The sequence below is a fragment of the Geodermatophilus sp. SYSU D00703 genome (assembly GCF_054050155.1).
In genome coordinates this window covers 620,469-676,626 of record NZ_JBJGYU010000001.1, presented here as the reverse complement: position 1 = coordinate 676,626, position 56,158 = coordinate 620,469, and the positions used below count along the sequence as shown (strand labels likewise).

General features: G+C 73.8%; 56 protein-coding genes, 1 tRNA gene, 1 other RNA gene and 1 pseudogene (2 of these 59 only partly in view). 21 read left to right on the top strand and 38 right to left on the bottom strand.

Annotated elements, in window-relative coordinates:
• Positions 1-91, top strand: partial view of a hypothetical protein gene (locus tag ACI782_RS03435; protein ID WP_456906078.1) — the 3' portion only. 59 nt of this gene lie to the left of the window's left edge; only the last 91 of its 150 coding nucleotides appear in the window; its start codon lies off the left edge, out of view; the stop codon is at positions 89-91.
• A gap of 592 nt (positions 92-683) precedes the next feature.
• Here ACI782_RS03435 and ACI782_RS03430 read toward each other — a convergent pair.
• The 5 genes from ACI782_RS03430 to ACI782_RS03410 form a co-directional block, all read right to left on the bottom strand.
• Positions 684-878: a (2Fe-2S)-binding protein gene (locus ACI782_RS03430; RefSeq protein ID WP_456906076.1), complete on the bottom strand. Its 195-nt coding sequence runs from the start codon at positions 876-878 to the stop codon at positions 684-686.
• A gap of 381 nt (positions 879-1,259) precedes the next feature.
• The gene (locus ACI782_RS03425; protein ID WP_456906074.1) at positions 1,260-1,703 is read right to left on the bottom strand and encodes a DUF1636 family protein; all 444 of its coding nucleotides are present in this window, start codon (positions 1,701-1,703) and stop codon (positions 1,260-1,262) included.
• A gap of 79 nt (positions 1,704-1,782) precedes the next feature.
• Complete coding sequence (locus ACI782_RS03420; RefSeq protein ID WP_456906072.1) at positions 1,783-3,093, bottom strand: amidohydrolase family protein; 1,311 nt, start codon at positions 3,091-3,093, stop codon at positions 1,783-1,785.
• A gap of 110 nt (positions 3,094-3,203) precedes the next feature.
• Positions 3,204-3,965, bottom strand: a complete 762-nt coding sequence (locus ACI782_RS03415) for an alpha/beta fold hydrolase (protein WP_456906070.1) — start codon at positions 3,963-3,965, stop codon at positions 3,204-3,206.
• Between the two features lie 34 nt (positions 3,966-3,999).
• A complete protein-coding gene (locus ACI782_RS03410) occupies positions 4,000-4,884 on the bottom strand; it encodes a fumarylacetoacetate hydrolase family protein (protein WP_456906068.1) in 885 nt (294 codons plus the stop codon).
• A 147-nt stretch (positions 4,885-5,031) separates the two neighbouring features.
• Here ACI782_RS03410 and ACI782_RS03405 point away from each other — a divergent pair, with 147 nt between their 5' ends.
• The 4 genes and pseudogenes from ACI782_RS03405 to ACI782_RS03390 form a co-directional block, all read left to right on the top strand.
• A complete protein-coding gene (locus ACI782_RS03405) occupies positions 5,032-5,694 on the top strand; it encodes a FadR/GntR family transcriptional regulator (protein WP_456906066.1) in 663 nt (220 codons plus the stop codon).
• A 613-nt stretch (positions 5,695-6,307) separates the two neighbouring features.
• Positions 6,308-6,496 (top strand): hypothetical protein, encoded by a 189-nt coding sequence (locus ACI782_RS03400; RefSeq protein WP_456906064.1) that lies wholly within the window; start codon positions 6,308-6,310, stop codon positions 6,494-6,496.
• Between the two features lie 195 nt (positions 6,497-6,691).
• Positions 6,692-6,994, top strand: coding sequence for a helix-turn-helix domain-containing protein (locus tag ACI782_RS03395; RefSeq protein ID WP_456906062.1), 303 nt, complete (start codon positions 6,692-6,694; stop codon positions 6,992-6,994).
• A gap of 73 nt (positions 6,995-7,067) precedes the next feature.
• Positions 7,068-8,141, top strand: a pseudogene (locus ACI782_RS03390) (site-specific integrase); the annotation flags it as partial.
• 152 nt (positions 8,142-8,293) lie between these two features.
• On the opposite strand, the gene ACI782_RS03385 reads toward ACI782_RS03390, so the two are convergent.
• The 4 genes from ACI782_RS03385 to ACI782_RS03370 form a co-directional block, all read right to left on the bottom strand.
• Positions 8,294-8,366 (bottom strand) — tRNA-Ala (locus tag ACI782_RS03385).
• An 82-nt stretch (positions 8,367-8,448) separates the two neighbouring features.
• Positions 8,449-8,862 carry a VOC family protein gene (locus ACI782_RS03380; protein WP_456906060.1) on the bottom strand — a complete coding sequence of 138 codons (414 nt, stop codon included), beginning with the start codon at positions 8,860-8,862 and terminating at the stop codon, positions 8,449-8,451.
• A 20-nt stretch (positions 8,863-8,882) separates the two neighbouring features.
• Complete coding sequence (locus tag ACI782_RS03375) at positions 8,883-9,302, bottom strand: helix-turn-helix domain-containing protein (RefSeq protein ID WP_456906058.1); 420 nt, start codon at positions 9,300-9,302, stop codon at positions 8,883-8,885.
• Positions 9,303-9,317: 15 nt separating this feature from the next.
• Positions 9,318-10,085: a M23 family metallopeptidase gene (locus ACI782_RS03370; protein ID WP_456906056.1), complete on the bottom strand. Its 768-nt coding sequence runs from the start codon at positions 10,083-10,085 to the stop codon at positions 9,318-9,320.
• 392 nt (positions 10,086-10,477) lie between these two features.
• Here ACI782_RS03370 and ACI782_RS03365 point away from each other — a divergent pair, with 392 nt between their 5' ends.
• The gene (locus tag ACI782_RS03365) at positions 10,478-11,584 is read left to right on the top strand and encodes a CDP-glycerol glycerophosphotransferase family protein (RefSeq protein WP_456906054.1); all 1,107 of its coding nucleotides are present in this window, start codon (positions 10,478-10,480) and stop codon (positions 11,582-11,584) included.
• On the top strand, positions 11,581-12,396 hold the full coding sequence (locus ACI782_RS03360; protein ID WP_456906052.1) for a phosphocholine cytidylyltransferase family protein: 816 nt from the start codon (positions 11,581-11,583) through the stop codon (positions 12,394-12,396). Before ACI782_RS03365 ends, ACI782_RS03360 begins: the two co-directional genes overlap by 4 nt.
• Positions 12,397-12,409: 13 nt before the next feature.
• Here ACI782_RS03360 and ACI782_RS03355 read toward each other — a convergent pair whose 3' ends face one another.
• From ACI782_RS03355 to ACI782_RS03335, 5 genes are read right to left on the bottom strand one after another with little or no spacing between them, the layout of a single operon-like run.
• Positions 12,410-13,486, bottom strand: coding sequence for a hypothetical protein (locus ACI782_RS03355; protein WP_456906050.1), 1,077 nt, complete (start codon positions 13,484-13,486; stop codon positions 12,410-12,412).
• Positions 13,483-14,139 carry an SCO family protein gene (locus ACI782_RS03350; protein ID WP_456906048.1) on the bottom strand — a complete coding sequence of 219 codons (657 nt, stop codon included), beginning with the start codon at positions 14,137-14,139 and terminating at the stop codon, positions 13,483-13,485. The genes ACI782_RS03355 and ACI782_RS03350 overlap by 4 nt, the downstream gene beginning before the upstream one ends.
• Entirely contained in the window at positions 14,136-14,915 is a 780-nt protein-coding gene (locus tag ACI782_RS03345; protein ID WP_456906047.1) for a YcnI family protein, read from the bottom strand. Before ACI782_RS03345 ends, ACI782_RS03350 begins: the two co-directional genes overlap by 4 nt.
• A gap of 30 nt (positions 14,916-14,945) precedes the next feature.
• Complete coding sequence (locus tag ACI782_RS03340) at positions 14,946-16,739, bottom strand: copper resistance CopC/CopD family protein (protein WP_456906045.1); 1,794 nt, start codon at positions 16,737-16,739, stop codon at positions 14,946-14,948.
• Positions 16,736-17,380, bottom strand: coding sequence for a zf-HC2 domain-containing protein (locus ACI782_RS03335; protein ID WP_456906042.1), 645 nt, complete (start codon positions 17,378-17,380; stop codon positions 16,736-16,738). Before ACI782_RS03335 ends, ACI782_RS03340 begins: the two co-directional genes overlap by 4 nt.
• An 85-nt stretch (positions 17,381-17,465) precedes the next feature.
• Between ACI782_RS03335 and ACI782_RS03330 the strand changes: the two genes are divergently transcribed.
• The 5 genes from ACI782_RS03330 to ACI782_RS03310 all read left to right on the top strand — a co-directional run bounded on the left by ACI782_RS03330 (position 17,466) and on the right by ACI782_RS03310 (position 22,326).
• The gene (locus ACI782_RS03330; RefSeq protein ID WP_456906040.1) at positions 17,466-18,014 is read left to right on the top strand and encodes a sigma-70 family RNA polymerase sigma factor; all 549 of its coding nucleotides are present in this window, start codon (positions 17,466-17,468) and stop codon (positions 18,012-18,014) included.
• Positions 18,015-18,119: 105 nt separating this feature from the next.
• Positions 18,120-18,737, top strand: coding sequence for a DUF47 domain-containing protein (locus tag ACI782_RS03325; RefSeq protein WP_456906038.1), 618 nt, complete (start codon positions 18,120-18,122; stop codon positions 18,735-18,737).
• 6 nt (positions 18,738-18,743) lie between these two features.
• Positions 18,744-19,745, top strand: a complete 1,002-nt coding sequence (locus tag ACI782_RS03320) for an anion permease (RefSeq protein WP_456906036.1) — start codon at positions 18,744-18,746, stop codon at positions 19,743-19,745.
• Positions 19,746-20,202: 457 nt separating this feature from the next.
• On the top strand, positions 20,203-21,204 hold the full coding sequence (locus ACI782_RS03315) for a sulfite exporter TauE/SafE family protein (RefSeq protein WP_456906034.1): 1,002 nt from the start codon (positions 20,203-20,205) through the stop codon (positions 21,202-21,204).
• Positions 21,205-21,393: 189 nt separating this feature from the next.
• Positions 21,394-22,326 (top strand): sulfite exporter TauE/SafE family protein, encoded by a 933-nt coding sequence (locus ACI782_RS03310; protein ID WP_456906032.1) that lies wholly within the window; start codon positions 21,394-21,396, stop codon positions 22,324-22,326.
• A gap of 10 nt (positions 22,327-22,336) precedes the next feature.
• On the opposite strand, the gene ACI782_RS03305 is transcribed toward ACI782_RS03310, so the two are convergent.
• The 8 genes from ACI782_RS03305 to ACI782_RS03270 all read right to left on the bottom strand — a co-directional run bounded on the left by ACI782_RS03305 (position 22,337) and on the right by ACI782_RS03270 (position 29,667).
• Complete coding sequence (locus ACI782_RS03305; protein WP_456906030.1) at positions 22,337-23,320, bottom strand: NAD-dependent epimerase/dehydratase family protein; 984 nt, start codon at positions 23,318-23,320, stop codon at positions 22,337-22,339.
• A gap of 61 nt (positions 23,321-23,381) precedes the next feature.
• Positions 23,382-23,873: a DUF5994 family protein gene (locus ACI782_RS03300; RefSeq protein WP_456906028.1), complete on the bottom strand. Its 492-nt coding sequence runs from the start codon at positions 23,871-23,873 to the stop codon at positions 23,382-23,384.
• Between the two features lie 174 nt (positions 23,874-24,047).
• Entirely contained in the window at positions 24,048-25,265 is a 1,218-nt protein-coding gene (locus tag ACI782_RS03295; RefSeq protein WP_456906026.1) for an aldose epimerase family protein, read from the bottom strand.
• A 377-nt stretch (positions 25,266-25,642) separates the two neighbouring features.
• The gene (gene typA, locus ACI782_RS03290; RefSeq protein ID WP_456906024.1) at positions 25,643-27,532 is read right to left on the bottom strand and encodes a translational GTPase TypA; all 1,890 of its coding nucleotides are present in this window, start codon (positions 27,530-27,532) and stop codon (positions 25,643-25,645) included.
• A gap of 167 nt (positions 27,533-27,699) precedes the next feature.
• Entirely contained in the window at positions 27,700-28,032 is a 333-nt protein-coding gene (locus ACI782_RS03285; RefSeq protein ID WP_456906022.1) for a hypothetical protein, read from the bottom strand.
• Positions 28,033-28,167: 135 nt separating this feature from the next.
• Positions 28,168-28,821 carry a thioredoxin domain-containing protein gene (locus ACI782_RS03280; RefSeq protein ID WP_456906020.1) on the bottom strand — a complete coding sequence of 218 codons (654 nt, stop codon included), beginning with the start codon at positions 28,819-28,821 and terminating at the stop codon, positions 28,168-28,170.
• The gene (locus tag ACI782_RS03275) at positions 28,811-28,990 is read right to left on the bottom strand and encodes a hypothetical protein (protein WP_456906018.1); all 180 of its coding nucleotides are present in this window, start codon (positions 28,988-28,990) and stop codon (positions 28,811-28,813) included. Before ACI782_RS03275 ends, ACI782_RS03280 begins: the two co-directional genes overlap by 11 nt.
• A 116-nt stretch (positions 28,991-29,106) precedes the next feature.
• Positions 29,107-29,667, bottom strand: coding sequence for a YceI family protein (locus ACI782_RS03270; protein ID WP_456906016.1), 561 nt, complete (start codon positions 29,665-29,667; stop codon positions 29,107-29,109).
• 88 nt (positions 29,668-29,755) lie between these two features.
• Between ACI782_RS03270 and ACI782_RS03265 the strand changes: the two genes are divergently transcribed.
• Both ACI782_RS03265 and ACI782_RS03260 read left to right on the top strand, forming a co-directional pair.
• Positions 29,756-30,259 carry a MarR family winged helix-turn-helix transcriptional regulator gene (locus ACI782_RS03265; protein WP_456906014.1) on the top strand — a complete coding sequence of 168 codons (504 nt, stop codon included), beginning with the start codon at positions 29,756-29,758 and terminating at the stop codon, positions 30,257-30,259.
• A gap of 95 nt (positions 30,260-30,354) precedes the next feature.
• A complete protein-coding gene (locus ACI782_RS03260; RefSeq protein WP_456906012.1) occupies positions 30,355-30,822 on the top strand; it encodes a hypothetical protein in 468 nt (155 codons plus the stop codon).
• A gap of 44 nt (positions 30,823-30,866) precedes the next feature.
• Here ACI782_RS03260 and ACI782_RS03255 read toward each other — a convergent pair whose 3' ends face one another.
• The 6 genes from ACI782_RS03255 to ACI782_RS03230 form a co-directional block, all read right to left on the bottom strand.
• Complete coding sequence (locus tag ACI782_RS03255; RefSeq protein WP_456906010.1) at positions 30,867-32,960, bottom strand: xanthine dehydrogenase family protein molybdopterin-binding subunit; 2,094 nt, start codon at positions 32,958-32,960, stop codon at positions 30,867-30,869.
• On the bottom strand, positions 32,957-33,952 hold the full coding sequence (locus ACI782_RS03250; RefSeq protein WP_456906008.1) for an FAD binding domain-containing protein: 996 nt from the start codon (positions 33,950-33,952) through the stop codon (positions 32,957-32,959). The genes ACI782_RS03255 and ACI782_RS03250 overlap by 4 nt, the downstream gene beginning before the upstream one ends.
• The gene (locus ACI782_RS03245; protein WP_456906006.1) at positions 33,949-34,473 is read right to left on the bottom strand and encodes a 2Fe-2S iron-sulfur cluster-binding protein; all 525 of its coding nucleotides are present in this window, start codon (positions 34,471-34,473) and stop codon (positions 33,949-33,951) included. The genes ACI782_RS03250 and ACI782_RS03245 overlap by 4 nt, the downstream gene beginning before the upstream one ends.
• 86 nt (positions 34,474-34,559) lie before the next feature.
• Entirely contained in the window at positions 34,560-35,444 is an 885-nt protein-coding gene (locus tag ACI782_RS03240; protein ID WP_456906004.1) for an enoyl-CoA hydratase-related protein, read from the bottom strand.
• A complete protein-coding gene (locus tag ACI782_RS03235) occupies positions 35,441-36,430 on the bottom strand; it encodes an acyl-CoA dehydrogenase family protein (protein WP_456906002.1) in 990 nt (329 codons plus the stop codon). Before ACI782_RS03235 ends, ACI782_RS03240 begins: the two co-directional genes overlap by 4 nt.
• Entirely contained in the window at positions 36,427-37,644 is a 1,218-nt protein-coding gene (locus ACI782_RS03230) for an acyl-CoA dehydrogenase family protein (RefSeq protein WP_456906000.1), read from the bottom strand. The genes ACI782_RS03235 and ACI782_RS03230 overlap by 4 nt, the downstream gene beginning before the upstream one ends.
• Positions 37,645-37,752: 108 nt before the next feature.
• Here ACI782_RS03230 and ACI782_RS03225 point away from each other — a divergent pair, with 108 nt between their 5' ends.
• From ACI782_RS03225 to ACI782_RS03215, 3 genes are read left to right on the top strand one after another with little or no spacing between them, the layout of a single operon-like run.
• Entirely contained in the window at positions 37,753-38,397 is a 645-nt protein-coding gene (locus ACI782_RS03225) for a TetR/AcrR family transcriptional regulator (RefSeq protein WP_456905998.1), read from the top strand.
• A gap of 34 nt (positions 38,398-38,431) precedes the next feature.
• A complete protein-coding gene (locus tag ACI782_RS03220; protein WP_456905996.1) occupies positions 38,432-39,298 on the top strand; it encodes a class I SAM-dependent methyltransferase in 867 nt (288 codons plus the stop codon).
• A gap of 55 nt (positions 39,299-39,353) precedes the next feature.
• Positions 39,354-40,925, top strand: a complete 1,572-nt coding sequence (locus tag ACI782_RS03215; protein WP_456905994.1) for a long-chain-fatty-acid--CoA ligase — start codon at positions 39,354-39,356, stop codon at positions 40,923-40,925.
• Between the two features lie 88 nt (positions 40,926-41,013).
• On the opposite strand, the gene ACI782_RS03210 is transcribed toward ACI782_RS03215, so the two are convergent.
• On the bottom strand, positions 41,014-41,865 hold the full coding sequence (locus tag ACI782_RS03210) for a patatin-like phospholipase family protein (protein ID WP_456905991.1): 852 nt from the start codon (positions 41,863-41,865) through the stop codon (positions 41,014-41,016).
• An 82-nt stretch (positions 41,866-41,947) separates the two neighbouring features.
• Here ACI782_RS03210 and ACI782_RS03205 point away from each other — a divergent pair, with 82 nt between their 5' ends.
• Both ACI782_RS03205 and ACI782_RS03200 read left to right on the top strand, forming a co-directional pair.
• Complete coding sequence (locus ACI782_RS03205; RefSeq protein ID WP_456905989.1) at positions 41,948-43,693, top strand: class I adenylate-forming enzyme family protein; 1,746 nt, start codon at positions 41,948-41,950, stop codon at positions 43,691-43,693.
• A gap of 96 nt (positions 43,694-43,789) precedes the next feature.
• Positions 43,790-44,875, top strand: a complete 1,086-nt coding sequence (locus ACI782_RS03200) for a potassium channel family protein (RefSeq protein WP_456905987.1) — start codon at positions 43,790-43,792, stop codon at positions 44,873-44,875.
• Between the two features lie 6 nt (positions 44,876-44,881).
• On the opposite strand, the gene ACI782_RS03195 is transcribed toward ACI782_RS03200, so the two are convergent.
• Positions 44,882-46,441: an adenylate/guanylate cyclase domain-containing protein gene (locus tag ACI782_RS03195; protein ID WP_456905985.1), complete on the bottom strand. Its 1,560-nt coding sequence runs from the start codon at positions 46,439-46,441 to the stop codon at positions 44,882-44,884.
• The gene (locus ACI782_RS03190; protein WP_456905983.1) at positions 46,438-47,061 is read right to left on the bottom strand and encodes a PadR family transcriptional regulator; all 624 of its coding nucleotides are present in this window, start codon (positions 47,059-47,061) and stop codon (positions 46,438-46,440) included. Before ACI782_RS03190 ends, ACI782_RS03195 begins: the two co-directional genes overlap by 4 nt.
• Before the next feature lie 73 nt (positions 47,062-47,134).
• Here ACI782_RS03190 and ACI782_RS03185 point away from each other — a divergent pair, with 73 nt between their 5' ends.
• Positions 47,135-48,034, top strand: a complete 900-nt coding sequence (locus ACI782_RS03185; RefSeq protein WP_456905981.1) for a class I SAM-dependent methyltransferase — start codon at positions 47,135-47,137, stop codon at positions 48,032-48,034.
• Here ACI782_RS03185 and ACI782_RS03180 read toward each other — a convergent pair.
• The gene (locus ACI782_RS03180; protein ID WP_456905979.1) at positions 48,000-48,446 is read right to left on the bottom strand and encodes an SRPBCC family protein; all 447 of its coding nucleotides are present in this window, start codon (positions 48,444-48,446) and stop codon (positions 48,000-48,002) included. The two genes, ACI782_RS03185 and ACI782_RS03180, sit on opposite strands and share 35 nt — an antisense overlap.
• An 89-nt stretch (positions 48,447-48,535) precedes the next feature.
• Here ACI782_RS03180 and ssrA point away from each other — a divergent pair.
• Positions 48,536-48,910, top strand: a transfer-messenger RNA (tmRNA) gene (gene ssrA / locus ACI782_RS03175).
• 377 nt (positions 48,911-49,287) lie between these two features.
• Here the strand turns inward: ssrA and ACI782_RS03170 are convergent.
• From ACI782_RS03170 to ACI782_RS03145, 6 genes are all read right to left on the bottom strand, one after another.
• Positions 49,288-50,619, bottom strand: a complete 1,332-nt coding sequence (locus ACI782_RS03170) for a DUF2254 domain-containing protein (RefSeq protein WP_456905977.1) — start codon at positions 50,617-50,619, stop codon at positions 49,288-49,290.
• A gap of 158 nt (positions 50,620-50,777) precedes the next feature.
• Positions 50,778-51,788, bottom strand: coding sequence for a response regulator transcription factor (locus ACI782_RS03165; RefSeq protein ID WP_456905975.1), 1,011 nt, complete (start codon positions 51,786-51,788; stop codon positions 50,778-50,780).
• Between the two features lie 227 nt (positions 51,789-52,015).
• Positions 52,016-52,771, bottom strand: coding sequence for a type 1 glutamine amidotransferase domain-containing protein (locus tag ACI782_RS03160; RefSeq protein ID WP_456905973.1), 756 nt, complete (start codon positions 52,769-52,771; stop codon positions 52,016-52,018).
• 411 nt (positions 52,772-53,182) lie between these two features.
• Positions 53,183-54,358, bottom strand: coding sequence for a zinc-dependent alcohol dehydrogenase (locus tag ACI782_RS03155; protein ID WP_456905971.1), 1,176 nt, complete (start codon positions 54,356-54,358; stop codon positions 53,183-53,185).
• Entirely contained in the window at positions 54,355-55,209 is an 855-nt protein-coding gene (locus ACI782_RS03150) for an SRPBCC family protein (RefSeq protein ID WP_456905969.1), read from the bottom strand. Before ACI782_RS03150 ends, ACI782_RS03155 begins: the two co-directional genes overlap by 4 nt.
• A gap of 207 nt (positions 55,210-55,416) precedes the next feature.
• Positions 55,417-56,158, bottom strand: the 3' portion of a protein-coding gene (locus tag ACI782_RS03145; RefSeq protein WP_456905967.1) for a helix-turn-helix transcriptional regulator. The gene runs 290 nt beyond the window's last position; the window shows 742 of its 1,032 coding nt (coding positions 291-1,032); its start codon lies beyond the right edge, outside the window — the gene reads right to left on this strand; its stop codon occupies positions 55,417-55,419.

The window sequence follows — 56,158 nt, the reverse complement described above, 5'->3', positions numbered from 1 at the left end:
GGCCATCAAGGACGCGCTCGACCCCAACTCGATCATGGCGCCGGGCAAGTCCGGGATCTGGGGCCGCAAGTACCGCGACCAGGACCTCTGAGCCCGCACCTGGCTCCCGGGTGGGCCGTGCCGCGGCACCGCCCACCCGGGGCCACCTCCCCTGCCCTCCCCACGTCGTGCTGCGCCACGACGCGATGTGCCGCGCGCCGCGCAGGAGGAACCCACCATGACCGTCACCGAGAACCTCCGGCCGCCACCGCCGCGCGGTCCGAGGTCCACCCCGGCCAGATGCGTCGTGTGTGCGTTGCACCGGGCCCTTGTCGCACGTCGAACGGCGAGTCGTCCAGCTCCAACGGCGGCGGGCTGCAACCGGAGACGACTCAGGGCGGCCTCCTTGCCGGAGGCCGCCCTGAGTTCGATGGGGTGGAGCTGAGGGGACTCGAACCCCTGACCCCCACACTGCCAGGCCGTCATGATCGCATTCGTCGCGGTTCACTGTGGTTCCGTAAGCCGCGTGACGTGCCGGTTCGCACGACAGCGAACAGTGGGACACCAGCGCGAACGCCGCCAACTGCAACCAGAATTGCAACCACGCCGGCGAGGCCGCTCTGGGAGCCACGGCGCCCCGAGTGTCTTTGAGGTCTACCACCCTCTGGTGGCCCCAGGACCGATCCTGGTGCGGGCCGTCTGCGTCAGGCGACGGCCGCGATCGCCAGCCCATGCAGTGGCTCGGCGACGCGCAGCCGGTCGCAGATCCGATCCAGGCAGCTGCCGCAGCCGGTACCCGCAGCGCATGCGTCGCCGACCTCTTCCTCTGTGTGCGCTCCGGCGGCGATGGTCCGGTCCAGCTCGGACTCGCTGACGGCGAAGCAGATGCAGACGTACACGGTGAGACTCCCGAGGTGAGTCCTCCGACCAGTGAGGTCCAGAGGGGACTGCCCACAGCCTCCGGCGTGAGCATGTGTTCAGCTGTACCGATCCGGACGTCGTCCGTGACGGATACGGACGCACGTCGGCGGGGTCAGGCGGCCGCGCCGACTGACTCGACCAGTTCTTGACGAACCGCGCCAAGGTCATGCGGGTCGAGATCGACACTCCTGGTGCAGCGTCGAAGAGCGAACCGGTCTCCCACAGGCCGCCCTACGAGCGGCCGGCGTCGGTACCTCTGAGCGGCCCATCCAGGGACATTCGATCCGGGACAGTCGATCTCCCGGCGATCGTGCGCCCACATGGCTCTGCCTGTCGCTGTCGCGCAGGCGACGGCGTGGTCAACGGCAGTGGGCGTCGAGGATCCAGCGTCCGGCCGGTCGTTCCAGCAGCGAGTCCGGCCGAGCGGCGCCGAGATCGCTGTCTGTTGAGCGCGGGGTGCGCTTGAGGGTGACCGAGCTGATCCGGTCGGCCAGCTCGGCGGGGATCTCCCAGTCCTCGGGGGCGCCGGTGGCGCAGGCCTCGTGGGCGAGGGCGGCGGCGTACACGGCTTTGGCGTCGGACTCGTCGAGACCGGTGAAGCGGACGCGGGCCTTGTGCGGGGCGTCAACGGCGACGACCCCCTCCTGGGGGCAGCCGCCGAGGCACTGCACGTTGCGGATGGCGATGGGGTTGTCGGGTTCGTTCTCGACGACCTGCACCAGGGCGGCGGTGAGCCGTCGGCCGAACTCGCCGGTGGCACGGGGGTCGTAGCGGGGGCAGGTGCGACAGATCAGCAGCGTCATGGTGGCTTCCGGGTCGGGGGTGCCGGCGGCCAGGGCGTGCCCTGACCGCCGACACCCGGTCGACGTCAGAGGAGCGGCGTCAGGGGCGGTGGGCCACCACGGACGCGGCCTGGTCGTGGACGAGGTCGGCCGCGCGCGGCGCGGGCGGAGTGTGGTCGTCCTCGGCGTGCTCCTTGTGGAACCGTCCGCCCTTCATGACGTAGTTGATCTTCGAGTGGTCCTGCAGGATCGTGATGTCGGCCAGCGGGTCACCGTCGACCAGGATCATGTCGGCGAGGTAGCCGGGCTGGACCTTCCCCAGCTCGTCGGGGCGCAGCATGATCTCCCCGCCCCAGGCGGTCGCGGAGATGATCGCCTCCATCGGGGTGAAGCCCAGCAGCTCGACGAAGTGCTGCAGGTCGCGGGCGTAGGTGCCGTGCGGGGTCCAGGCGAAGCCGTAGTCGCCACCGGGCAGCACCTTGATGCCGCGCTGGTGCATCTCCCGCAGCCCCTTGACCGCGATGTCGAGCTCCCGCTTGTAGCCGACGGCCTCGGCAGCCTCCTGCGGGAACCCGAACGCCTCGGCCTCGTAGAGCGTCGCGATCAGCCAGTTGATGCCCGGAGCGACGAACACCCAGTCCTTGTTGGCCTCGAGCATGTCCATGCCCTCGGCGTCGGTGAAGGACGCGTGGTAGATGATGTCGACCTTGTTCCGGACGCACATCTTCACGCTCTCCGCGCTGCGGGCGTGGGCGCAGACCCGCTTGCCGCGGCGGTGGGCCTCGGTGACGGCGGCGGCGGTCTCCTCCTCGGAGAAGTAGGTGTCCTCGGCGCGCTGGGTGCCGGTGATCTCCTCCCCGGTCATCGACAGCTTGATCTGGTCGACGCCGATCTCGATCAGCTCCCGGACGGCCTTGCGCATCCCCTCGGGGCCGTCGGCGAACTTGGTGATGCCCTTGACCAGCGCCCCGCCGGTGACCGAGATCTCCGGGCCGTTGGCCAGGTAGCGCGGGCCGGGGAAGCGGCCGGCGTTGATCGCGTCGCGGCAGACCACGTCGAGGCGGTCCTTCGCCGAGGCCGCGCCCAGGCACATGGTGTAGCCGGAGTCGATGTAGGTGCGGGCGGACTCCAGGGCGAACAGCAGGTGCTCCTCGACGGGCATGGTGCCCAGGCCGTCGAGATCGGCGCTGTTGTTCCAGGTGAAGTGGGTGTGCGCGTCGCACAGCCCGGACATCAGGGTGCGTCCTCGGCCCTCGATGACCCGGGCGCCCTGGGCGCGGGAGGGTTCGACGGTGCCGACGACGGCGATGCGGTCGTTCTCCACCAGGACGTCGCCGGGATAGGGGTCGGCGCCGGTGGAGTCGAGGATGCTGACGTTGCGGAACAGCACCTTGTCGGGCGAGACGGGCATGGTGCATCTCCTCTGCGGGGGCGGGACGCCGGCCGGACGGCCGGCGCCTGGATCGCGCCCGACGGGCGCGGTGGATGGGGTGGGACGGAGCGGGTGATCCCGGAGCGGGGTCAGAGGAACTTGAGCAGCTGGTCGGTGACCGGCCGGGCGGCTTCCAGCGCGGTCCAGTGGCCGACGCCAGGCAGGATCTCGACGGTGGCGTTGCCGTGCGCGGCGGCCAGATCGGAGCTGGCCTCGGGCGGGCCGACCTTGTCGTCGGCGCCGGTGACCAGCAGCAGCGGCAGGTTCGGGTCGACCGGCCCGGGGTCGGTGGCGTTGGCCAGCGCCTCGCAGTTGCGGGCGTAGCCCTCCGGGTCCTGGCGCATGACCAGCTCCCGGACGAAGGCGGCCACCTCGGGCCGGTCCCGGCGGGTGGTCTCCGACAGGGCGTTGGCGACCACGGCCGGCGCGACGGCGGCGGTGCCCTTCTCCCGCAGCAGGGCGGCGCGGTCGCGCTGGGCCTGCCGGCCGGCCTCGGCGGGTTCGCGGACCGCGCCGAGCAGGGCCAGCTTGGTCACCTTCTGCGGATGCCGGGCGGCCAGCGCCCGCACCACCAGCGTGCCGAACGAGTGGCCGACCACGGCGGCGGACTCGACGCCGAGCTCGTCGAGCAGCGCGGCGAGGTCCTCGGCGTGGGACTCCGCGCTGATCCCGTCGGCCACCGGGGACCGTCCGGCGCCGGCCGAGTCGGGCCGGATCACCCGGAACCGCTCGGCCAGGGCGTCGGTCTGCACCTGCCAGAAGTTCGAGGTGCCGCCGAGGCCGTGGACCAGCAGCACGGCCGGCCCGTCGCCGTCGATCTCGACGGCGAGCTCCTTGCCGTTGACGTTCACGATGTCTCCTCCGTCGTTCATGTCGGATCGGGGCTCAGGCGACGCGGTTGCGCTGGGCGCCGAGCCCGGTGATGGAGACCTCGATGACGTCGCCGGAGGTCATGAACTTCGGCGGGTCGAAGCCGATGCCGACGCCGGCAGGGGTGCCGGTGGCGATGATGTCGCCGGGCAGCAGGGTGATCCCGGCGGAGATGGTGGCGATCAGCTCCGGGATGTCGAAGATCAGGTCCTTCACCGACGCGGACTGCCGCTGCTCGCCGTTGACCGAGCTCTCCACCACCAGCGCGGTGACGTCGGGCACCTCGTCGGCGGTCACCGCGTAGGGGCCCATCGGGCAGTGGGTGTCCAGCGACTTGCCCAACAGCCACTGCTTGTGTTCCCGCTGCAGATCCCGGGCGGTGAAGTCGTCGATGATCGTGTAGCCCCACACGTGGTCGAAGGCCTGCTCGCGGGTGATGCCCCGGCCACCGCGGCCGATGATCACGCCCAGCTCGGCCTCGTAGTCCAGCTCGCTGGTCACCCCGTGGTGCGGGTCGATGTCGTCGAACGGGCCGGTGACCGAGGTGGTGGCCTTCGAGAAGACGATCGGCTCCTCGGGCAGCGCCTCGGAGCGGTCGGGGGTGTCGTAGCCGCTGCGGCCGAACTCGACCACGTGTTCGCGGTAGTTCTTGCCGACGGCGAAGATGTTGCGCCGCGGCGTCGGGATCGGCGCCAGCAGCCGCACCCCGTCCAGCGGCTGCTCCGGCTGGGCGGCGGCCTGCTGCTCGAGCTGCGGGCCGAGCTCGGCCCACCGCTCGATCAGCTGCAGCACCCCGATGCCGGCGGGCAGGAGAGGGGAGACGTCGTGGACCACGCCGCGGTCGGCGTCGACCATGCCCACGCGCTGGTCGGTGCCGGTGGAGAACGTCACGAGCTTCATGAGGTGTCAACCAATCTGTACCAATGTGACCAATGCTCGGCTGCGGGGAACGCTACGGCGTGACGCGCGCCATGTCGAGGGGAGTTTTGACTTGCTTTTCAGCGTTTCGGATTGGTGTCGATTGGTCTTACGCGGTACGGTGGCGGAGTGTTGAGCACCGAGCAGGCGTTGCGCACCCTCGTCGACGATGGGGTCGCCGAGGGCTCCCTGGTCCCCGGCGCGAAGCTGCCCACCGAACGAGACCTGGTGGAGCGGCTGTCCGCGCCGCGCAGCGCGGTCCGCCGCGCCCTCGACGCGCTCGAGGCCGAGGGGTTGGTCATCCGCCACGTCGGGCGGGGCACCTTCCTCAGCGAGGCGGCGTTGCGCCGCAACGGCGGCGCCCCGGCCGACTGCAGTCCAGCCGAGATCATGCAGGCGCGCCTGGTGATCGAACCGCCGCTGGCCGGGCTGGCGGCGCGCGTGGCCCACCAGGCCGACCTGGACCGGATCACCGCCTACCTCGACGCCGGCGGCGCCGCCGAGGACTTCGAGGGCTTCGAGTCCGCCGACGCCAAGCTGCACCGGGCGATCGCCGAGTCCGCGCACAACGGCCTGCTCATGAACATGTTCGACGTCATGAACACCGCCCGCGGACTGCCCGTGTGGGGCAGCCTCAAGCGGCGCACCTCCAGTCCCGAGCGGCGCCGCTGCTACCACACCGAGCACACCGCGATCGTCGAGGCGCTGTGTGACCGCGACCCCGACGGCGCCGAGACCACCATGCGCGACCACCTGCGCCACGTCGCCGACAACCTCCTCGGCCGCCCCTGACCACCCCGGGCTACGCGATCCCGGATCGTTTACGTCGTCAGCGCAGGCGGACATCGGCCAGGCGCGGTCGCCGATGGAGCCGATTGCGGATGGGCGGCCGAGGTGTCTGAAGCAGCCCTCAGGGACACCCTTGCATCGCTGCCAATCGTCTCGAAGGACCCGCGCATCGCGCGGCGACCGACTCCGTAGCGCCACCGGTTCTCAACTCCCGCCGGCACTGGAGACCCGCAAGATCAAGTGCCACACACCTCTTGCACCTCGGGTCTTGGAATTCGTGGTGATGAGTTGCTGAAGGCTCGTGTGCAGCGTCATGGGCATGGGAGACAGCGGAAGCCCCGGTTACCGAGCGCGGCAGCGCGGACAGGAATCCCGGCGGCGTCAGCGGGCGGAGCAGGCACCAGTCACCAAGGCCGCAACGGCACCCGACGCTGAGATGGCCGGTCGCGAGCGACGGGCCGCGGCACGGATCTGTGGGTGGTGCGGCGGCCCGATCACCCCGAAGAGCCGTGGACCGATCCCCAAGTGGTGTTCGGCCACCTGCCGACACCGAGCCTGGGAGCAGACACGGGCCACGACTTCAGCTCGTGCACCCGTTCAGGTGGTCGAGAGACTGGTGCGAGTCCACGTCCCCCTGGTCCCGACGCGGCGCGACTGGCCACATCTTCTCGAGGAGCTCGTCGGCCAGTTCAGCGACGGTCGCGTCTACGACCGCGACCTGCCCGGGCTTGCGCGGCAACTGGAGAAGGTGCTGCAGGCCTACCGGCGCCGCGCCCGGCTGACCGGAGCTCCCAACGTGTACTGAGCCCGATCTGCAGCACTTCTCCAGTCGCCAGTGGGCTGTTGGCAGCGGCCGGGCAGCGTCCTCCTCGAGCAACTGGAGGGCGCCTGAAGGGAGCCGGCGCACTCTCGGGCGGCAACAGCGCGACGCGACCGCAACAGCACTCCATCCGCAGCCGGTCGCCGTCGCGCGGGAACGCTCACGGCAGGAGGCGATGGCATGGGTGATCCGCAGCCCCTGCGCGACGTGCTGGCCGGCGGCGCACTCCTGCTAACCCCCGAGGAGGCCGCGCTGGTCTTGCGCGTCGGCAGAACCACCATCTACCCGCTCATGAAGGCAGGCGACCTGCGGCCCGTCCACATCGGCCGTAGCTGCCGCCTGTCCCGGGCGGGGCTCGAACGCTTCGTCCGCCGCCTGGAGGCTCCCCCGCCTGTTCCCGCTCGTCCGCCGGCACGCGGCCGCACCGCTGAGGACCAGCATGGACTCTTTGAGCTCTGCCCCACACCGGACGACGCGGCGTGAATCCACAGGAAGCTCCACCGCTGTCCGCCTGCTCGGCCAGACTGAGCCGCCGGCCGAGATCCAGGGGTAGCCGATGACGGGACGCGCGTCGAACGGCGAGTCGTCGATCTACAAGGGCGCCGACGGCCGTTGGCACGGCTACGTCTCCGTCGGGTTCAAGCTGGACGGCAAGCTCGACCGCCGCCACGTCAGCAGCAAGAGCCGCGGCGTCGTGGTCACGAAGGTCCGAGAGCTGGAGCGCAAGCGGGACAACGGGACGGTCAGCGAGGCCTCGACCCCAACAGTCGCCTGGTGGCTCGAGCACTGGCTGACGACCATCGCGCCGCGCCGTGTGCGCCTGCGGACCCTGGAGAGCTATGAGTCCGCCATCCGCCGGCACCTCATCCCCGGCATCGGCCGCCACCGACTCGACCGGCTCCGGCCCGAGCACCTGGACCAGCTCTACACGGCCCTGCTCGACGGCGGCTACTCCCCCGCCTCGGTGCTCCGCCACCACCGGATCCTGTCCCGGGCCCTGACCGTCGCCGTCCAGCGCGGCCACATTCCCCGCAACGTGGCCGCGCTGGTCGACGCGCCCGCCCAGCGCCCCAGCGACATCGCCGCCGCCCTCGACCTCGGTGAGGCCCGCGCCGTCCTGGCCGCAGCCGCGCACGTTCGCAATGCCGCCCGCTGGACCGTCGCCCTCGCACTGGGCCTCCGGCAGTCCGAAGCGCTGGCGCTGCAGTGGAAGGACGTCGACCTGCTGAACAACACGCTGACGGTGCGGCGCAGCATCCACCGCGTCCGCGGCGGTGGGCTGATCTACGAGGAGCCCAAGAGCAAGCGCAGCCACCGCACCCTCGCGCTGCCGCTGCCCCTGGTCGCCGAACTGCACCGACACAAGGCCGCCCAACTCGGCGAGCGGATGCTGGCCGGCTCTGAGTGGCACGACGAGGACCTCGTCTTCGCCCAGCCGAACGGCCGGCCCATCGACAAGAAGACCGACTACGACGACTGGTCCCGACTGCTGAAGGCCGCCGGCGTCCGGCACGTCCGCCTGCACGACGGCCGGCACACCGCCGCCACCCTGCTGCTGAGCGAGAACGTGCACCCGCGGGTGGTCATGGAGCTGCTCGGCCACAGCCAGATGCGCACGACGATGGACATCTACAGCCACGTCATGCCCGCCCTGGCCCGCGAGGCGGCTGACCGCATGGGCACGGTGCTGCTCGCAGATATGGGTCGGCAAACTGCAACCACAACTGCAACCAGAGACGACACAGGCCGCCCTCCCGAAGGAGAACGGCCTGGTCAAGAGGGTGGAGCTGAGGGGACTCGAACCCCTGACCCCCACACTGCCAGTGTGGTGCGCTACCAGCTGCGCCACAGCCCCTTGCCCGGCCCGGTCTCTTCCCCGAGCCGTCGACAACTGTACAGGGCCGCGTCGGCGCGCTGACGCAGGGGGTGTGGGCGGGTCAGCCCTGCTTCATCTGGGCGATGCGGATGTGGTTGCCGAAGGGGTCTCGCAGGCCGAAGTCGATGCCGTAGGGCTGGTCGACCGGCTCCTCGGTGATCTCCACGCCCTTCGCCTTCAGCTCGGCGTGGGTCTTGTGGGCGTCGTCGCAGGCGAAGAAGAGGTGGCCGCCGGCGACCCCCTTGCTGACGGCGTCGCGCACCTGCGCGGCGGTCTCGTCGCTCATCGACGGCGGTCCGGGCCGCTCCAGCAGAACGGCGCGGTCGGGCTGGCCCGGCAGGTTCACGGTGAGCCAGCGCATGGGCCCGAAGTCCATGTCGGCCTGGACCTCGAACCCGAGCTTCCCGACGTAGAAGTCGAGGGCGGCGTCCTGGTCGGGGACGTAGATCTGGGTGATGGTGATCGCGGTCAGCATGGGAGCGACGCTAGAGACGATCACGTCTCCCGCGCTTCTCCGAAACTGCTCGGCCGCGACCACGCCATCGCGAAGCAGGACGGCGCGAGCGGCATCGGTCCGCGCCGCCGGTACACCGAGGGCGGCTCTCCCACGACGTCCCGGAACACCCGGCTGAACGTGCCGAGGCTGCTGAACCCGACGTCCATGCAGATGTCGGTGACGCTGCGGTCGGTGGAGCGCAGCAGGAACATCGCCCGCTCCACCCGGCGCCGCTGCAGGTAGCGGTTGGGCGTCTCCCCGAAGGTGGCGCGGAAGGTCCGGATGAAGTGCGCCTCGGACACGTGCGCGATCCGCGCCAGGGTCGGGACGTCGAGGGGCTCGGCGTAGGCGCGGTCCATCGCGTCCCGGGCCCGCAGCAGCCGGCGGTTGGCGTCCTCGGCGGCGGGCACGACCCGCATCCCACCACGCAGCGGTCAGATCGAGACGCCGCGCTCCTCCAGCCACGGCACCGGGTTGACCCGCTCGCCGTCGATGCCGCCCTCGTGCACCTCGAAGTGCAGGTGCGGGCCGGTGGACTGGCCGCGGTTGCCGAGCAGGGCGATGGTCTCCCCCGCCTCCACGAACTGGCCGGGCTCGACGAGGATCTCGTCCATGTGGCCGTAGACGGTGACGTCGCCGTTCTCGTGGAGGACGTAGACGGCCAGGCCGAACCCGCTGGCCGACCCCGCCCGAAGGACGACGCCGTCCATCGCCGCGTACTCCGGCGTCCGCATCGGCGCGGCCAGGTCGATGCCGTAGTGGAAGGTGCCCCAGCGCCCGCCGTACCCGCTGGTGAACCGGGCGCCGGAGACCGGGAGCACCGCCTTGGGCCGGGCGGCCTCGCGCGCCGCCTCGGCGGCGGCCGCCTCGGCCGCCGCCCGCGCCGCGCGGGACGCGGCCACCTCCGCCAGGCGGGCCTCGGCCTCGGCGACGGAGATCGACGCCTGCGGGAGCAGCTCGAGGTCCTCGTCGGCGGTGACCAGCCCCTGCTGCGCGGCGAGCACCGACGTGGACTCGGCCGCGGCGTCCGGCACACCGGCGACCCCGGTGACCCCCGCGATCACGCCGCCGGCGACGACCGCGGCCAGCAGCAGCGGCGCCCGGCGCGGTCCGCCGGTGCGCCGTGCCGCGACTGCGGCGGCTCCGGACCTGCAGGCGACCGACCGGTCGCCGGTGGTCGTGGCGCGACGTCGACCGGCCATGCACCTACCCGTCTCGTGGGGGAAGAACGCCCGTCGCCGGGCCAGATGGGGCGCCGCCGATACAAACACTCCGTGACGCTTTCGTGACCCTCCGATCGGCGCGTCATCCGGGACACGCCGCTGTGCTCCTCCCCACACGTCCCACCCGTCCCAGGCGCCCCGGTCCCCGCCCGGGCGGTGTTCTGCATCCATCCGGCAACGGAACGGCGCGCTCCGATTCGACGGGTCCCGGTTTCGCGTGTACTTGTTGTCGTCGCCGCACCACCCGGACGACGTCGATCGCCGCCCGGGCCAGCACCACTGGCGAGGGGGCGCCCACCGCACGAGAAGGACCGATGCCGCATGACCAGGCGGGACCCGCAGCCGCGCGCGAGCGACGAACGTCGCCGCCGGTGAAGATCGTCTGGTTCAGCTTCCGCGGCCTGTTCGCCGACAACCCCCGTGCCCTCTACGAGGCCCTGCTCGGGCGCGGTGTCGAGGCGACGCACACCTGGCTGTGCACGGAGGCGACGCGGAACTCCTTCCCGGCCGGGGTGGAGACGGTCCTCTACGGCACCCCCGAGGCGCGGGCGGCCCTCGAGTCGGCCGACGTCGTCGTCGCCAACGACTGCGTGTCGATGCTCTGGGACAAGCAGCCGGGCACCACCTACCTGCAGACGTGGCACGGCACGCCGCTCAAGCGCATCCACCACGACGTCCAGCCGGCGCGGCCAGGGTGGCTGGACAAGGCCGACCTCGACGTCGCCCGCTGGGACCTGCTGCTGTCGCCCAACCCGTACAGCACCGAGCGGCTGCGCGGCGCCTTCCGCTTCCCCGGCCCGGTCCCCGAGACCGGTTACCCGCGCAACGACGTCCTCAGCAGCCCGGACCGTGACGCGGTGCGCGCGCGGGTGCGTGCCCGCCTGGGCATCCCCGACGGGACGACGGCGGTGCTCTACGCCCCCACCTGGCGCGACGACCTGGTCCTCGACGGCGACGGCGGGCGCGACTTCGAACTGCCGATCGACCTGGCCGACTTCCGCGACCGGCTCGGCGAGGACCACGTGCTGCTGGTCCGGCTGCACAACATCGTCGCCGGCCGGCTGGAGCTCGACCCGGGCCTCCCTGTCGTCGACGTCTCGGCCGACCCCGACATCTCCGGGCTGTACCTGGCCGCCGACGTGCTGGTCACGGACTACTCGTCGTCGATGTTCGACTTCGGCGTCACCGAGAAGCCGATCCTGCTCTTCACCTACGATCTGGAGCGCTACCGGGACGACCTGCGCGGGTTCTACGTGGACATCGTCGACGTCGCGCCCGGGCCACTGCTCAGGACCAGCAGGGATCTCGTCGACGCCCTCCGGGACGTCGACGAGATCGTCGCGAGCTGCGCCGACCGCTACGCCGGCTTCCGGGCGACCTTCTGCGCACTGGAGGACGGGCACGCCTCCGACCGCGTGCTCGACCTGCTCTTCGCGTCCGGCGAACCCGCCGGGCGCGCCACTGAGGAAAGGGGATGACTGTGCGGACCCACGACCGAGCCCTGACGAGCGCTCTGCGAGATCTGGGCCGCCCGCCGGCGCCCCGGCTCCTCCATCCCCCGGTCCAGGTCGTCATCCTGGCCGCCGGCATGGGCACCCGGCTGGGCCGGCCCTGGCCCAAGCCGCTGACCCCGCTCGAGGACGGCCGCAGCATCCTGCAGCGGCAGCTCGACGGCCTGCGGACAGTCCTGGGTCCGGCCGTCGACGTCACCGTCGTCGTGGGCTTCAAGGCCAAGCGGGTCATGAAGGCGGTGCCCGACGTCCGGTTCGCCTACAACCCCGACTACCGCGTCACCAACACCTCGCAGAGCCTGCTCCGCGCGCTCCGCGCGACCGGTGACGGTGGGGTGCTCTGGCTCAACGGCGACGTCGTGTTCGACCCGGCGGTCCTCGAGGCGGCCCTGCCGGCGCTGCGGGCCGACGAGAGTTTCGTCTGTGTCGACACCTCCACCGTCGCCGAGGAGGAGGTCAAGTACACCGTCGACGCCGACGGGTGCATCGCCGAGCTCTCCAAGACCGTCTCCGGCGGCCTCGGAGAGGCGGTGGGCATCAACCACGTGTCGTCGGCCGACAAGCCGGTGCTGGTCGAGCACCTGGCCGCCTGCGCCGCGCAGGACTACTTCGAGCGCGGCATCGAGACGGCGATCCTCGCCGAGGGGCTGCGGTTCCGGCCGCTGGACATCTCCCGCTGGTCCGCCGTCGAGGTCGACTTCGAGGCCGACCTCGAGCGGGCCAACCAGCTGTTCGGCTCCCGCGCCCTCCTGCACCCGCTGGCCGGCGAACCGGCCTGAGGAGGGGGCCGGGTCAGGCGACGGGGAGCGGCTCCTGGGTGGGCCGGTGGTCGGGGCGGCCACCGGCCTCCCGGAACCGGCGGGTCGCGGCGACGCCGCCGACGACGCAGCCGGCGCCCAGGGCCACGAGCAGGGCCACCGCGGCCCGGCCGGGCAGCGCCGGACCGCCGGAGAGCACGTGCGCGGTCCACAGGACGTCGACGTCGGGCAGCCCCTGCACCAGCAGCAGCCAGCCGAGGACGACGGCCAGCAGCCCGGTCATCGCACCGCGCCCGCGCCGGGAGGCGACGAACCCGAGGACGGCCACCCCGACGGCGGTGAGCGCGGGCAGCAGCGCCGAGACGACCGCACCGGCGTGGGAGGAGACGCTCGCCGCCGGCTCCGGCGTCATCACCGCGTGCCACAGCGCGGCGGCCCCGCCGACGAGCAGCAGTCCGCCGAGCAGCCGCGGCCCCCGGGCGACGACCCCGGCGGCGACGGCGACCAGGGCCACCACGGCGTAGAGGGGCCACACCACCCACGGCGAGGGCGGCGGGCTCCAGGTGAGCTCGCCGCGGATCTGCACGGCGGTGCCGGCGTGGGCCATCGGCACGACCCATTCCGACACCAGGTGCTCGCGGGTCGGGTCGGCCGCGACCGCCGGCGGCAGCAGCCCCTCGCTCATCCAGTGCGTGCGGTGGTCGTGCCACACGTACAGCGGCTCCGTCGACACCTGCACCCACTCCGGCTCGGCGTCCGGGTCGGCGTTCTCCGGCAGCGTCGTCCGGCCGTACCGGTCGAGGTTGATGTAGGTGGCCGGGCTGTTGGCGTTGCGCCAGACGCCGTCCGGCCCGATCCGCAGGTAGGGCTCGTCGAAGTAGCCGGGCACCTCGACATCGGCCGCGGTCGGGTTGACGACCTCGAACTCGTCACCGAACGAGAGCACCCGCACCGAGACCCCGGGCATCGCCGGCTCGACGGCGAGCACGCGCGCGTCGAAGTCGCTGCCGGCGGACCCACCGCCGACGTGCGCCTGCGCCGGCCCGGCCAGCAGCAGGGCCGCCATCGCTCCCAGGACGACGACCAGCAGACGGCTCGCCGCGCGGGTCACGCCCCCGCCACCAGCTCGAGGTCGCCGGCGATGTCGCGGCTGGTGTTGCCCGTGTCGAACGCCACGTGCGCCAGGTCGTCGGCTCCGTAGAGCAGCAGCAGCGAGGAGTGCAGCCGGCCCTGCTCCTCGGCCAGCGGAACGCCCGTGGCCAGCTGCGCGCGGTCGATCGCGGCCTGGTCGCCGGTCAGCCCGACGAAGCGGTTGGGCAGGTCGGCGTCGAACCGGCCCAGGTACTCGGCGAGCACCTCCGGGGTGTCGAAGGCCGGGTCGGTGGTGACGAAGACCACCTGCACCTGCTCGGCCAACGCCGGCTCCAGGCCGCGCAGCGCGACGGCGACGTCGGCCATCGTCGTCGGGCAGACGTCGGGGCAGTTGGTGTAGCCGAAGAACAGCAGCGTCGGAGTGCCGGAGGTGACGGTCGCGAAGTCGTAGGCCTGACCGGCGGTGTCGGTGAGGGTGAACGCGGGCCGCTGGTAGGGATCGGGTAGGTCGAGGCCGGCATAGCGGTCCTCGGGGCCCTCGACGACCGCGACGCCGCCGGAGTGGTCGTGCGCCTCGCCCTCCTCGGCGGCGGCGCCACCGCTGCAGCCGGCCAGCAGGAGCCCGGCACACAGCGCCAGGACGGCCGGACGGCTGCGGCGGTGCGGAGTCACGAGGACACGGTACGACGGCCCGCCCGCATCCCGAGGACGACGCCGCCGATGCCCAGGAGCAGCGCGACGACGGACAGGACGAGCGCGACGGTGCCCGTGCTCGAGCCCTCGTCCGCGGCCGCCTCGGTCGAGGAGGCCGGGTCGGTCGCCGTGTCGCTGGAGGCGGGCTCGGCCGCACCGTCACCGGCCGGCTCCTCGGCGCCGCTGGAGCCCGTGGAGCCTCCGGCCAGCGCCAGCACCGGCGCGGGACGCTCCGGCTCCGGCTGACCGTCGACGGTCGGCTCGATCCACGCCGCCTCGGTGCCGTCGCTGTAGGTCTGCACCGTCGGGAAGCTGACCTGCTCGACGTCCGGGATCGGCCCGCCGGAGAGCGCGAACTCGGCGAACTCCCCGGGGCGGATCCCGCCGCCGTCCGCGGCCCGGAACTCGACGACCGAGACGTAACTGGTGACCTGCTCGCCGTGGTTCTCCAGCGGCGTCTCGAGGTCCGACCGGGTCATCGTCACCGTCCAGCCGGGCTCGGCCTCGTAGCGCAGTGACGCCATCGCCGCCTCTTCCGGGATCGAGATGCGCAGCGCCACGGTGCTCGCGGTGTCGCTCTCGTTCGGCACGCGGAAGGTGAGCTTGCCGAAGCCACCGGGTGCGGCGTCGGACGACGAGACGCTCACGTGCGCCGAGGCGACACCGGCCGTCGCGACGGCGGCGGCGAGCGCGGTGAGCAGGGCGAGGACGACTACCCCCAGCCGCGCGAGCGGACGGGGCAGGGATGTGGACATGCTTCTCCTGTCGGATCTGGTGGAGCGGGGTCAGCGCACCGCGAGGGTGGTGCTGGCCGTGCTCGCGGTGAACTCGTCCAGCCGGACGGTGACCGCGAGGGTCCAGGTGCCGGCGCCCGGGATGGCCATCCCGTCGCCGACGTAGTGGCCGGGCCCGCCCGGCTCCAGGGCGACGTCGATCGGGCCGATCTCCTGCTCCGGCTCGGTGAGGGTCACCCGGATGTCGACCGGCTGGGCGAGCTGCCCGGCCTGGTCGAAGAGGTAGACGTGCAGCGTGTTCGGCCCGGCGGTGGCGGGGTCGACCGAGACCTGGACGCTGCCGTCGGTGCCCTCGGCGGTGCGCAGCGGCAGGGTCACGTCCACCGGCTGGGCGACCTCCGCCCGCGCCGGCGGGGTGCCGACGAGCACCGACGACACCGCCAGGACGACGACGGCGATGCCCAGCTCGGCCAGCACCGCGCGGCGCAGCACGGGCCGCTCGACGGCGGCCGCCTCGGCCTGGACCTCGGCACGCGCCCCCGCGGCCGACGCGACGACCGGGTGCGGCTCGGGTCCGGCGGTGGCGGAGAACGCGTGCGCGGTCACCCGGCGGCGCCCGGCTGGCCGGGAGCGGGCGATGCCGAGGTGCTGCTGCACCCACACCCGCGAGATGCCGGCCGCGGCGAGCAGCAGGAGCACCAGGCCGAGCTTTGCCACCAGCAGCCAGCCGTAGGTCGTCGTCACCAGGGCGGCGGGCGAGCCGACCTCGCGCACCGACTGGACGACGCCGGTGACGACCAGCGCGGTCACCGAGCCGGCCGCCAGCCGGGAGAAGGGCGGCAGCGCGCGGGCGAGGTCCGCCGCGGGCGCGTCCTCGCGCAGGACGCCGGCGAGCAGGCCGACCAGGCCGCCCAGCCAGACGGCCATGGCCGCGGTGTGCACGGTGGCCGCCGCGACGGCCAGCACGGGCCAGGCGCCGGCGACCGGGTGCCCGACGGCGGCGGTGGCGACCACCAGCCCGGCCGCGGCGAGGCCGGCGAGGACCGCCACGCTGCGCTCGGGTGCGCGCCCGGTGGCCCAGGACGGCCACAGCGCCAGCAGCAGCGCGCCCGCCAGCACCGCCCGGGCCAGCAGGGTGAGCCCGTTGACCGACGACGCGGTCGCGCCCAGCAGCGCCGGGTCGACCACCGAGCCCAGCCCGCTGCCGGCGGCGTAGGGCCCCTGCAGCAGGAAGGTGACGACGGCGCCCGCGGCCACCGCGACCAGCCCGCCGGTGACCAGGCGGTGCAGCCGCGGCGACGCCCAGCCGGCGGGCCAGCCAGCCAGCAGCAGCACCGGCACACCGAGGCCGAGCGCGAGGCCGGCGTAGCCGAGCCAGCGGGCGACCGGCAGGAGAGCGGCGACGACCGGGTCGCTGTCCGCCTCGCCGGCCGAGCTCCCGGCAGGCACCAGCTCGCCGTCGCCGACGACGAAGGAGTACGCGCCCGAGATCGGGTGCGAGTCGGCCGAGACCACGCGGTAGGTGACCAGGTAGCCGTCGTCGGGCAGCCCGGTACGCAGGGGGACGCTCAGCGTCGCGCCGTCGACCGCTGCGGTGCCGGCGTCGGCCCGCTCGCCGTCGGAGGTCAGCACCCGGGCGTAGCCGGCGCCGAGCGAGACGCCCTCGCTGAACGTGAGGGTCACCTCCGCCGGCACCTCGGCGAGCCGGGCCCCCTCCCCCGGGTCGGTGGAGACGAGCTCGGCGTGGGCAGCGGCGGGTGGCGCCGTCACCACGCCCGCCCCCAGCCAGGCCCCGACCAGGGCCAGCAGCAGGAGCAGTGCCGTGGTCGGCGAGCGGCGCGTCACGCGGCCACCCGCTTCCGCGCGACCGCGGGGACCGTCCGCCGCCGGCGCCGCCGCCAGGCGACGGTCGCCACCAGCGCGACGCCGACGAGCAGGACGAGGTGGGCGACCGCGCGGTCGGCGTGCACGTGGCCGGCCCGCAGGTCGGCGACGGTGAGGACGGCGAGCAGCACGGTGGAGGTGCCGAGGAAGGGCAGCGCACCGGCGGCCAGGCGGGGCGCGGCGGCCACGGCGAGAAAGGCCGCCGCGATGCCGAGGTTCCAGGCACCGGACTCGTGGGCCATGTGCACCGGCGCGCTCATCGCGGCCGCGCCGGAGGAGAGAGAAGGCCAGGCGAACCCGGCCTGGGCCACCCCCACCGCCAGCAGGGCCAGCCGCAGCGCGCTCGCGACGAGCCGCGCGCGGGCGGCCGCCCGGGTCCCCGGCAGCTCGCGCGGCAGGGCGGCCAGGACGGCGGCGGTGAGATCCGGCACAGCCGGCGCCGGCGCCAGCCGGGCCCTCCGCGTGACCAGCTCGGCGCGGGAGACCCAGGTGGCGCACTCGACGCACGAGGCCAGGTGCGCGTCGAGCTCCGGCGTCGGCAGGCCGGGAGTCTCGCCGTCGAGCCGCGCCGAGAGCGCCTCGCGGTAGGGGGTGCACTGCATGATGGGGTAGTCGTCCGTCGGGGCCGGTTGGTTCCCCCGATTTCGGGAGCAGCCCGGACGGCGGTCGACCGGGAGGATGCAGGGCGTGGACGAACTGGAGCGGCTGGCCTCCGCCGCCGTCGACGGCGACCCCCTCGCCGCGGCGGCGCTGGTGCGGGCGACCCAGTCCGACGTGTGGCGGCTGTGCGCCGCACTCGGGGACCGGCAGTCCGCCGACGACCTGACCCAGGAGACCTACCTGCGCGCGTTCGGCGCCCTGCACCGGTTCGAGGGCCGCTCGTCGCTGCGCACCTGGCTGCTCGCCATCGCCCGCCGGGTCTGCGCCGACGCGGTCCGCTCGCGGCGCCGCCGCCGGCTCACCCTCGTCCGCGATGACGCCGACCTGGAGGCGCTGGACCTCGCCGACGGCGCGGACCGCGTGGGCGAGGGCGCCGTCGTCACCGACCTGCTGGCCCGCCTGGCGCCCGACCGGCGCGAGGCCTTCGTGCTGACCCAGCTCCTGGGCCTGCCCTACGCCGAGGCCGCCGAGGTCGCCGGGTGCCCGCTCGGCACCATCCGGTCGCGGGTCGCGCGGGCCCGCGCCGACCTCGTCGACGCGATCGCCGGGGAGGACACCGACGCCGCGCGGGCATGACTCCTGCGTGAACCCGGGGTGAACGGGCACCTATGCTGCCCGACGGCCGTGCGACCGCCAGGCCGGCGGGAGGACGGCCCCCTAGCCGATCGGGAGCCCCACGTCGTGCCCTTCAGCCTGACCCCCAAGGACTCGAGCTTCTACCCCCTGTTCACCGCCTCCGCGGAGAACCTGGTGACGGCGACCGCCGTCCTCAGCGAGTTCATCAACGACCACGCCCGACGCGGCGAGCTGGCCGACCGGCTCCGTGAGCTCGAGCACGTGGGTGACCAGTCCACCCACGCGATCTTCCGGCAGCTGAACTCCAGCTTCGTGACGCCGTTCGACCGCGAGGACATCTACAACCTGGCCAGTGACCTCGACGACGTCATGGACTTCGTCGAGGCCGCCGCCGACCTGGTGATCCTCACCGGCCTGGGCACGCTGCCGGCCGAGATGAACCAGCAGGCCGCCCTGCTGCAGCGGGCCGCCCAGACGACCGCCGAGGCGATGCCCCGCCTACGGACGCTCAAGGACCTCTCCGACTACTGGATCGAGGTCAACCGCATCGAGAACGAGGCCGACAAGCTGTACCGGCGGCTGCTGTCGCGCCTCTACAGCGGCGAGTTCGACGCGCTGGAGATCCTCAAGCTCAAGGAGGTGGCCGACCAGCTCGAGGAGGCCGCCGACGCCTTCGAGCACGTGGCGAACGTCGTCGAGACGATCACCGTCAAGGAGTCCTGACCCGGTATGGACGCCGCCTTCGTCGCGCTGGTCGTCATCGTCCTGGTGGCCCTGGCCTTCGACTACACCAACGGCTTCCACGACGCGGCCAACGCCATCGCCGTGGCGGTGTCGACGAAGGCGCTCACCCCCCGGGTCGCCCTGGCGCTGGCCGCGGTGATGAACCTGATCGGCGCGCTGCTGTCCACGGAGGTGGCCAAGACCGTCGGCGAGGGCATCATCGACCCCCCCGAGGGCACGGAGGGCCTCGAGATCGTCTTCGCCGCGCTGATCGGCGCCATCGTCTGGAACCTGATCACCTGGTGGTTCGGGTTGCCCTCGTCGTCCTCGCACGCGCTGATCGGCGGGCTGGTCGGCGCCGCGCTCGCCGCCGCGCACACCGTCCAGTGGATGGGCGTGCTCGACAAGGTCGTCATCCCGATGGTCGTCTCGCCCATGGTGGGCTTCGGCCTGGGCTACCTGTTCATGCTGCTGCTCCTGTGGTCCTTCCGGCGGGCGCACGTCGCCCGGGCCAATCGCGGCTTCAAGTACGCGCAGATCCTCAGCTCGGCGACGATGGCCCTCGGCCACGGCCTGCAGGACGCGCAGAAGACCATGGGGGTCATCACCCTGGCCCTGTTCACCGCCGGGGAGATCGAGGACTTCACCGTGCCGCTGTGGGTGGTCCTGGCCGCCGCGCTCGCCATCAGCGCCGGCACGTACGCCGGGGGGTTCCGCATCATGCGGACGATGGGCCGCCGGATCATCCAGCTCACCCCGGCCGGCGGGTTCGCGTCCCAGACGGTCGCCTCCACCGTCATGGTCACCACCGCGACGGTCTTCGCCGTCCCGGTCTCGACGACCCACATCACGACGACGTCGATCATGGGTGTCGGCGCCACCCGGCGGCTCTCGGCGGTCCGCTGGGGCGTGGCGGGGAACATCGTCGTCGCGTGGGTGGTCACGCTCCCGGCGGCGGCCGCGGTCGCGGCGGTGGCCTACTTCCTCACCGACCTCGTCGTCGGCTGACCAGCGTTCCTGCGAGGGGCATCGCAGCGAGCGACCAGGCGGCCGCGCTGCAGGGGCCCGGCGCGAGCCTGCGCGCGCTCGGGGGCAGCGGGGTCCTCCAGCGGCGCGCGGAGGCCGACCGATGTCACGTCGGCTGACAGGACCGGCGGCACCCCTCCCCACGGGGCCCGGCAGGCGCGTCCCGCCGGGCCCGTCGCGTCCGGCGGGGACGGCGTCCCGCTGGCTGGGACCAGGCTTGACGTATATCCCGACCGATCTGGTAGACATATCGCCGTGGCGGCGACGACGGTGCTCCTCGTGGGGCGGATCCACGTCGACCTGCTGCGTGTCTGCACCGCCCGCTGTCCGGGCTGCTGACCTCCTCGCGCACTCGCGCGTCCCCCTCCCCCGTTCGTCCCGCGCTGTGCCGCGCCCTGCCGCGCGCCCGCGTCCTCCTCCCCGGATCCGGAGAACCCCCGTGAAGACCCTCGTTCTGCTGGCCCTGGTCGGCCTGGGCGCGCAGCTGGTCGACGGCAGCCTGGGCATGGCCTACGGCGTCACCTCGACCACGCTGCTGCTGGCCATCGGCACCAACCCCGCCGCCGCCTCGGCCACCATCCACCTCGCCGAGATCGGCACCACGCTGGCCTCGGGCCTGTCGCACTGGAAGTTCGGCAACGTCGACTGGCGCGTGGTCGCCAAGGTCGGCGTCCCCGGCGCGATCGGCGCCTTCCTCGGCGCCACCGTGCTGGCCAACCTCTCCACCGAGGTCGCCGCCCCGGTGATGTCGCTGATCCTGCTCGCCCTCGGCGTCTACCTGCTCATCCGCTTCACCCTCCGCGGCGTCGACCGCCGCCACCTGGGCAAGCCGGTCCGCAAGCGCTTCCTCGGCCCGCTCGGCCTGGTCGCCGGCTTCGTCGACGCCACCGGCGGCGGCGGCTGGGGCCCGGTCGGCACCCCCGCCCTGCTGGCCAGCGGCCGCATGGAGCCGCGCAAGGTGATCGGCTCGATCGACACCTCCGAGTTCCTCGTCGCCCTCGCCGCCAGCCTCGGCTTCCTGCTCGCCCTCGGCTCGCAGGGCATCGACTTCGCCTGGGTGCTCGCGCTGCTCATCGGCGGGCTGATCGCCGCCCCGATCGCCGCCTGGCTGGTCCGCCACGTCCCGCCGCGCATGCTCGGCTCCCTGGTCGGCGGCATCATCGTGCTGACCAACACCCGCACCCTGCTGCGCAGCGACTGGATCGACGCCGCCGACCCGGTCCGGTACACCGTCTACGCCATCCTGTACCTGGTCTGGGCCGCCGCCGTCGTCCACTCCTTCCGCGAGTACCGCAAGGACCGCGCCCTGGAGTCCGCCGACGCCCTCGCCGCCGAAGCAGCCCGGCTGCGGGACGAGATCGAGCTGCCGGCCGACGCGGCCGACGTCGCGGATCTCGACCGCAACCTGACCCGGGGCCGGCCCAGCGCACCCCAGGACTGAACGACGCGACAGGGGCCCCGTCCGGCAACCGCCGGGCGGGGCCCCTGTCGCGTGCGGACCCCCAGGTTGTGGCGTCCGCGATCCCCTGGTTGAGGCGTACCTCCCGCCCCCGCCGGTCCGTAGACAGGGAAGCGTGGCAGAGGTGACGGCGTCCCCGCGGGGACGCGACGCGGAACCAGGCTCCTCCCGGTGAGGGCGCTCGTCCTGCTGGCCCTGGTCGGCCTGGGCGCGCAGCTGGTCGACGGCAGCCTGGGCATGGCCTACGGCGTCACCTCGACCACGCTGCTGCTGGCCATCGGCACCAACCCCGCCGCCGCCTCGGCCACCATCCACCTCGCCGAGATCGGCACCACGCTGGCCTCGGGCCTGTCGCACTGGAAGTTCGGCAACGTCGACTGGCGCGTGGTCGCCAAGGTCGGCGTCCCCGGCGCGATCGGCGCCTTCCTCGGCGCCACCGTGCTGGCCAACCTCTCCACCGAGGTCGCCGCCCCGGTGATGTCGCTGATCCTGCTCGCCCTCGGCGTCTACCTGCTCATCCGCTTCACCCTCCGCGGCGTCGACCGCCGCCACCTGGGCAAGCCGGTCCGCAAGCGCTTCCTCGGCCCGCTCGGCCTGGTCGCCGGCTTCGTCGACGCCACCGGCGGCGGCGGCTGGGGCCCGGTCGGCACCCCCGCCCTGCTGGCCAGCGGCCGCATGGAGCCGCGCAAGGTGATCGGCTCGATCGACACCTCCGAGTTCCTCGTCGCCCTCGCCGCCAGCCTCGGCTTCCTGCTCGCCCTCGGCTCGCAGGGCATCGACTTCGCCTGGGTGCTCGCGCTGCTCATCGGCGGGCTGATCGCCGCCCCGATCGCCGCCTGGCTGGTCCGCCACGTCCCGCCGCGCATGCTCGGCTCCCTGGTCGGCGGCATCATCGTGCTGACCAACACCCGCACCCTGCTGCGCAGCGACTGGATCGACGCCGCCGACCCGGTCCGGTACACCGTCTACGCCATCCTGTACCTGGTCTGGGCCGCCGCCGTCGTCCACTCCTTCCGCGAGTACCGCAAGGACCGCGCCCTGGAGTCCGCCGACGCCCTCGCCGCCGAAGCAGCCCGGCTGGACGCCGCGCCGGTCCGGGGCTGACCCCGGCCGCTCAGCGTCCGGCGAGCAGCGCGGCCTCGAGATCGGCAGGCAGGCCGGGCGCGGGCATCCCGTGCGGCGGGGGCGGGAGTTCGTCGACCGTCTGCAGCCATGCCCAGGTGTCGGCGACGGTCTCCTCCAGGGGACGGCTGGGCAGCCCCAGCCGGCGGGCCCGGGTCGTGTCGACGTCCCAGGCGGTGCCGGCCATCTCGGCGGGCAGCCACAGCGGCAGGTGCAGCCACGGCTCGACGCCCGCGGCGAGCAGGTCCGCCTCGGGGACCACCACCCACTCCGCGTCGCTCCCCGTCACCCGGCGGCACAGGTCGAGCAGCCCGCCCAGGGTGGTCATCCCGGCCGGGCCGGTGGCGTTGACCGCGCCGGACTCGCCGCGCTCGGCCACGGCCACCAGCCAGCCGGCGAGGTCGCGGACGTCGACCGCGGCGATCGGCTGGTCCAACCCGTCGGGGACGACCACCCGCCCGCCACGTGCGATCCGCTGCAACCACCAGCCCAGCCGGTGCACGCGGTCGTGCGGGCCGACGATCAGGCCGGCGCGGGCGGTGAGGAAGCGTCCGGCGAGCGCGGCGCCGAGCACCCGCTCGGCCTCGGCCTTGATCGGTCCGTACTCGTCCTCGTCGCTGTCCCAGACCGGTCCGTCCTCGCCGCGGACGGGTCCGGGCGGCCAGTCCCGGTAGGCGTTGAGGCTGCTGACGAAGGCGTATCCCCGGACCGCCGGGGTGCCCAGGGTCTCGGCGGCGTGCCGCGCGGCCGCGCGGGTCTGGCACGAGGTGTCGACGACGAGGTCCGGCGTCCAGCCGTCGAGGGCGGCCGGCAGCGCGGCGGGGTCGTCCCGGTCGCCGTGCAGCGCGCGGACGCCGTCCGGAGGCGCGCCCGAGACGCCGCGGGTGAAGGTGGCCACCTCGTGGCCGCGGTCGAGGGCCGCCGTCGCCACGTGCCGGCCGAGGAAGTGGGTGCCGCCGAGGACGAGCAGTCGCATGGCGACAGCCCAGCCGAGCCGCTCCCCCTCCGTCCAGCCGGTTCGCGGCGGGCGAACCGGCTCAGACGGTCACTGCCAGGCGCGGGACCTGCGGCAGCGGCGTCGACCGGGCGGCGGCCAGCACCATCTGCGGTGAGCGCGGCAGGCCCCGCCGGGTGCACAGCCGCAGCGCCCGGGCCCCGGTGATCACGTCGGTCTCCGGCGGGACGACGAGCAGGTCCGCGCGCCGGGTGCCGCCGTCCCAGCTCAGGCAGACCACGCCCGGGTCCATGCTGCGGAAGCCCCCCGTGCGCACCACCCGGCCGCCGACGGCGACCTTGCGGGGCGCGGCGGTCCAGACGTCGAGCGGGTAGGTGAAGCGCTCGATGCGCAAGCCCCGCTTGTCCAGCGCGGCCACCAGCTCGGGCAGCTCCACCGTCAGGTCGCGGCTGCGCGGGAACCAGGCGCCGTCGAAGGCGTGCTCCCCCGACCCCGCGTCGCTGCGCACGCTCACCCGGACGTCGATGCCGCCCCGGTGCCCCTCGGCCGCCAGCGTCTGCAGGGTCGTCCTCATCAGCGTCGCGCCGCCTTCCGTCGTCGGTTCCCGGCCCGGCTACACGGGCCCGAGGAGAACCTAGGGAGCGGGCCCGGCGGGTGCCGACGTGCGCCGGGTGGGCGGGTTCCCGCCCACCGGCCCGTCATCACAACCCGTCACGGACCGACCACGGCGTCCGCGGGTCGTGCCGTCTCAGCTGGTCAGGGCGAACACCGTGGTGCTGTCGTAGACCTCGCCGGGGCGCAGCTCGGTGGAGGGGAAGTCCGGCTGGTTGGGCGAGTCGGGGAAGTGCTGCGTCTCCAGCACCAGCGCGTCGCTCTGCCGGTAGATCGAGCCACCGGTGCCGACCAGCGTGCCGTCGAGGAAGTTGCCCGAGTAGAACTGGATGCCCGGCTCGGTGGTGGTGATGGTCAGCGTGCGGCCGCTGTCGGGATCCCGCACGACGGCCGCCTCCTCGAGCGGGTCCTCGCTGTCGGAACCCTCGCGGGCCCCGTCGTCCTCCCGGTCGAGCACCCAGTTGTGGTCGTAGCCCTGCCCGTACAGCAGCTGCTGGTCGGCCTCGCGGATCCGCGCGCCGATCGCGGTGGGCTCGCGGAAGTCGAAGGGGGTGCCCTCCACGGGCGCGATCTCGCCGGTCGGGATGAGCGTCTCGTCGACCGGCGTGTATCCGCTCGCGTCGAGCAGCAGCTCGTGGTCGTAGATGTTCCCGGACCCCTCGCCGGCCAGGTTCCAGTAGGTGTGCTGGGTCAGGTTGACCACGGTCGGCGCGTCGGTGGTGGCCTCGTAGTGGACCGTCAGCCGCGACTCGGCGTCCAGGCTGTAGGTGACGGTCGCGGTGAGGGTGCCGGGGAAGCCCTGGTCGCCGTCTTCGCTGACCAGCCCCAGCTGTAGGGCGGCGACCTCGTCGTCGCCCACGTCGGTGGCCTCCCAGACGCGGTCGTCGAAGCCGTCGGGCCCGCCGTGCAGGGTGTTCGGGCCGTCGTTCTGCGGCAGCTGGTAGGCCGTGCCGTCGAGGGTGAAGGTGCCGCCGGCGATGCGGTTGCCGAACCGGCCGATCAGGGCGCCGAAGTAGGGGTCGGTGTCCTCGACGTAGCCGGCCAGGTCCGGGAAGCCGAGGACGACGTTCTCGACCTCCCCGTCGGCGTCCGGGACCTCCAGCGACTGGATGACGCCGCCCCAGGTGAGCACGCGCACCGTCATGTCCCCGTTGGCCAGGGTCCAGCGCTCGACCTCGGTGCCGTCGGGGGCGGTGCCGAACGGCTCGACGGTCGTGGTCGCGCCCTGCGCCGCGGCGGGGGTGGCGAGTCCGGTGGCGAGCAGGCCCACACCGGCCGCGGCCACGACCGGCCAGCGGCGTCGGCGTCCCCGAGGGGTCGCGGAGGGCGGGATGGCTGCCGGGCGTCCGGTCATGGGGACTCCGATGTCCGTGCGGGCCACCGGCGTCGTCGCGCGGTGGCGGGGGCACCGCCAGGAGCGGGAGAACGGGCGGGCAGGCACCCCGACGAGCGGTCCTGGGACGACTCGGAACGGTAGGGAGGCAGCCGGAGAGGTGTCAAAGACGCGGACGGCCGAGTGAGCGGTCGCCGCCGTGGGGGACGGCGTGTCGCGCACGGGTCGCGACGACTGCTCACTCGGCCGTCAGGGCTGCCCCCTGCAGGGCCCCGCCGCGAGCGTGCGAGCGGTGGGGGCAGAGGGTGTCTCAGGCCTTGCTCATGGGCCTGACTCCGTACGGCCCCGTCCCGGGGCCCGCCCTGAGCGTGCGAAGGGTGGGGAGGACGGGGTCCTTCTCAGGCCTTGGGCTTGCGGTTGCGGGCCTTGCCCCGCTCGTTCTGGTCGAGGACCACCTTGCGCACGCGGATCGCGGCCGGGGTGACCTCCACGCACTCGTCCTCGGCGCAGAACTCCAGCGCCTGCTCGAGGTTCAGGATCCGCGGCGGGATGAGCCGCTCGAGCTCCTCAGCGGTCGAGGACCGCATGTTGGTGAGCTTCTTCTCCTTGGTGATGTTGACGTCCATGTCGTCGGGCCGGGAGTTCTCCCCGACGATCATGCCCTCGTACACCTCGGTGCCGGGGGCGACCATCATCGAGCCGCGCTCCTGCAGCGAGAACATCGCGTACGACGTCGCCACGCCCTGCCGGTCGGCGACCAGCGAGCCGGTCGGGCGGGCGCGCATGTCGCCCATCCACGGCTCGTAGCCCTCGAGGTTGTGGTTGAGGACGCCGGTGCCGCGGGTCTCGGTGAGGAACTCGGTGCGGAACCCGATCAGGCCGCGCGACGGCACGATGTACTCCATCCGCGCCCAGCCGGTGTCGTGGTGGACGAGGTTCTCCATGCGCCCGCGGCGAGTGGCCAGCGCCTGCGTCAGCGTGCCGACGTAGTCGCCCGGGGTGTCGATGGTGACCCGCTCGACCGGCTCGTGCAGCTTGCCGTCGATCTCCTTGGTGACGACGGTCGGCCGGCCGACGGTCAGCTCGAACTCCTCGCGGCGCAGCTGCTCGACGAGGATCGCCAGCGCGAGCTCACCGCGGCCCTGCATCTCCCACGTGTCGGGGCGCTCGGTGGGCAGCATCCGCACCGACACGTTGCCGACCAGCTCCTGGTCGAGCCGGTTCTTGATCAGCCGGGCGGTGAGCTTCTTGCCGGAGCGGCCCGAGATCGGCGAGGTGTTGATCCCGATGGTGATCGAGATCGACGGCTCGTCGACGGTCAGCGGCGGCAGCGGGCGCGGGTCGTTGGGGTCGGCGAGGGTGTCACCGATCATGACGTCCTCGATGCCGGCGATGGCGACCAGGTCACCGGGACCGGCGCTCTCGGCCGGGGTGCGGGTCAGCCCCTCGGTCATGAGGAGCTCGGTGATCTTGACGTTCTTGACCGTGCCGTCGGTGCGGCACCAGGCGACCGTCTGGCCGTTCTTCATCGTGCCGGAGTGGATGCGCAGCAGCGCCAGCCGGCCGAGGTAGGGCGAGGCGTCGAGGTTGGTGACCTGCGCGCGCAGCGGCTCCTCGGCGTCGTAGGTGGGCGCCGGGATGGTCTCCAGCAGGGTCTTCACCAGCGGGCCGAGGTCCGGGCTGTCGGGGCTGGCGCCGTCGGCGGGCCGCTCCAGCGACGCCTGCCCGGTCTTGCCGTTGCTGTAGACGATCGGGAACTCGAGCGCGTCGGTGTCCAGGCCGTTGTCCTCGAGCAGCTCCATGAACAGCTCGTAGGTCTCGTCGACGACCTCGGCGATGCGGGCGTCGGACCGGTCGGTCTTGTTGACCACCAGGATCACCGGCATCTGCTTGGCCAGCGCCTTGCGCAGCACGAAGCGGGTCTGCGGGAGCGGCCCCTCGGAGGAGTCGACGAGCAGGACGACGCCGTCCACCATCGACAGGCCGCGCTCGACCTCGCCGCCGAAGTCGGCGTGACCGGGGGTGTCGACGATGTTCACCGTCACCGGGTTGCCCTCGTCGTCGGCCAGCCGGATGGCGGTGTTCTTGGCGAGGATGGTGATGCCGCGCTCACGCTCGAGGTCCATCGAGTCCATGACGCGGTCCTGCGTGGTGTCGGCGTCGGTGCCCTCGCCCTTGGCGCGGCCGAGGGCCCCGGCCTGACGGAGGAGGGCGTCGACCAGGGTCGTCTTGCCGTGGTCGACGTGGGCGATGATCGCCACGTTGCGCAGGTCGTCGCGAGTGGGCATGCGGGAACGGCACCTCGGGGAGTTCGGGGAGCCGCGGCGTCGGCGCTCGCGGCATCTGGAGTAACGGTCGCCGACCCGGCGACCTTCCCACCCTAGTAGAAGGACCTGGTCCCCCTCATCCCTCGCAGGCTCGGGACGAGCCTCCGGACCGAGGCCGTTCCAGCACGTCAGGCGCGGTCGGCCACCGCGAACGTCACCCCTGCGGCGGCGATCGTGACCAATCCCACGGCGAGCCACGCCGCCAGCCCCACGCCGAGCGCCAGGACGTGGGCCAGGACGAAGGCGCCGACGTAGAGCGCGCCGAGGCCCAGCGCGACCGCCCAGCCGCGCCGCTGCACCCACAGCCACGCCGCGCCCAGCCCGCCGAGGGCGAAGAGGGCGCCACCGAGCGCGCGGACCCCGGTGCCCTGCGCGACGCCGAAGCCGGCGGCGAGCCCGAGCGCGACCAGCACGGCGGACGGGAAGCGGGTGCGGACACGGGTCAGCGTGGACGTCGACATGCCGACCAGTCTCCCCCTCGCCACGTCTCGGTTCCCGCCGCGCCCGCCGACGATCACGGCCTCGGGGGGACGACACTCGGGCGACGACCGGCGTGTCCGCACCCGGCTCCGTGATCGTCGGCGCAGGGGCCGGCGTCAGTCGGCCGCGGCGATGACCTGCGCGGTCCAGTCCCCGAACGCCCGGTTCCGGATGCCGTCGCCGACCGCCGCGTCCGACGCGCCCGCCTGCGCCGCGAGGTCGACCAGTCGGTCGTCGCTCAGCCCGGCGCCGCCCTCGGGGGGCTGCTGCGCGAAGAGCAGGTCGTGGAACCGCACGAAGGCCTCGACGCCGGCCCGGTCGAGCACCACGCCGGCCGCGTTCAGCGCCCGGGTGGAGTAGTCGGTCGTCGACGCCCGGTCCAGGAACGCGATCGGGTGGTACACGAGCCGGATCGCGCCGTCCTCGACCAACCGGTCGAGCGTGGCGCCGCTCGTCGCCTCGAACGAGGCGCAGATCGGGCACTGGAAGTCCTCATACACGTCCACGGTCACCGGCGCGTCCGACTCCCCGACGGGGATGCCGACGCCCGCGTCCACGGTGCCGGCGGGCACGGCGTCCGCCGGGGTCGACGTCCGTGCCGTCTGGACGACGACCACCACCACGACGGCCACCACGAGCACGACGGCGGCCACCACACCGCCCACCACCGTCCGGCGGCGACGCCCGGCGTGCGCGCGGGCGCGCGCCTCGGCCGCCCGCTCCTCGGCGATGGGGCGGCGGGCGGCCTCCCGTCGGTCCTCAGCGGACACGCTGCGCCCCCTCGCCCCGCAGGACGGGACCCGGCCCGCCGCCGAGCGCGAGCCGGGACCGCGGCCGGCGGGCCAGGCCGAGCGCGACGAGCAGCAGTGCGACGACGAACACCCCGCCGAGCAGGAGCCGGCCGGCGGTGGCCAGCCACGGGAGGAGGGACCGTCCCACGGCGCCAGCGTCGGCCGCCCGCCTGGCAGGAGGCTCGGGGGCACCTGGGAACCGGCCGGGACACGACGACGGGCCCCGGGCGGTGCGCCCGGGGTCCGTCGTGCGAGCGAGTCGACTCAGGCGGTGCGGAGCACGGCCTCGATCTCGAGCTCGACGTTGATCTTGTCGCCGACGACGACGCCGCCGCCGTCCATGGGCATGTCGATGTCGACGCCGAACTCCTTGCGGGAGATCTCCGTCTTGGCCGAGAAGCCGGCGCGGGTGCCGCCGTAGGCGTCGGGGCCGAAGCCGTTGAGCTCGAGCTCCAGCTCCACGGTCCTGGTGATGCCCTTGATGGTCAGGTCACCGACGACCGTCCAGTCGGCGCCGTCGGTGCGGACCGCGGTGGAGCGGAAGGTCATCTCGGTGTGGTTGCCCACGTCGAAGAAGTCGGCGGAGCGGATGTGCGCGTCGCGCTGCTCCTGACGGGTGTCGATGGAGTCCATGTCGATCCGCGCGGTGACGCTGGACTGCGCCGGGTCCTCGGCGGTGACGATCTCCCCGGAGAAGTCGCGGAAGTAGCCGCGGACCTTGCTCACCATCATGTGGCGGACGGAGAAGCCGACGGTGGAGTGGGTGGGGTCGATGTCCCACGTGCCGACGACGTAGCCGGGGATCTGGGTGGCGGTGCTGGTCATGGTGTTCTCCAGGTGATTGAGCGCTTGACCTTCTGCCGGGGCCCAGCGTAGTTGAAGGCTCATCTATTTCGCCAGTACCCTGACAGACATGACCGCGCACGTGTCCGCTCCGAGGGACGGCGCCGGCCGTCAGGCCGGGGAGCCCCGCTGGCTGGACGCCGACGAGCAGCGGGCCTGGCGCGCGTGGCTGTACAGCTCGCTGCTCCTGCAGGACCGTCTCGACCGCGAGCTCACCCGCGAGACCGGGATCTCGCACGCCTACTACGAGATCCTCGTCGCCCTGTCGGAGGCCGAGGACCGGCGGCTGCGGATGAGCGAGCTCGCCGACCGCTGCCTGTCCTCGCGCAGCCGGCTCTCCCACGCGGTGGCCCGGCTGGAGGAGCGCGGCTGGGTGCGCCGGCAGGTCTGCGCCGAGGACGGCCGCGGCCAGCTCGCCGTCCTCACCGACGAGGGGTTCGCCGCGCTGGAGGCCGCCGCGCGGGTGCACGTCGCGGGCGTCCGCGCGCACCTGTTCGACCAGCTCACCCCCGAGCAGGTCGAGCACATGCGCGACCTCGGCGAGACGCTGCTGCGTCACCTCGACGGCCGCTGAGCGCCCAGCGGACCCGCGACCTGGCGCTGCTGCGCTGCGTCGGCGCGACCGCCGACACCCCGCTGCCGGACGCCGGCGAGCTGCTGGTCCCCGAGTTGTTGGCCGACTCGTGGGCGGTCACCGACGGCTCCCCGGTCCCCCTCTCGGGAGCCGGCGGGCCGCTGGACCTGCGGGCCCAGGTGGTCGACGGTGACGCCCCGCCGCTGGTCCTCGCCTCCGACCTGGTCCGGCTGGCCCCGGACGCCACGGTCAGCCGGCTGTGGCTGCGGCTGGCCGACGTCGACGACCAGACCGCGGTCGTCGACGCGGTCACCGACACCGTCGGGACAGCGACTCCCGGCGCGCAGGTGACCGGCGTGGTGAGCCTCCGCGAGCAGATGGACCAGGTGCTCGACGTGCTGCTGCGGGTCGTCACCGGGCTGCTCGGTGGCCGTGGTGATCGCGCTGATCGGCGCGGCAACACCCTCGCGCTGGCGGTGGTCGAGCGCCGCCAGGAGAACGGCCTGCTGCGGGCGCTGGGCCGCGCCGTCCGCACCTCCCCCGTCGCCGCCATCGCGAGCTGATGCGGAGGGTGGGAGTGCAGGAGACCTGCACTCCCACCCTCCGCTCACGAGCGGAAGAACTTGTCGGGGGTGAGGGGCAGGTCGCGGATCCGCTTGCCGGTGGCGTGCCAGTAGCCGTTGGCGACGGCGGCCGCGGCACCGGTGATGCCGATCTCGCCGATGCCCTTGAGCCCCAGCTCGTTGACGAGCGGGTCCTCCTCGTCGAGCCAGGAGATGTCGATCTCCCCGACGTCGGCGTTGGTGGCGATGTGGTACTCGGCCAGGTCGTGGTTGGCGTAGTGGCCGAACTCCTCGTCCTGCACCGACTCCTCGTGCAGCGCCATCGACAGGCCCATGCAGAAGCCGCCGAGGAACTGGGAGCGGGCGGTCTTGGCGTTCACGATGGTCCCGGCGGCGTACACGCTGGACGCCCGCGGCACCCGCACCTCGCCGGTGTCGGCGTCGACCCGCACCTCGACGAAGTGGGCGCCGAAGGCGTGCATCGAGTACCGCTCGGCGTGCGGGGACGGGCCGTCGACCCCGCCGTCCACGGTCACCCCGTCGGGCGGGAGCCGGCCGCCGAGGGACTCCAGCCGCCGGCGCACCTCCCGCGCGGTCAGCACGATCGCCGACCCCCACGACGCCAGCCCGGTCGAGCCGCCCGCGCCGCCGGCGAAGGGCAGCCGACTGTCGCCGATGCGCAGCTCCACGTCGCCCATCCCGACCCCGAGCGCGTCGGCGGCGATCTGCGACAGCGCCGTCCACGCGCCGGTGCCGATGTCGGAGCCGCCGATCTCGACGGTGTAGCGCCCGCGCCCGTCGACGGTGATGCGGCAGTCGGCCCTGCGCCGCCGGGACGGGTAGGTCGCGGCGGCGACGCCGGTCCCGACGAGCCACCGGCCGTCGGTGCGGACGCCGGGCCGCGGGTCCCGCCCGGCCCAGCCGAACCGCTCGGCGCCGGTGCGCAGGCAGGCCACCAGCGACCGCGACGACCACGGGACGTGCCGCTCCGGGTCCTCGGCCGGCTCGTTGCGGATGCGCAGCTCGACCGGGTCGACGCCGGCGGCGTGCGCCAGCTCGTCCATGGCCGACTCCAGCGCGAACATGCCCGGCGTCTCCCCCGGCGCCCGCATGATCGTCGGCGGCGGCACGTCGAGCCGGGCCAGCCGGTGCGTCGTCCGCCGGTGCGGCGCGGCGTACACGACCCGCGTGCAGGTCGCGGTCTGCTCGGCGAACTCGCTGATCCGCGCGGTGTGCTCGACGACCTCGTGGCTGATCGCGGTGAGCCGCCCGTCCCGGTCCGCGCCCAGGCGGAGGCGCTGGATGGTCGGCGTGCGGTGGCCGACCAGGCTGAACATCTGCTGGCGGGTCAGCTCGAGGACGACGGTGCGCCGCACCACCCGGGCGGCCATCGCGGCCAGGATCTGGTGCGGGTGGGTGAACGCCTTCGACCCGAACGCGCCGCCGACGTAGGGCGAGACCACCCGCGCCTGCCCCTCCTCGAGGCCGAAGGCGGTGACCAGGTCCTTGACGATGGTGTGCGGGCCCTGGTTCGCGTCCCACACTGTCAGGCTGTCGCCGTCCCAGCGGGCCATCGAGGTGTGCATCTCGATGGGGTTGTTGTGCTGGGTCGGCGTCTCGTACGTGGCGTCGACCACGACCGGCGCCGCGGCCAGCGCGGCGTCGACGTCGCCGATCACGGAGTCGGTCGCGTAGCCGGCCATGACCTGCGGCGGCGCGTAGAGGTCGGGCCGGTCGGTGGACAGCCGCACGTCGGGCGGCTCCGCGGCGTACTCGACGCCCACCTCCCCGACGGCGGCCCGCGCCACCTCGGAGGTCTCCGCGACGACCGCGGCGACCACCTGCCCCTGGTAGTGCACGTCCAGGGACTGCAGCACCGGCAGGTCCGAGGAGAGGTCCCCGGACAGCCGCGGCGCGTTGGCCGGGGTCAGGACGGCGAGAACGCCCGGGAGCTCCTCGGCGCGGGTGGGGTCCAGCCGGGAGATCCGGCCGCGGTTGACCGTGCTCTGCACCAGGGCGACGTGCGCGATCGGCTCGCCCGGGTCCTGGTCGAAGGCGTAGGGCGCGGTGCCGCGCACCTTCGCCGGGCCGTCGATGCGGTCGATGCCGGCCCCGAGGACGCGGTCCAGCGTGGTCATGCGGACGCTCCCGTCAGCTCCGAGAGGGTGCGGACGACGACGTTGCGGGCCAGCGGCACCTTGAAGCCGTTGTCCCGCAGCGGGGTGGCCGCGGCGAGCTCGACACCGGCGGCCGCAGCGAACGCCTCCTCGGTGGCCGGCTGCCCGCGCAGCGCCTCCTCGGCGGCGGCGGCCCGCCACGGCTTGTGCGCGACCCCGCCGAGGGCCAGCCGCACGTCGGCGACCACACCCTCCTCGACCCGCAGCGCCGCGGCGACGCTGACCAGCGCGAAGGCGAACGACGCCCGGTCGCGCACCTTCCGGTAGCGCGACGGCACACCCAGCGGCGGCAGGTCGACGGCGGTGACCAGCTCCCCGTGCCGCAGCGTGGTGTCGCGCGAGGCGTCGTCCCCGGGCAGCCGGTGCAGCTCGCCGATCGGGACGCTGCGCTCGCCGTCCGGGCCGAGCACCTGCACCACCGCGTCGAGGGCCGCCATCGCGACGGCCATGTCCGACGGCTGGGTGGCCACGCACGCGCCGGGGCCCTCCAGGGTCTGCCCGAGGATCGCGTGGTTGCGGTGCAGCCCGCGCAGCGCGCCGCAGCCGCTGCCCGGCTCTCGCTTGTTGCACGGCTTGGTGACGTCGGTGAAGTAGCCGCAGCGGGTGCGCTGCAGCAGGTTGCCGGCGGTGGTGGCGCGGTTGCGCAGCTGCCCGGAGGCGGCCGCGAGCAGCGCCTGGGCCAGCACCGGGTAGCGCTCGCGGACCCGCCGGTCGGCGGCGAGGTCTGCGTTGGGGACGCCGGCGCCGATCCGCAGGCCCCCGCCGGGGAGGTCGCTCACCTCGCGCGAGGTCAGGGTGCGGACGTCGACCAGCACGTCCGGCGTGGCGACGCCGAGCTTCATCAGGTCGACCAGGTTGGTGCCCCCGCCCAGGAAGGCACCGCCGGGCTCGGCGGCGAGCAGTGCGACCGCGGCGGCGGGGTCGGTACCGCGCTCGTAGCGGAACTCCCTCACCGGCGCACCCCGCTCGCCTCGGCCACGTCGGCCACCGCCGGGACGATGTTGGCGTAGGCGGCGCAGCGGCACAGGTTGCCGCTGATCCGCTCGCGGATCTCGGCGTCGGTGAGCGGCACGTCGTCCGCGGTGAGGTCGGCGGTCACCGCGCTCGGCCAGCCGGCCCGGGCCTCCTCGATCATCCCGGCGGCCGAGCAGACCTGGCCGGGGGTGCAGTACCCGCACTGGAACGCGTCCCGCTCGACGAAGGACCGGTGCAGCGGGTGCGCCTCGCCGTCGCCGGCCAGCCCGTTCGACGTCGTCACCTCGGCGTCGTCGACGGTGACCACCAGCACCAGGCAGCTGTTGACCCGGCGGCCGTCGAGCAGCACGGTGCACGCGCCGCACTGGCCGTGGTCGCAGCCCTTCTTCGGGCTGGTGTTGCGCAGCCGCTCGCGCAGCGCGTCGAGCAGCGTGGTGCGGGTGTCGACGCGCAGCGGGTGGGCCGCCCCGTCCACCCGCAGCGTGATCTCGGTGTCCACGCGGCGCTCCTGCCCCCGCAACGGGGGTGGGCAAACGGCGCGCAGCGGAGGGCGTCGGCGCAGGATTCCTGCGCTTGCGCACTCCGCTACGGGGCGACGTCGTCCGGGGGCTGCGGCCAGCGGGGGACGCCGGCGACCGCACCGTCCCCCAGGGGTGCGGCGAACCGCGGCGGCCGCTTCTCGAGGAACGAGGCGACCCCCTCCGCGGCGTCCGGCCCGGCCCCCAGCTCGACCAGCACCCGCGACTCGGCCCGGTGGGCGTCCCAGGGCGAGGGCGCGCCGAGCATCGACCAGAGCAGCTGCCGGGCCGCCCCGACCGCCACCCCGGAGGTGTTGTCGGCGACCTCCCGGGCCAGCGCGTACGCGGTGGGCAGCAGGTCGGCGTCGGGCACCACGCGGGAGACCAGCCGCCCGCGCAGCGCCTCCGCGGCGTCGAACACCCGGCCGGTCGCGACCCACTCCATCGCCTGGCTGATGCCGACCACCCGCGGGAGGAACCACGAGGAGGCCGCCTCGGGCACGATGCCGCGGCGGGTGAAGACGAAGCCGAAGCGGGCCGACTCCGCCGCGATCCGGACGTCCATCGGCAGGGTCATCGTCGCGCCGATGCCGACGGCCGGGCCGTTCACCGCGGCCACCACCGGCTTGCGCAGCGCCGCGAAGGGCAGCGACGCGATCCCGCCCCAGTCGCGCGGGACGCCGTCCACCGTGCCGCGGGGCACCGGGTCGGGGCGGCCGGCCCGGTCCCGGAACGTGCCCTCCCCGCCGCCCAGGTCGGCGCCGGCGCAGAACGCCCGACCGGCGCCGGTCACGACCACCACCCGGACGGCGTCGTCGGCGTCGGCGGCCGCGGCCGCGGCGGCCAGCTCGGTCGCCATCACCGCGGTGAAGGCGTTCATCCGGTCGGGCCGGTCGAGGGTGATCGTCGCGACGCCGTCGGCGATCTCGTACCGCAGCTGGGTCGGCGTCATCCGAGCGCGCCGGCGACGGCGAGGCGGGCGACGGCGTCGAGGTGCTCGGCGGCGTCACCCAGCAGCAGCCGGTCCACCTTGGCCCGCCGCCAGTACAGGTGGGCGTCGTGCTCCCAGGTGAAGCCGATGCCGCCGTGCACCTGGATGCAGGTCTCGGCGGCCCGCTCGAGCACCTCGGCGGCCTGCGCCTTGGCGGCGGACGCGGCCAGCGGCAGCTCGTCCGGCGCGGCGTCGGCGGCCCACGCCGCCCACCACACCAGCGAGCGCAGCTGGTCCACGCCGACCCAGGCGTCGACCAGCATGTGCTTGACCGCCTGGTAGGAGCCGATCCGCCGGCCGAACGCCTCCCGCTGCTGCGCGTACCCGACGGCCATCTGCACGGCCGCGTCGGCGGCGCCGAGGTCCTCGGCGGCGAGCACCACGGTGGCCACCTGCCGGGCGCGGGTCCAGAGGTCGGTGGCGGAGTCGGCCAGCACCCGCCGGGAGGTCAGCCGCACCGAGGCCAGCCCGCGGGTGGCGTCCAGCGGCCGGCCCGGCGTGGCCTCCCCCTCGCCGACCACCAGCGCGCCGTCGTCCAGGCCGAGGAACAGCGTCGCCCCGGCCGCGTCGATCGACGGTGAGGAGCCGGTCACCGGCCCGTCGAGGACGGCGAACCGCGCGGACCCGTCGGCCAGCTGCGCGGCGAGGTCGGGGTGAGCACCCAGCAGCACCGCGGCCCGGGCCGCGGTGACCAGCGACGGCCCGGCCAGCACCGCGCCGCCCTGCTCGGCGACGACGGCCAGGTCGAGCAGCGACCCGCCGGCACCGCCCGCCGACTCCGGGACCGTGACGCCGAGGAAGCCGATGTCGGCCAGCGCGCGGTGCCCGGGCGCGATCGGACCGCCCTCCAGCGCGGCCCGGGCGACGGCCGCCGACGCCGTGCCGCGGAAGAAGTCGCGGGCGCCGGCGGCGGCGTCGCGCTGGTCGGGACCGAGGTCGAAGTTCACCGCCGACCTCCCGCGAAGGGCGCGTCCTTGTCGGTGCGCGGTTCCGGCGGGAGGCCGAGCACCCGCTCGCCGAGGACGTTGCGCAGCACCTGGTCGGTGCCGCCGGCGATGGCCAGGCTGGGGAGGTACCCCTGGCTGCGCTGCCAGGTGTCGTCGCCGTCGGCGGTCGCGGCGTACACGGCGTCGTCCCCGAGCAGCCGGACGCCGGCGTCGGCCACCAGCTTGGCGGCCGCGGTGCCGGCGAGCTTGCCCGCGCCAGCCTCCGGCCCCGGCACCCCGCCCTGGCTGAGCACGGTGAACCGGCGGTAGCCGGTGTAGCGGGTGGCCAGCGACGCGACGACCGCCCGGCCCACCGCCTGCCGGGCGAGCACCTGCCGCTCGGCGTCCAGGTGCGGCAGCCGCTCCCGGGCGTGCACGACGAGCCTCTCCACCGGGACGCCGAGGTCGCTGCCCGCCCCGCCGATGGCGACCCGCTCGTTCATCAGCGTGGTGAGCGCGACCCGCCAGCCCTCCCCCGGCTCGCCGAGCCGCTCGCCGTCCGGGATGCGGACGTCGTCGAAGAAGACCTCGTTGAAGCCGGCCGAGCCGACCATCTGCCGCAGCGGCCGCACCGTCACCCCGGGCGCGTGCACGTCGACCACGAACATGGTCAGCCCGGCGTGCTTGGGCCGGTCGGGGTCGGTGCGGGCGAGCAGGATGCCCAGGTCGGCGACGTGGGCCAGCGTCGTCCAGACCTTCTGGCCGTTGACCACCCAGTCGTCGCCGTCGCGGACGGCCGTGGTACGCAGCGCGGCCAGGTCGGAGCCGGACGCCGGCTCGCTGAACAGCTGGCACCAGACGTCGTCGGCGCGCAGCAGCCGGGCCAGGTACCGCCGCTTCTGGTCCTCGCTGCCATGCGCGATCACGGTTGGCCCGCACATGCCCAGGCCGATGTGGTTGATCAGCGCCGGCACGCCCGCACGGGCCAGCTCCTGCTGCACGATCGCCTGCTGGACCAGCGTGCCGCCCCGGCCGCCGTACTCCCGCGGCCAGGTGATGCCCACCAGGCCCGCCTCCGCGAGCACCCGCTGGGTCCGGCGCAGCGCGGCCTCGTGCGTGCGCGCGTCCACCGCCTGCCCCGCACCGACGTGCAGCAGCTCGGCCGCGCGCTCCTCGAGGATCGCGCGGACGCCGGCCCGGAAGGCCGCCTCGTCGGGGGTGTCGTCGAAGTCCACGGGCGGCGCCTTCCGTCGTCGGGAGGGACGGCGGCAGCGTGACAGCGGTCACCCGGAACGGTCAACGGTGACTGTTCGGCGGGGCGGCCCGCCCCTACGCTCGCCGGGGTGATCACCGACCCCGCCGCACCGCCCGGGCCGCGCTCCCGCTCGGCGCGGGCCGCGGGCAGCCGAGCGCTGATCCTCGACGCGGCCGTGGCCTGCCTGGTCGAGGACGGCTACGCGGGCGCCTCCACCCTGGCCGTGCAGGCACGGGCGGGGGTGTCCCGCGGGCGGCTGCTGCACCACTTCCCGAACCGGGCCGAGCTGCTGGTCGCGGCCGCCGAGCACCTGTCGACCACGCTGCTGGCCGCCGTCCGGGAGCGGGCCGCGGCGCTGATGGCCGACCAGCCGGCCGGCCGGGAACGGGTCGACCGCGCCATCGACCTGATGTGGGCGACGTTCCAGGAGCCGCCGTTCTGGGCCGCGACGGAGCTGTGGACGGCGTCGCGCACGGACCCCGAGCTGCGCGCGGCGCTGCGGTCCGAGGAGCGGCGCCTCCGGGCGGCCATCCGCGCGGTCGCCGACGAGATCTGGGGACCGGAGATCGCCGCGGCGCCGCTGTACGCCGAGACCTGCGAGCTGCTGTTCACCAGCATGCGCGGGGTCGCCGTCGTCTACGCCTTCGAGGACCGCCCGGCCGCGACCGACCCGCACCTGGTGCTGTGGAAGCGGCTCGCCGAGCGGATGCTGTTCGCGCGCACGGAGGGGTGACGCGGCGCGCCGAGACGGGCCAGCATGGACCGCCATGGGCGACGGTCCGGCCGCGTCGGTGCGCGAGTACGTCCTCGGGTCGAGCGACCAGGAGATGGTGCGCCTGGCCGCCATCGCGCGGCTCTACGGACCGGCGACCGCGGCTTGGCTCGACAGCGCCGGCCTGCGGCCGGGCATGACCGTGGCCGACGTGGGCTGCGGACCGGGGGAGGTCACGCTGGCGGTCGCCGAGCGGGTGGGTCCCACGGGAGCCGTCGTCGGGGTGGACGACGCGCCGCGACCGCTCGAGCGCGCCCGCCGTCGGGTCGAGGAGGCCGGTCTCCGCAACGTCACCTTCGAGCAGAGCGACGTGACCTGCTGGCGCCCGGCCGAGCCGGTGGACGCGGTCGTCGGCCGGTTCATCCTCCTCCACCTGCCCGAGCCGGTCGCCCAGGTGGCCCGGCTGGTCGACGTCGTCCGCCCCGGCGGTGTCATCGCGTTCCAGGACGTCGCCCTGCTCACCCGCGCCGCCCAGCCCGAGCTGCCCCTCCTGACCGCCTTCACCGGCTGGTTCCTCGAGACCATGGTGCGAGCGGACCGGCCGATCGACATGGCGCTGCGGCTGGCGGCGGTGTTCGGCGCCGCCGGGCTCCCGGCCCCGGTGCTCACCGCGGCCGCCCCGGTGGAGCGCGGCGGCGACGCGGTCGGCTGGTCGATCGTCGCCGGCGACGTCACCAGCCTGCTCCCGGTGATGGAGCGCACCGGCGTGGTCACAGCCGAGGAGATCGGTCCGGAGACCTTCGAGCAGCGGCTGCGGGCGCAGGCCGCCGAGCACGATGCCGTGCTGGTCAACCCCCTGGTCGTAGGCGCCGTCGCACACACCCCGGCTCCGTCGACCCTCGGTCCTTCCGGTCAGGGTTGACCGCCGATCGGCGTCGCCACCAGCATGACGCGGGTCCACTCTGCGAGGAGGGCCCGTGAGCGTCGAGATCCCCCGGCTGCAGGGCCGCGGCATGACCACCAGCGACCAGCTGGCCCGCTGGGCCCGTCGGACGCCGGACGCGGTCGCGCTCCGGTTCGAGGGCACCGGCCGCAGCTACGCCGAGCTCGACGCGCGGGTGACCCGGCTGGCCCGCGCGCTCGCCGACCGGGGCGTGGGCACCGGCGACCGGGTGGCCGTGCTCGGGCTCAACTCGCTGGAGGTCTGGGAGTCCTACCTGGCCGGGGTGCGGCTGGGCGCCGTCGTCGTCCCGGTCAACTTCCGGCTGGTCGCCGACGAGGTGGCCTACGTGCTCGCCGACAGCGGCGCGGTGGCGATGGTGGTCGACCCCGCCCTGGCCGAAGTGGCGGCCAAGGCCCGCGAGCAGGCGCCCGTCGTCGGCACCGTGCTGTCGGTCGGCGAGGAGTACGAGGCGGCGCTGGCCGCCGCCGGCGACGAGCCGCTCGACGTCGAGGTCGACGAGGCGGCACCGGCCTTCATCATGTACACCTCCGGCACGACCGGCCGGCCCAAGGGCGCCGTGCTGACCCACCACAACCTGCTGCTGCACGCCTTCAGCCAGGTGACCCACCTGGGCTGGGACCCCGCCGACCGCGTCTCCGTCCCGGGCGCGCCGCTGTTCCACATCGCCGGCCTGGCCGGTGGCCTGCCCCCGCTGCTGCTCGGCGGCACGCACGTGATCCTGCGCTCGGGCGGGTTCGACCCGGTGGCGACGCTCGAGCTCATCGAGCGGGAGCGGGTCAGCAGCATCTTCCTGGTGCCGGCGATGTGGGCGGCGGTGGTCGCCGTCCCGGACGTCGCGCAGCGCGACCTGTCCTCGCTCCGGCGCATCTCCTGGGGCGCGGCACCGGCGTCGACGACGCTGCTGCGCACGATGATCGACACGTTCCCGCAGGCCGAGGTGGTCACCGCGTTCGGGCAGACCGAGTGCAGCCCGGTCACGTGCTTCCTGCGCGGCGAGGACGCCGTCCGCAAGATCGGCTCGATCGGCACGCCGATGCTCAACGTCGAGGTGCGCATCGTGGACGACGCGATGGTCGACGTCCCGCAGGGCGAGGTCGGCGAGATCGTCTACCGCAGCCCGATGGTGATGACGGAGTACTGGGGGAAGCCCGAGGCGACCGCCGAGGCGTTCGCGGGCGGCTGGTTCCACTCCGGCGACCTGGTGCGGCAGGACGAGGACGGCTACCTCTACGTCGTCGACCGCAAGAAGGACATGATCATCACCGGCGGGGAGAACGTGTACTGCGCCGAGGTCGAGGACGTGCTGGCCGCCCACCCGAAGGTCGGCGAGGTCGCGCTGATCGGCGTCCCCGACGCCCGCTACGGCGAGGCGCCGCACGCCGTCGTCGCCGCGCGGGACCCGGCCGACCCGCCGACCCCCGCGGAGCTCTCCGCCTGGTGCCGCGAGCGGCTGGCGCACTACAAGAACCCGCGGGAGTACTCCCTGGTCGCCGCGCTGCCGCGCAACCCCAGCGGCAAGGTGCTCAAGACCCGGCTGCGCGAGGAGCACTCCGCCGGCTCGCTGGTCGCCGAGCCCGTGGTCTGAGCGGTGTGCCGGGGCGCGGGGAGCGCGGAGCAGGACCCCTGCCCCCGTTGCTCGCGAGCTCCCGCCGGGACCCCGCAGCGGGCCGCGCTCAGCCCCGCCAGACCTCGGTGACGTGCGCGGCCGCGCTCCCCGCCTGGGCGCGGCCGGCCCGCGCCGACCCGGCCCGCGCGGCGGGGTCGAGGACGTTGCGGCCGATCGCCTGCCGGCTGGCCTCGTCCGGTGAGACCACGGCGACCCGCGCCACCATCCCGGTGACCTGCGCGTCGACGCTCGCCAGCGGCCCCACGCCGCGGGGGATCGGCGCGAGGACGACGACCCGGTCGTAGCCGTCGGCGAGGTCGGCGTTGGCGGCCGACCTCATCCCGCCGTCGACGTAGCGGCGGCCGTCGATGGTCACCGGCGGGTAGACGCCGGGCACCGCGCAACTGGCGGCCACCGCGAGCAGCAGCGGGACACCGGAGTCGCGGGTGAAGGTCCGGAACTCGCCGGTCTCCGCGTCGACGGCGGTGGTGGTGAGCGCCCGGTCGGGCCACTCGGTGCTGACCAGTCGCGAGCCGATGACGTCGAGCCGCTCCTGCTCCGGCGGCGTCAGGCCCGCCTGCTCCGCCGCCAGGGCCAGCGCACCGACGCGGCGGCGGAACGCGACGTCGTCCCGACGGCTGCGCAGCATCGCCCAGCCGTAACGGGCCAGCGCTGCTCGGGTCATCCGCGCGGCCCGCTCGCCGGCCGGCGGCTCGAGCTGCCGGGCGAACAGCTGCTCGAGGTCGGCGCCGCTGGTGACCTGCGCGCCGACCACCGACCCGGCCGACGTGCCCACCACGAGGTCGGCGGAGGAGAGGTCGGTGCCCGCCTCCGCCAGGCCGGCGAGGACGCCGATCTCCCAGGCGATGCCGGTGATGCCGCCGCCACCGAGGACGAGGGCCGTGCGCTGGTCGCTCATCGGGCCATCCTCACCCACGGTGGGTTCTCGACACGGGTTGTGACGTGCGCCACGCTGGGGGACTCCCGGAGAGAGGACCCGCATGACCGTGCCGCAGGCCCCGACCCGCTCCGCCGGGCACAGCTGGCCGCCGGGCCTGCCCCGCTCGCTGGACTACCCCGCGGTGCCGGTCGGCTCCGTCCTGCGAGCGGCCGCCCGCCGCTGGGGCGACCGTGTGGCGTTCGTCGACTCCGGCGCCGAGCTCACCTTCACCGAGCTGGGCCGCCGGGCGCACGCGGTCGCCGGCTGGCTCGCCGACAACGGCGTCGGCCGCGGGGACGTCGTCGCGGTGCACGTGCCGAACTGCCGGCAGTACCCGGCCGTCTACTACGGGGTGCTGCTCGCCGGGGCGACCTTCTCCCCCACCAACCCGCTCCTGCCCGCCGCCGACCTCGCCGCCCAGCTGGCCGACGCCGGCGCCCGCGTCCTGGTCACCTGGGACCAGGTCCTGCCTCTCACGCGGACGGCGCTCGCCGGCACCGCCGTCGACACGGTCGTGGTCACCGGGGCCGCGCACACCGCCGACTTCGCCGCCCGCCTCGGCGGCCTGGCACCCGGCGAGGTCGACCTCGCCGACCTGCTCGCGGCCGACCCGGCCGACCGTCACCTGGACGCGGACCTCGACGTCGGCACCGACCTCGCGCACCTCGCGTACACCGGCGGCACGACCGGCGTCAGCAAGGGCGTCGAGCTGCCGCACCGCGCCGTCGTCACCAACGTGCTGCAGTCCGGCTGCTGGACGTCGGGGTCCCTGCCCGAGCTGGACGCGGCCGGGGACGTGACGCTGCGCCAGGTGCTCGGCCCGGAGGAAGCGCCCACCCGGCTCGGCGAGGGCCGGATCATCAACCTGACCCCGTGGTTCCACGCCATGGGCGCGATCGGCTACCTCAACGGCCTGGTCATGGCCGGGACGACGACCGTGATCCACCTGCGGTTCGACCCGGTGCGCTACGTCGAGGACGCCGTCCGGTACCGGGTGACGTCGATCGGGGGCGCGCCGCCGGTGTTCGTCGCGCTGCTGCAGGTGCCCGGGATCGCCGACGCCGACCTGTCGTCGGTGCGCGGGGTCTCCAGCGGCGCCGCGCCCCTACCGGTGCCGCTCATCGAGAAGCTCCGCGCGCTGCTGCCGAACGCGGTGATCGGCGAGGGCTACGGGCTCACCGAGGTGACCATGCAGGCCACCGGCAACCCCTCGTTCCGCTCGGGCACCCGCAAGGCCGGCACCGTCGGCGTGCCGGTCTTCGACACGGAGGTGACCATCCAGCCGCTGGGCGGGGGCGACCCGCTGCCGCCTGGCGAGCGCGGCGAGGTGTGCATCCGCGGTCCGCAGGTGATGCGGGGGTACGCGCACCGGCCCGAGGCCACCGCCGAGGCGATCGACCCCGACGGCTGGTTCCACACCGGCGACGTCGGGGTGCTCGACGAGGACGGCTACCTGTCGATCGTCGACCGCACCAAGGACATGCTGCTCTACAAGGGCTACAACGTCTTCCCGCGCGAGCTGGAGGAGGTCCTGTTCGGCGTGCCGGGCGTGGCCGGGGCCGCGGTGGTCGGCCGCCCCGACGAGCAGGCCGGTGAGCTCCCGGTGGCCTACGTCGTCCGCCGGGACGACGCCGCCGGCGCGGCGCTCACGGCCGAGTCGGTGATGGCCGCGGTCAACGGCCGGGTGACGCCCTACAAGCGGCTGCGCGACGTCGTCTTCATCGACGCGATCCCGGTGTCGGCGGCGGGCAAGGTGCTCAAGCGGGAACTGGCCGCCCGGGAGCGCGCCGCGGTCGCCGGCGGCTGATCTCGCCCGTCGCAGCCGCCCATCGGGCACCCGCCGCTCACCCGGTGGGGTGCGGCGGGTCCACGTCCGCGCCGTCGGCTCACTATCGTCCGTCGGGTGGCCAGCGACACCGGACCGGTGACCGAGCACACCGGCGTGCAGATCGCGCACGTCGAGGCCTCGCCGATCCGGCAGGTCGCCCGGCGGCTGGTCTTCGCGCTGTTCGTGTTCGTCCTCACCGTGTTCCTCGTCTACCTCGACCGCGACGGGTACCGGGACGTCGACGGCAGCGTCGACCTCCTGGATGCCGCCTACTACGCGACGGTGACCCTCTCGACCACGGGCTACGGCGACATCACACCGGTGACCGACCAGGCCCGGCTGGTCAACTTCCTCGTCATCACGCCGCTGCGCGTGCTCTTCCTGATCGTCCTCATCGGAACGACCCTCGAGGCGCTGACCGCGCGCTCCCGGGAGGAGTTCCGCATCCGTCGCTGGAGGTCCCACGTGCGCCAGCACGTCATCGTGTGCGGCTACGGCACCAAGGGCCGCAGCGCGATCCGCTCGCTGCAGGCCAACGGCACGCCGCTGGAGCAGATCGTCGTCGTCGACCCCGAGCCCCGGGCCATCGACGAGGCCAACTCCGTCGGGCTGACCGGGATCGTCGGCGACGCCGGCCGCACCGAGGTGCTGCGACGGGCGTCGGTGGAACGGGCCCGGGCGGTGATCGTCGCGGCCAACCGGGACGACGCCTCGGTGCTCATCACGCTCACCGTCCGGCAGCTCAACCCCAGCGTCCCGATCACCACCTCGGTGCGCGAGGAGGAGAACGCCAACCTGCTGCGCCAGTCCGGCGCGGACACGGTCATCACCACGTCGGCCACCTCCGGCCGGCTGCTGGGCCTGTCCACCGACAGCCCGCGGGTGGTCGCCGTCGTCGAGGACCTCGTCACCGGCGGCCACGGCCTGGACCTCAAGCAGCGGCGGGTCACCGCCGACGAGGTGGGGCTCGGCCCGCGGCAGCTGCGCGACATCGTGCTGTCGGTGACCCGGGGCGGCCGGACGCTGCGCTTCGACGACGCGCTGATCGGCACGCTGCAGGCCGACGACGTCCTGGTGGTCGTGAAGTCCCACCCGACCGTCGGACGGATGCCGACGACCGGCGGGCAGCCCACGGGCACCGGCCAGGCCATCGAGTACTGACCGCGTTCAGCCGATCGTCAGCACCCAGGTCTGCGTCGGCTCGTCCCGGCCGCGCAGCTCCACCACCGTGCCCGGCGCCCAGTGCTGCGCCTCGAGACCGCGGGCGGCCCGGATCACCTCGTTGGACACCACGGCGCGGCTCGGGTGGTCCTTGGCCAGGTCGGTGAGCCGGGCCGCCTCGTTCACCGGGTCGCCGATCACCGTGTACTCCAGCCGGCTGGCCGCACCGACCTGGCCGGCCCACACCGGGCCGCAGGCGACCCCCACGCCGACGTCGACCTCGCCCGCGGCCGCGACGGCGGTGCAGATGCGCCGGGCCGCCCGCAGCGCCGCGCCGGCCGGGTCGGGGTGGTCGTTGGGGGCGCCGAAGACGCACAGCGCGGCGTCGCCCTCGAACTTGTTCACCAGGCCCCCGGCGTCCTCGACCGCCTCGACGACGATCGAGAAGAAGCGGTTGAGCAGGTCGACCATCTCCTCCGGGCCGGTGCGCCGGACCAGCGAGGTGGAGCCCGCGATGTCGACGAACAGCGCCGCCACCGTGCGCACCTCACCGCGGAGGGAGGCGCCGATCGCCAGGGCCTGCTGGGCGACCGTCGTCCCGACGTGCCGGCCGAACAGGTCGCGCAGCCGCTCGCGCTCGGCCAGCCCCTCGACCATGGTGTTGACGCCCTCCTGGAGCAGGCCGATCTCGCCGGCGTCGTCCACCGTGATCCGGACGTCGTGGTCGCCGGTGTCGACCTGCTGCACCGCGCGGCGCAGCGCCCGCAGCGGCAGGCCGATGGCGCGGGCGGTGAGCAGCGTGGCGAACAGCCCCACCAGCAGCGCCACGACGGCGAGGAAGACCACCGGACCCCGGTCCGGCCCCTCGGGGTTGCTGGGGTCGACGAACAGCAGCACCAGGCCCAGCAGTGGGACGCCGCTGGTGAGCCCCCAGGTCAGCAGCAGGCGCGGCCGGACGCCGAGCCGGAGCGCTCCGGTCGGTGGGTGCGCGGCGAGCGCCCGGGCGGTGACCCCGCGCGCCACGCGGCCGGTGAGCAGGTAGGTCACGCCCGCGGTGACCACGCCGCCGAGCAGCGCGGCCAGGCCGATCCGCAGGCCGACCGTCGGGAACGGCGAGACGACGGCGCCCACGACCCCGACGAGCAGTCCGCCACCGGCCCAGGTGAGCGCCGCGATCAGCGCGATGTCGAGCGGCAGCCGGAGCGCACGCTCGGCCTCCTCCAGGGTCGGTTCGCGACCGGCGTTCAGCCACTCGGTCGTGCACCGCTGACAGCGGAAGCCGGCGAGCGTGCCCAGCGGCAGGGCGAGGGCGAGGTAGCCCAGCGCGGTGAGGACGATCGTCGTGCGGCCGCTGCTGCCCGCGGCGTCCACCGACAGGCCGACCAGCAACAGCGCCACCGACGCGACGCCGACGAGGTTGGCGGCGACGACCAGCAGCGCGATGAACGGCACCGCCCGCCGCCCGGCGGGCTCCCACTGCCGCACCGTCCCGAGCCGGTGCGCGACGCCGAGCCGCTCCTCCACCGGCGGGGACGGGGTGGGCGTCGGCGCGATCGAGCGGGTCACCAGTCGGCCCGTCGGGCGATCTCGGCGACCTCGGCCGCGTCGGCCCGGGCGGCGCCCGGGTCGGCGGGCCAGTCCGCCACCTGGGCGCTGGCCCAGTCCGCCCAGTCGGCCACCAGCCGGTAGAAGTCGGTGAGGAAGCGGCCGGCCAGCATGTTCTCGGGCAGCCGGTCCTGGAACGGGCCGCGCCCCGACGCGTAGGCCTCCACGGCCGACCGGTTCTCCCGGTTGCGCTCCTCCGCCCACGCGCGCGCCGCTGCCAGCGTCGCCAGCGCGTCCTCCCTCGTGCCGTGCTCCGCGAAGCTGATCTTGAGCAGCTGCTCGAACTCCAGGACCGGGCCGGCCCCCGGCTCGCGGTGCCAGTCGGCCAGGGCGTCCCGGCCGGCGTCGGTGATCGAGTAGACGGTGCGCGTGCGCCTGCCCACGGGTTCGGTCCGCGCCGTCGCCAGGCCGTGGGCGACGAGCTTCTTGGGCTCCTCGTAGAGCTTGCTCTGCGCGCGCGGCCACATCCGGCCGAGGCTGCGGTCCATCTGCCGCGTGAGCTCGTAGGTGCTCCACGGCCGGACGGCGAGCAGGCTGAGGATGGCGTACGAGGTCGTGGTGAGCCCACCAGGGGTTGACATGGTCCTCCCAAGGGGAGTAAGCCGATTGCACAGTCCCCTTGGGAGCAGAATAGCCGCCGAGAAGGTGAGCACGGTGACCGACACCACGACGCTCCGTGTCGCTGCGGGCAACGCCGAGCAGGCCCGCGCCTGGGACGGCGGGGAGGGCGCGCACTGGGCCGCCCACGCCGACCGCTTCGACGACGCCGTCCGGGAGCTCCACCCGGTCTTCCTGGCCGCGGCGGGGATCGCCCCGGCCGACCGGGTGGTCGACGTCGGGTGCGGCAACGGGCGGACCACCCTCGACGCCGCCCGGCTCGCCTCGGAGGGGCACGTCCTCGGGGTGGACCTCTCCGCGCGCATGCTGGAGGTTGCCCGGGCGCGGGCACGGGCGGCCGGGCTGGCCAACGTGACGTTCGTGCAGGCCGACGCCCAGATCCACCCGTTCGCGCCGGGAGCCGCCGACGTCGCGGTCAGCCGCAACGGCGCGATGTTCTTCGCCGACCCCGTCGCGGGGTTCGGCAACGTGGCGCGGGCGCTGCGGCCGGACGGCCGGCTGGTGCTGCTGACCTGGCAGCCGCTGGAGCGCAACGAGTGGATCTCCGCGATCACCACCGCCCTGGCCGCGGGCCGCGAGGTCCCGCTGCCCCCGCCGGGCCGGCCGGGGCCCTTCGGGCTCAGTGACCCCGAGCGGATCGCCGCCGTCCTGCCCGCCGCCGGGTTCGCCGACGTGCGGCTGGAGTCGCTCGAGCTGCCCGTGCGCTTCGGCCGGGACGCGGCGGACGCCGAGGAGTTCGTGCTCGGCCAGGCCGGCTGGATGCTCGAGGGCCTCGACGACGCCGGCCGCGAGCGGGCGGCCGCGGCGTTGCGGGACTCGCTCGCGGCCCACGAGACGACCGACGGCGTCGCCTACGGGTCCGCGGCCTGGCTGGTGACCGCGCGCCGGGCGGCCGAGCCGGTCAGCTCCGCTCCAGGTGCTCCCGCAGCCGGGTGAGGTCCTTGCGGTTGGCCCGCCGCATCGCCGTCGCCATGACCGGGCCGGCGAACCGGGAGAAGCCGCTGGGCCGGCCGCGGTTGCGCAGCGTCATCCGGGTGCTGCGCTCGTCCAGCGGCTCCCAGGTGTAGGTGGTCTCCATCGGGAACGGGCCCTGCGCGGTCCGCATGACCAGCCGCCGTCCCGGCTCCAGCTCGACCACCTCGTAGGTGTAGGCCAGCCGCCGGCCGAGGAAGGTCGCGACGAAGTCCATCCGGGAGCCGACCGCGACCGGTGGCGGGGTCCGCCACTCGACCGAGGAGATGTTCGCGTACCACTCGGGGGCGTTGGCCGGGTCGCCGGCGTAGGCGGCCACCTCCTCGACCGGACGGCGGACCACCGTCTCGGTCACGACGTCGACGTCCCTCGCCACCGCCGCACCTCCTGTTCCGTTCGCCCGACCGTGTCACACCTGGAACAACCCGGGAGCGGACACGGTTACCCTGTCTGCACAACTACACAGGGGGTGAATGGTCTCGACTTCGGTCGGGTGGCCAGGGGAAGCGAGCCGAGGAAGCCGACGATGAGCTCGTTAACCACGCGTCGGAAACCAATCAAGCGCCGACAACAGTCAGCGCGACTTCGCCCTCGCTGCCTGAGCAGCGTAGGCGGGTCTGTCAGCCCGGGTTCGTCATCGGCCCGGAGCCTGGCATCAGCTAGATGACTCACCGTGCGTGCCGGTCGCGGGCGCGCACGGGACACCGCACAGCGACTGGGCCCGTCACATCGACTTGTTCGCGGGATCGATGGGGTCGAGCAGAGACGCAGCGGACTGCGCTCGGAGAAGCCCTGGACATGCGTCGAAGGACGCGGGTTCGATTCCCGCCACCTCCACAGAGGGGTCCTGGCGAAGTGTCAGGCCTACCGTTGGCGAAGAGCCGGGTGCCACCGCGGGCAGCGGTGGCACCCGGCTTGCATCGTCCAGGGGTCTGTTGGTTCAGCACCGCTTCCTGCAGCCCCCCGTCGGCGCGCGCTGTGCGTCACTGCGGCGGACCGTCGCACACAGCGGGCTACCCCATCTCCGCGGTGGTGGAAAGCGCGCTGGGGGTGCTTTGGCACGTGCCGCGACCAGCACAGTGGAGCAGGCGCACAACTCACCAGCGGTCGACCAGGGCGTTCTCGCTCTTTGCTGCTGCGCCTCGGTATCGCGCCGCCGCAGGCTCGACCAGGGGCGGTCCCTGTCTCGCCCCGCGGCACGCGGGGTTGGGTCCCCGTTACCTCGGCAGAGGAGTGCTGAGGTCTGTCACGGGCAGTGGCGTGGCTGTGACGTCGGCGCCCGACCCGATGCCCTCGGTGTCCGGCGTGAGTGCTGCGAGGACGTCCTCCTCGTCGTCGTAGGCGCGCCGGACGGCGGCGTCCAGCAGCCGGAGCTGGCGGTCCAGTGGTTCCTGTCTGTCGGGCGGGGCCACGCTCTTGAGGTCGGCCAGGGCCGCGCACATCTTCCGGGTCACCTGCGGCTCCGAAACCCCGGCCAGGCGGATCTCGTCGAAGGCCAGCCGGACGTACCCGTCCCAGGTGACGGTCCGCTCGGTCAGGCGCACCACGCCGTCTTCGTCGCGGTGTTCACCGCAGGGCAGCGGGCGAGCGGCGATCTGCCGCAGCAGGTCGTGCAGCCGGTGCAGCGCCTGGACGGTCGTCGTGGGGTCGTTGAACGGCTGGGCGATCGACCGCACCGCGATGTCGACCAGCTTGCGGAAGCCGTAGGCGAGGTCCTCGGTGTGCACGCGCTCCGGGCCGAGCAGGACGTGACGGGTGACGTCGGTGGCCCGGAGCCGACCGGCCGGGTCTCCGTCCCCGCTCACCGTCGACCGGAGACCCGGGTGCACCCGGAACAGCGGCGCGCCGCCGACGACGAAGTCGCCGACGACGGGGACCAGCTCCAGCACGCAGTCCGCCTGCCGGGCCGCGGCGACCAGTGCTGGGCGATCGACGCGGATCACGTTGCCGGGTTCGGCGGCGACGATCCCGTCCGGGCCGGCGGTGACGACGGGCAGATCTCCGTGCTCACGGACGATGAACTCGCGGCTGCGGTCGCCGACGAGGTCGATCAGCCCGGCGACCCGCAGCCCCTGGCCAGCATGGTGCACGAACAGGACGAGCACGACGATGCTGACGAGCATCAGGACGTAGGACAGCAGCATCGACAGTCCGGGCACGGTGCCGGTGTCGGAGCCGCGGATCTCGCGGAGGGTCAGCACCGCGACGAGGAAGGTCGCGCCGAACAGCCCGATCGCCAGTTGGCTGAACCGGTCGTTGAGCAACGCTCCCACGATGCGGGGCGAGAACTGGCCCATCGCCAGCTGGACCGCGACCAGGGTGACCGTGAGGACGAGGGAGGTCAACGACACCATCGCGGTGGCGAAGGAGGACAGGATCGTCTGGGCGTCGGACGGCGTGCCGGTGAGGCTCTGCGGGACGAGCCGGTAGTCCGTCGCCCGGTCCACCGCGAGCGTCCCGACGGCGAGCAGCGCGCCCGCCGCGAGACAGCCGACCGGCAGCAGCCACAGGCTGCTGCGGATGGAGTGCTGCAGCCGGATCCTGCTCATGCGCGCTGCGACCGGTGTCCGATCATGGTCCTGCCTCCTCGCGGGGTGCGCACGTGCGGACGCGGCCGGGTGCCGGTCCGCCGACCCCTGCGGCGCCCGGTCCTCCCCTCATGAGACCGAGGCGGTCGAGGTCGCCGCTATGGGCAGAACGCCCTATTTCAGGTCCGGCAGGGTGACGGGGTCAGGGGGACGTAGAGGCCTTCGCGTTCGGCTCGAACCGCGGCGAGGGTCCTGGTGGGGGCGTCGAACTTGGCGAGGATGTGCTCCAGGTGGGCTGCGACGGTCCGCGCGGCCACGACGAGGGCGCGGGCGATCTGCTGGTTGGAGCACCCGTCGATCAGCAGGCCGAGCACCTCCAGCTCGCGCGGGGTGAGCCCCCGCAGGTCGGTCACGGGGGACAGGACCACCGTGCCCAGCACACTGGCCGGTGCCTCGCCGGGGCTGGCCAGGACGGTCACCCGGACGTGCCCGTCGGGGGCGTGGCGGCCGCCGCGGGGCCAGAGGAAGGAGGCGAAGACCTGGCCGTCGTCGATGTGCGAGCGGGCGACGGTGAGGACGGGCGATCCCGGGGCGAGCAGGGCGTCGCCGTGGAGGCCGGGCAGTGGCCGGGGGCCGTCGTCGCGGCACAGCACCACGCCCGCCGTGGCCCCCCGCACGACCCGCGCCGCCGCGGCCAGCGAGCGCAGCGGGTCCGACCCGGTGGCCAGGACGGGGGTGAGTCGGTGCAGCCGACGCCGCATGACCAGGGACGGTGGCTCCTTGCTGCGGAAGAGCAGCGCCAGGTGTCCGACGTGGCGCCCCCCTCGGTCGAACAGGACGACGCCCAGGGCCTCGTGGAAGCCGGCGGGGATGAAGCACTCGGCCCAGGTCGGCAGGTCCGCGGCCGGGTAGGGCAGGTCGGAGGGGCTCAGTGGAGGGCGGCCCCGGTCGGTGTGGGTCACCTCGATGTCCTGGGCCATCCGGGGACCGCTGAGGTACTGCAGGGTGTGCTCGTCCAGGTCGGTGCTCGCCGCGCACGTGTAGCTGGTCCGCATGGGGTCGGCGACGGCCAGCCAAGCGGCGTCGAAGGGCACGAGGAGGCGGAGCCTGTCCACCATCTCCCGCGCGCGTTCGGACAGAGGCCTGGTCGAGTCGGCGATCTCGGCCAGTTCGAGGCTCAACGTCCCCACAGGTCCTCCCGAGCCGCTGCGCCAGCGAGGGAGGACGTCACTTCTCGACGTCCGCGGCACCGGGCTCACCCGCGTGTAGTTCTACCGGACGACGGACGGTGCCGTATCGATCACCTGACGAGAACTCGTGGTGGTCGAAGGCATCGGCTGACGGCGCCTGCGCGCGAGCGACGACGTGAACCTGGGATGCGGCATCACACAGTGCTGTGGCCACACGGTCGCGGCCATCACCTCGCACGAGCTGCCGCGCGGGTCCTCCAGCTCTGCGCCGCCGCGCCACGCAGGGAGTGCTGTGCGGCAGCGGCCAAGCCGATCCCCACCACGGCGACGGCCGACGGTTTCGGCGACCAGCGCAGCGCACCGATGGCCCAGCCGACGGGCGCATCGAGTTGCCGATCGGACTCACGACGCGGTGCTGTCGTCGCCGGCTCCGGCGACGTCGTCGCGAAGGCATCGATCATCCCGGGGACGAACGCGGCCATGTCCTGGGGCCCTCTGCTCGTGGTGAGGTTCCCGTCCCGGACGAGCTCCTGATCGAGCCAGGTGGCACCCGCGTTCACCAGGTCGTCGCGGATCCCGGGCCAGGAGGTGAGGGTCCGTCCGTCCACGAGTCCCGCCGATGCGAGCACCCACGGTCCGTGACAGAGGGTGGCGATGGGCTTGTCACTCGCGGCGAACGCGCGGACGAACTCCCGTGCCGGGGCGGACTGCCGGAGGAGGTCGGGATTGATGAACCCCCCGGGTAGCAGCAGCCCGTCGTAGTCGCCGGGGTCGGCTTCGCCGATCGTCTTGTCCACGCGGACCCGGCTGGCCGGCATGTGCAGGTTCACCCCGCGGATGCGTCCGCGCCGTAGGGACACGACGTCGACCGTGGCTCCGGCCGCTGCCAGGGCACGCAGCGGAACGACCAGCTCCACCTTCTCGAAGCCGTCGGCCGCCAGGACAGCGATCGTGCGGCCCTTGAGCCGGCGCCTCGTGGGCATGTCGTCCCCCTGTCACTCCTCGGCGTCGAGATGACGGACTCCCCGAGCAGCGGAAGCGTCGTCAAAGCGCCACAGATCGTTCTCACCTGGCTGGCTGCTCAGCGGTGCACGGGGTACCCGCACCCGACAGCCGGACACGTTCCTGGACGGACTGCCGCGTGACCGGCCCGTCTGTCTGCTCACACCGGCCGGTGGCCGGAGGCATCGGCTCGCCGCGCCCTCCCTCTCCCGATCAGATCCAGGCCCTCGAGAGCGAGCTGCAGCTGGTGCCTCTCTTCGAGCGCACGCCGCAGCACGTCGAGCTCACGGTCGCCGGGGCGGTCCGCACGCAGGCTCGTCGACTTCCTGGTGCAGTCCGCGCGGGATCCCGGTACCCCCATCGAGGCGGCCTCGATAGCGGCGGGAGGCTGATCAGGGCTTGAGGACCACCTTCTCGCAGCGGTCCTGCTTGTGCTTGAAGACGTCGTAGCCGTGCGGTGCCTCGGCCAGGGGCAGGCGGTGGGTGATCACCCGGGTGGGGTCGATCTCGCCGCGCTCGATGCGCTCGAGCAGCGGGCGCATGTACCGCTGGACGTGGCACTGCCCGGTCTTCAGGGTCAGGGAGCGGTTCATCCAGGAGCCGGCCGGGAACTTGTCGATGAACCCGCCGTACACGCCGATGACCGAGACGATGCCCCCGCTGCGGCAGGAGGTGATCGCCTGGCGCAGGACGTGCGGGCGGTCGGTCTCCGACCGGACGGCCTGCTTGGCCCGGTCGTAGAGGTGCACGTGCGCGGCTCCGTGGGTGGCTTCCATGCCGACGGCGTCGATGCACTTGTCCGGGCCGCGACCTCCGGTCAGCTCGAGCAGGGCCGAGCGGACGTCGGTGTCCGAGTAGTCGATCGTCTCGTAGCCCTGCGAGGCGGCCATCTCCAGCCGGTAGGGGACGTCGTCGATGGCGATCACCTTCGCCGCGCCGAGCACCCGGGCGGAGTCCATCGCGAACTGCCCGACCGGCCCGGCGCCCCACACGGCGACGACGTCACCGTCGCTGATCTCGCACATCTCGGCGCCCATGTAGCCGGTGGGCAGGATGTCGGAGAGGAAGAGCACCTGCTCGTCGGTGAGGTCGGACTCGATCTTCAGCGGGTTGACGTCCGCGAGCACCACGCGGGCGTACTCGGCTTGGCCGCCGGCGAAGCCGCCGGTGAGGTGCGAGTAGCCGTAGATGCCGGCGACCGGGTGACCGAACATCTTCTCGGCCACGCCGGCGTTGGGGTTGGTGTTCTCGCAGCAGGACCACAGCTGGTTCTGGCAGGCGAAGCAGGCCCCGCAGCCGATGGGGAAGGGGACGACGACGCGGTCGCCGACCCGGAGCTTGTCGCGGTCGACCCCGGGGCCGACCTCGACCACCTCGCCCATGAACTCGTGGCCCATGATGTCGCCCTTCTGCATCGTCGGCACGTAGCCGTCGAGCAGGTGCAGGTCGGAGCCGCAGATCGCCGTCGAGGTGATCTTCACGATCGCGTCCCGGCTGTTGAGGATCTTCGGGTCGGGGACGTCCTGCACCTCGACCGTGTTGGGGCTGATCCAGCAGTTGGCCTTCACGCCAGGACCTCCTTGCGCTCCTCGTCGGTCAGCGGGCGCGCAGGGTGCTGCGGGAACTCCTCGCGGGCCTGCTTGCCCCGCGGTGCGCCGTCGCTGCGGATCACCTCGCCGGTCTCCAGGACCTGCTTGAACCGGCGCAGGTCGTCGTCGAGCTGCTGGGAGGGCTCCTCGCCGAAGTACTTCGCCGCTGCCTTGCCCAGCGCGCCGCCGGGCATCTCGTAGGTGAGGGTCACGTGCACCTCGGTGCCGCGCCCCCCGGGTGCGGGCACGAAGCGGACCTCGCCGGAGTTGGGCACGTCGGCACCGTCGAGCGAGCGCCAGGCGATGCGCTGCCCGGGGACGTCGTCGGTGGTCTCGGCGTCCCACTCGACCGACCGGCCGAACGGCGCGCTGGCCCTCCAGTGACTGCGGCGGGCGTCCGTGGCGCGTACCTCGTCGAGGTGCGCCATGAACGTCGGGAGCCGGTCGAGCTGCCGCCAGAAGGCGTACACCTCCTCCGGTGGCCTGGTGACGGTCGTGGCGGACGTGAGTTCCATGGGTGTCGCGGGCTCCTTCCGGGTCGTGCGGGTGACGGCTGCGTGGACGTCGACGGCGGTGATGACGACGAGGCCGGCCATGGTGAGGACCGTGCGGCGCAGGCCCCGGCCGTCGTGGTTGGGGAGTGCACGCCTGAGCAGGGAGATGTCCACGGCGTCTCCGCAGACCTGGCCCCAGAGCCAGGCGGGATGCGGCCAGCCGAGCAGGCCGGCCGCGGCGGCCGGTTCACGGACGCCCACGAGTGCGGTGACCGCGCGGTGCCGCGGGGCGTCCCCGACGCCGAGGCTGCGCGCGAAGTCCGCCGGTCTCGTCACCTGCGGAACCCCGAGCGCGGCGCTGGCCACGCCGAGCCCTCGGGGGCAGTGGGTCGCGTCCGAGGAACGGACCCGAGGCCGGCCGACGGACAGGGGCTGCGGGGCAGAGGTCATCGCACCCTCCGGGAGGACGTCGTCGGGTGCAGCAGATCCCCGGCGCGGGGGCCGGCGCCATCGGCAGAACGACCGATCTCGGCAGGGCGCCGTTCAGGTCGCGGTCGGGCCGCCACCGGCCAGCTGCGGGGGGATCCGCAGCCCCGCGCGCAGGGCGCGCACCGCGGCGGCGGTGAGGTTGGGGGCCGACAGTGCGGCCAGGGCCGCGTGCAGGGCGTCGGCCACCCGGGTCGTGTCCACGCCCAGTGCACCGGCGATGGCCGGGATCGACGTCGTCCCGTCGACGACGAGCCCCAGGACCCGCAGGTGGAACGTCCCGAGGCCGCGCAGGTCCCCGGGCGGGGAGAGGAACACCGCGGTGGAGAGGTGGTCGAGCTGCGGGATGGCGCAGTCGAGCGCCGTGACGCGGACCAGACGCTCCGGGTCATCGCCGTCAGCCGGAGCGAGGAAGCCGGTGCGCGAGCCGCCCTCCGCCAGCTCGCGTGCCGCGGTCGTCAGGACCCGGGAGTCGCGGGTGAGCAGGCGGTCCTCGGGCAGTCCCGGAAGGCGCAGGGCGTCGCCACCTCGGGTGAGCACGACGCCGGCGACGGCTCCTTCGACGAGCTGCGCGGTCTCGGCGATCTCCCTGGTCCGGTCCAGTTCGCCGGCGATGACCGACCTGACTGCCTCGACGATCCGCCGGTCGATCCGGTCGAGGTGGTGCGGGTCGTCGCTGAGCAGGCTGAGGAACCCCACGTGCCGCCCCGTGAGGGTGAACAGACCCGCAGCGAGGCCGCCGCGGGAGCCGGCCGGCAGCAGGTGCTCGGCCCACGCCCGTAGCTCCGGTAGGGGGACC

Coding starts and splice junctions, on each gene's coding strand:
- ACI782_RS03345 (WP_456906047.1), bottom strand. CDS start 14,915: ATGTCCACATCCCTGCCCCGTCCGCTCGCGCGGCTGGGGGTAGTCGTC.
- ACI782_RS03170 (WP_456905977.1), bottom strand. CDS start 50,619: ATGAGCAGGATCCGGCTGCAGCACTCCATCCGCAGCAGCCTGTGGCTG.
- ACI782_RS03425 (WP_456906074.1), bottom strand. CDS start 1,703: ATGACGCTGCTGATCTGTCGCACCTGCCCCCGCTACGACCCCCGTGCC.
- ACI782_RS03360 (WP_456906052.1), top strand. CDS start 11,581: ATGACTGTGCGGACCCACGACCGAGCCCTGACGAGCGCTCTGCGAGAT.
- ACI782_RS03270 (WP_456906016.1), bottom strand. CDS start 29,667: ATGACCAGCACCGCCACCCAGATCCCCGGCTACGTCGTCGGCACGTGG.
- ACI782_RS03285 (WP_456906022.1), bottom strand. CDS start 28,032: ATGTCGACGTCCACGCTGACCCGTGTCCGCACCCGCTTCCCGTCCGCC.
- ACI782_RS03255 (WP_456906010.1), bottom strand. CDS start 32,960: ATGACCACGCTGGACCGCGTCCTCGGGGCCGGCATCGACCGCATCGAC.
- ACI782_RS03370 (WP_456906056.1), bottom strand. CDS start 10,085: ATGGCCGGTCGACGTCGCGCCACGACCACCGGCGACCGGTCGGTCGCC.
- ACI782_RS03220 (WP_456905996.1), top strand. CDS start 38,432: ATGGGCGACGGTCCGGCCGCGTCGGTGCGCGAGTACGTCCTCGGGTCG.
- ACI782_RS03210 (WP_456905991.1), bottom strand. CDS start 41,865: ATGAGCGACCAGCGCACGGCCCTCGTCCTCGGTGGCGGCGGCATCACC.
- ACI782_RS03300 (WP_456906028.1), bottom strand. CDS start 23,873: ATGAGGACGACCCTGCAGACGCTGGCGGCCGAGGGGCACCGGGGCGGC.
- ACI782_RS03395 (WP_456906062.1), top strand. CDS start 6,692: ATGGGTGATCCGCAGCCCCTGCGCGACGTGCTGGCCGGCGGCGCACTC.
- ACI782_RS03190 (WP_456905983.1), bottom strand. CDS start 47,061: ATGTCAACCCCTGGTGGGCTCACCACGACCTCGTACGCCATCCTCAGC.
- ACI782_RS03335 (WP_456906042.1), bottom strand. CDS start 17,380: ATGCAGTGCACCCCCTACCGCGAGGCGCTCTCGGCGCGGCTCGACGGC.
- ACI782_RS03375 (WP_456906058.1), bottom strand. CDS start 9,302: ATGCGGGTCGTGCCCGCCGCCGAGGACGCCAACCGCCGGCTGCTGCGG.
- typA (WP_456906024.1), bottom strand. CDS start 27,532: ATGCCCACTCGCGACGACCTGCGCAACGTGGCGATCATCGCCCACGTC.
- ACI782_RS03305 (WP_456906030.1), bottom strand. CDS start 23,320: ATGCGACTGCTCGTCCTCGGCGGCACCCACTTCCTCGGCCGGCACGTG.
- ACI782_RS03420 (WP_456906072.1), bottom strand. CDS start 3,093: ATGCCCGTCTCGCCCGACAAGGTGCTGTTCCGCAACGTCAGCATCCTC.
- ACI782_RS03205 (WP_456905989.1), top strand. CDS start 41,948: ATGACCGTGCCGCAGGCCCCGACCCGCTCCGCCGGGCACAGCTGGCCG.
- ACI782_RS03410 (WP_456906068.1), bottom strand. CDS start 4,884: ATGAAGCTCGTGACGTTCTCCACCGGCACCGACCAGCGCGTGGGCATG.
- ACI782_RS03160 (WP_456905973.1), bottom strand. CDS start 52,771: ATGCCCACGAGGCGCCGGCTCAAGGGCCGCACGATCGCTGTCCTGGCG.
- ACI782_RS03265 (WP_456906014.1), top strand. CDS start 29,756: ATGACCGCGCACGTGTCCGCTCCGAGGGACGGCGCCGGCCGTCAGGCC.
- ACI782_RS03380 (WP_456906060.1), bottom strand. CDS start 8,862: ATGCTGACCGCGATCACCATCACCCAGATCTACGTCCCCGACCAGGAC.
- ACI782_RS03320 (WP_456906036.1), top strand. CDS start 18,744: ATGGACGCCGCCTTCGTCGCGCTGGTCGTCATCGTCCTGGTGGCCCTG.
- ACI782_RS03240 (WP_456906004.1), bottom strand. CDS start 35,444: ATGACGCCGACCCAGCTGCGGTACGAGATCGCCGACGGCGTCGCGACG.
- ACI782_RS03295 (WP_456906026.1), bottom strand. CDS start 25,265: ATGACCGGACGCCCGGCAGCCATCCCGCCCTCCGCGACCCCTCGGGGA.